Origin of the sequence: Arthrobacter sp. Bz4, from assembly GCF_003075455.1 — a bacterium.
Taxonomy (GTDB): domain Bacteria; phylum Actinomycetota; class Actinomycetes; order Actinomycetales; family Micrococcaceae; genus Arthrobacter_D.
Genome location: NZ_QDAE01000001.1, coordinates 287377 through 344518 on the forward strand (window position 1 = coordinate 287377; position 57142 = coordinate 344518).

At 63.5% G+C, this 57142-nt stretch carries 52 protein-coding genes, 3 tRNA genes, 1 other RNA gene and 5 pseudogenes (1 of these 61 cut by a window edge); 19 read left to right on the top strand and 42 right to left on the bottom strand.

All coding sequences use genetic code 11. From position 1 onward, the window contains the following. Positions 1–74: 74 nt before the first annotated feature. The 5 genes from ettA to mptB form a co-directional block, all read right to left on the bottom strand. On the bottom strand, positions 75–1757 hold the full coding sequence (gene ettA, locus DDA93_RS01375) for an energy-dependent translational throttle protein EttA (protein ID WP_019482874.1): 1683 nt from the start codon (positions 1755–1757) through the stop codon (positions 75–77). 103 nt (positions 1758–1860) lie between these two features. Continuing rightward, positions 1861–2511, bottom strand: coding sequence for a single-stranded DNA-binding protein (locus DDA93_RS01380; RefSeq protein WP_116777878.1), 651 nt, complete (start codon positions 2509–2511; stop codon positions 1861–1863). Positions 2512–2780: 269 nt separating this feature from the next. Further along, positions 2781–2856, bottom strand: a tRNA-Arg gene (locus tag DDA93_RS01385). A gap of 203 nt (positions 2857–3059) precedes the next feature. Next, entirely contained in the window at positions 3060–3470 is a 411-nt protein-coding gene (locus tag DDA93_RS01390; RefSeq protein ID WP_019482876.1) for a DUF3224 domain-containing protein, read from the bottom strand. Between the two features lie 55 nt (positions 3471–3525). Continuing rightward, a complete protein-coding gene (gene mptB, locus DDA93_RS01395; protein WP_207771295.1) occupies positions 3526–5055 on the bottom strand; it encodes a polyprenol phosphomannose-dependent alpha 1,6 mannosyltransferase MptB in 1530 nt (509 codons plus the stop codon). A 370-nt stretch (positions 5056–5425) separates the two neighbouring features. On the opposite strand from mptB, the gene DDA93_RS01400 reads away from it, so the two are divergent. The 5 genes from DDA93_RS01400 to def all read left to right on the top strand — a co-directional run bounded on the left by DDA93_RS01400 (position 5426) and on the right by def (position 8559). Next, positions 5426–5827 carry a hypothetical protein gene (locus DDA93_RS01400; protein ID WP_133185385.1) on the top strand — a complete coding sequence of 134 codons (402 nt, stop codon included), beginning with the start codon at positions 5426–5428 and terminating at the stop codon, positions 5825–5827. Between the two features lie 62 nt (positions 5828–5889). After that, entirely contained in the window at positions 5890–6450 is a 561-nt protein-coding gene (gene orn / locus DDA93_RS01405) for an oligoribonuclease (RefSeq protein ID WP_019482879.1), read from the top strand. Between the two features lie 140 nt (positions 6451–6590). Next, positions 6591–6666, top strand: a tRNA-His gene (locus tag DDA93_RS01410). 114 nt (positions 6667–6780) lie between these two features. Beyond that, positions 6781–7938, top strand: a complete 1158-nt coding sequence (locus DDA93_RS01415) for an acyl-CoA dehydrogenase family protein (protein WP_116777880.1) — start codon at positions 6781–6783, stop codon at positions 7936–7938. A 48-nt stretch (positions 7939–7986) separates the two neighbouring features. Continuing rightward, positions 7987–8559: a peptide deformylase gene (gene def, locus DDA93_RS01420; RefSeq protein WP_019482881.1), complete on the top strand. Its 573-nt coding sequence runs from the start codon at positions 7987–7989 to the stop codon at positions 8557–8559. 87 nt (positions 8560–8646) lie between these two features. On the opposite strand, the gene DDA93_RS01425 is transcribed toward def, so the two are convergent. Beyond that, entirely contained in the window at positions 8647–9930 is a 1284-nt protein-coding gene (locus DDA93_RS01425; protein WP_116777881.1) for an MFS transporter, read from the bottom strand. 115 nt (positions 9931–10045) lie between these two features. After that, positions 10046–10450: RNase P RNA component class A (gene rnpB / locus DDA93_RS01430), an RNA gene on the bottom strand. A 108-nt stretch (positions 10451–10558) separates the two neighbouring features. Between rnpB and DDA93_RS01435 the strand changes: the two genes are divergently transcribed. Next, positions 10559–11323 (top strand): peroxide stress protein YaaA, encoded by a 765-nt coding sequence (locus tag DDA93_RS01435; protein WP_116777882.1) that lies wholly within the window; start codon positions 10559–10561, stop codon positions 11321–11323. Here the strand turns inward: DDA93_RS01435 and DDA93_RS17050 are convergent. The 3 genes and pseudogenes from DDA93_RS17050 to DDA93_RS01450 form a co-directional block, all read right to left on the bottom strand. Next, positions 11282–12307 carry a reverse transcriptase-like protein gene (locus DDA93_RS17050; protein WP_347693134.1) on the bottom strand — a complete coding sequence of 342 codons (1026 nt, stop codon included), beginning with the start codon at positions 12305–12307 and terminating at the stop codon, positions 11282–11284. The genes DDA93_RS01435 and DDA93_RS17050 overlap by 42 nt on opposite strands. A 4-nt stretch (positions 12308–12311) precedes the next feature. Continuing rightward, a pseudogene (locus DDA93_RS01445) lies at positions 12312–13051 on the bottom strand (C4-type zinc ribbon domain-containing protein). A gap of 113 nt (positions 13052–13164) precedes the next feature. Continuing rightward, positions 13165–14064: a Nif3-like dinuclear metal center hexameric protein gene (locus tag DDA93_RS01450; RefSeq protein ID WP_019482886.1), complete on the bottom strand. Its 900-nt coding sequence runs from the start codon at positions 14062–14064 to the stop codon at positions 13165–13167. A 110-nt stretch (positions 14065–14174) separates the two neighbouring features. On the opposite strand from DDA93_RS01450, the gene msrA reads away from it, so the two are divergent. The 3 genes from msrA to epsC all read left to right on the top strand — a co-directional run bounded on the left by msrA (position 14175) and on the right by epsC (position 16346). Beyond that, entirely contained in the window at positions 14175–14699 is a 525-nt protein-coding gene (gene msrA, locus DDA93_RS01455) for a peptide-methionine (S)-S-oxide reductase MsrA (RefSeq protein ID WP_026041086.1), read from the top strand. Between the two features lie 100 nt (positions 14700–14799). Beyond that, positions 14800–15735 (top strand): cysteine synthase A, encoded by a 936-nt coding sequence (gene cysK / locus DDA93_RS01460; RefSeq protein ID WP_019482888.1) that lies wholly within the window; start codon positions 14800–14802, stop codon positions 15733–15735. Between the two features lie 23 nt (positions 15736–15758). Beyond that, positions 15759–16346: a serine O-acetyltransferase EpsC gene (gene epsC / locus DDA93_RS01465; protein WP_019482889.1), complete on the top strand. Its 588-nt coding sequence runs from the start codon at positions 15759–15761 to the stop codon at positions 16344–16346. 92 nt (positions 16347–16438) lie between these two features. On the opposite strand, the pseudogene gndA reads toward epsC, so the two are convergent. The 6 genes and pseudogenes from gndA to DDA93_RS01495 all read right to left on the bottom strand — a co-directional run bounded on the left by gndA (position 16439) and on the right by DDA93_RS01495 (position 20510). Beyond that, a pseudogene (gene gndA, locus DDA93_RS01470) lies at positions 16439–17877 on the bottom strand (NADP-dependent phosphogluconate dehydrogenase). Positions 17878–18066: 189 nt separating this feature from the next. Beyond that, positions 18067–18405 (bottom strand): DUF732 domain-containing protein, encoded by a 339-nt coding sequence (locus DDA93_RS01475; protein WP_116777883.1) that lies wholly within the window; start codon positions 18403–18405, stop codon positions 18067–18069. 103 nt (positions 18406–18508) lie between these two features. Beyond that, a tRNA-Val gene (locus DDA93_RS01480) sits at positions 18509–18584 on the bottom strand. Between the two features lie 87 nt (positions 18585–18671). Then, a complete protein-coding gene (locus tag DDA93_RS01485) occupies positions 18672–19607 on the bottom strand; it encodes an NAD-dependent protein deacetylase (protein ID WP_116777884.1) in 936 nt (311 codons plus the stop codon). After that, positions 19607–20089, bottom strand: a complete 483-nt coding sequence (locus DDA93_RS01490; protein WP_116777885.1) for a peroxiredoxin — start codon at positions 20087–20089, stop codon at positions 19607–19609. Before DDA93_RS01490 ends, DDA93_RS01485 begins: the two co-directional genes overlap by 1 nt. A 1-nt stretch (position 20090) precedes the next feature. Then, positions 20091–20510, bottom strand: a complete 420-nt coding sequence (locus DDA93_RS01495) for a DUF3052 domain-containing protein (protein WP_019482895.1) — start codon at positions 20508–20510, stop codon at positions 20091–20093. 348 nt (positions 20511–20858) lie between these two features. On the opposite strand from DDA93_RS01495, the pseudogene aceE reads away from it, so the two are divergent. The 6 genes and pseudogenes from aceE (at position 20859) to fabF (ending at position 28867) form a co-directional block, all read left to right on the top strand. Further along, positions 20859–23596, top strand: a pseudogene (aceE, locus tag DDA93_RS01500) (pyruvate dehydrogenase (acetyl-transferring), homodimeric type). 256 nt (positions 23597–23852) lie between these two features. Then, positions 23853–25088 carry a helix-turn-helix domain-containing protein gene (locus tag DDA93_RS01505; protein ID WP_019482897.1) on the top strand — a complete coding sequence of 412 codons (1236 nt, stop codon included), beginning with the start codon at positions 23853–23855 and terminating at the stop codon, positions 25086–25088. A gap of 96 nt (positions 25089–25184) precedes the next feature. After that, positions 25185–26150 carry an ACP S-malonyltransferase gene (locus DDA93_RS01510; protein ID WP_024475983.1) on the top strand — a complete coding sequence of 322 codons (966 nt, stop codon included), beginning with the start codon at positions 25185–25187 and terminating at the stop codon, positions 26148–26150. After that, positions 26147–27198 (top strand): annotated as a pseudogene (locus DDA93_RS01515) (beta-ketoacyl-ACP synthase III). Before DDA93_RS01510 ends, DDA93_RS01515 begins: the two are co-directional and overlap by 4 nt. Before the next feature lie 83 nt (positions 27199–27281). Next, positions 27282–27527, top strand: a complete 246-nt coding sequence (locus tag DDA93_RS01520) for an acyl carrier protein (protein WP_019482900.1) — start codon at positions 27282–27284, stop codon at positions 27525–27527. Between the two features lie 104 nt (positions 27528–27631). Beyond that, positions 27632–28867, top strand: a complete 1236-nt coding sequence (fabF, locus tag DDA93_RS01525; protein WP_019482901.1) for a beta-ketoacyl-ACP synthase II — start codon at positions 27632–27634, stop codon at positions 28865–28867. Between the two features lie 133 nt (positions 28868–29000). Here the strand turns inward: fabF and DDA93_RS01530 are convergent, their stop codons facing one another. The 6 genes from DDA93_RS01530 to DDA93_RS01555 all read right to left on the bottom strand — a co-directional run bounded on the left by DDA93_RS01530 (position 29001) and on the right by DDA93_RS01555 (position 34783). Then, entirely contained in the window at positions 29001–29504 is a 504-nt protein-coding gene (locus DDA93_RS01530; RefSeq protein ID WP_024476918.1) for a DUF3145 domain-containing protein, read from the bottom strand. 212 nt (positions 29505–29716) lie between these two features. Beyond that, positions 29717–30637 carry a tyrosine recombinase XerC gene (locus DDA93_RS01535; protein ID WP_116777886.1) on the bottom strand — a complete coding sequence of 307 codons (921 nt, stop codon included), beginning with the start codon at positions 30635–30637 and terminating at the stop codon, positions 29717–29719. 230 nt (positions 30638–30867) lie between these two features. After that, positions 30868–31254, bottom strand: a complete 387-nt coding sequence (locus DDA93_RS16270; RefSeq protein ID WP_165802545.1) for a methylated-DNA--[protein]-cysteine S-methyltransferase — start codon at positions 31252–31254, stop codon at positions 30868–30870. A 384-nt stretch (positions 31255–31638) separates the two neighbouring features. Next, entirely contained in the window at positions 31639–32883 is a 1245-nt protein-coding gene (gene dprA / locus DDA93_RS01545; protein WP_116777888.1) for a DNA-processing protein DprA, read from the bottom strand. After that, on the bottom strand, positions 32880–34427 hold the full coding sequence (locus DDA93_RS01550) for a YifB family Mg chelatase-like AAA ATPase (protein ID WP_116777889.1): 1548 nt from the start codon (positions 34425–34427) through the stop codon (positions 32880–32882). The genes dprA and DDA93_RS01550 overlap by 4 nt, the downstream gene beginning before the upstream one ends. Beyond that, positions 34427–34783 carry a YraN family protein gene (locus DDA93_RS01555; protein ID WP_116777890.1) on the bottom strand — a complete coding sequence of 119 codons (357 nt, stop codon included), beginning with the start codon at positions 34781–34783 and terminating at the stop codon, positions 34427–34429. The genes DDA93_RS01550 and DDA93_RS01555 overlap by 1 nt, the downstream gene beginning before the upstream one ends. A gap of 285 nt (positions 34784–35068) precedes the next feature. Between DDA93_RS01555 and DDA93_RS01560 the strand changes: the two genes are divergently transcribed. Beyond that, positions 35069–36151, top strand: a complete 1083-nt coding sequence (locus DDA93_RS01560) for a hypothetical protein (protein ID WP_116777891.1) — start codon at positions 35069–35071, stop codon at positions 36149–36151. Between the two features lie 125 nt (positions 36152–36276). On the opposite strand, the gene DDA93_RS01565 is transcribed toward DDA93_RS01560, so the two are convergent. The 16 genes from DDA93_RS01565 to ffh all read right to left on the bottom strand — a co-directional run bounded on the left by DDA93_RS01565 (position 36277) and on the right by ffh (position 47618). Next, positions 36277–36633 (bottom strand): YraN family protein, encoded by a 357-nt coding sequence (locus tag DDA93_RS01565; protein WP_116777892.1) that lies wholly within the window; start codon positions 36631–36633, stop codon positions 36277–36279. A 123-nt stretch (positions 36634–36756) separates the two neighbouring features. Further along, positions 36757–37251: an SRPBCC domain-containing protein gene (locus tag DDA93_RS01570; RefSeq protein ID WP_116777893.1), complete on the bottom strand. Its 495-nt coding sequence runs from the start codon at positions 37249–37251 to the stop codon at positions 36757–36759. Next, positions 37248–37598: a winged helix-turn-helix transcriptional regulator gene (locus DDA93_RS01575; RefSeq protein ID WP_019482911.1), complete on the bottom strand. Its 351-nt coding sequence runs from the start codon at positions 37596–37598 to the stop codon at positions 37248–37250. The genes DDA93_RS01570 and DDA93_RS01575 overlap by 4 nt, the downstream gene beginning before the upstream one ends. Positions 37599–38055: 457 nt before the next feature. After that, positions 38056–38382, bottom strand: coding sequence for a DUF2469 domain-containing protein (locus tag DDA93_RS01585; protein WP_019482913.1), 327 nt, complete (start codon positions 38380–38382; stop codon positions 38056–38058). Positions 38383–38389: 7 nt separating this feature from the next. Then, positions 38390–39139 carry a ribonuclease HII gene (locus DDA93_RS01590; RefSeq protein ID WP_116777895.1) on the bottom strand — a complete coding sequence of 250 codons (750 nt, stop codon included), beginning with the start codon at positions 39137–39139 and terminating at the stop codon, positions 38390–38392. Between the two features lie 5 nt (positions 39140–39144). Continuing rightward, positions 39145–39957: a signal peptidase I gene (lepB, locus tag DDA93_RS01595; protein ID WP_019482915.1), complete on the bottom strand. Its 813-nt coding sequence runs from the start codon at positions 39955–39957 to the stop codon at positions 39145–39147. A gap of 15 nt (positions 39958–39972) precedes the next feature. Continuing rightward, on the bottom strand, positions 39973–40647 hold the full coding sequence (lepB, locus tag DDA93_RS01600) for a signal peptidase I (RefSeq protein WP_024476908.1): 675 nt from the start codon (positions 40645–40647) through the stop codon (positions 39973–39975). A gap of 21 nt (positions 40648–40668) precedes the next feature. Further along, positions 40669–41028: a 50S ribosomal protein L19 gene (gene rplS, locus DDA93_RS01605; RefSeq protein WP_019482917.1), complete on the bottom strand. Its 360-nt coding sequence runs from the start codon at positions 41026–41028 to the stop codon at positions 40669–40671. Between the two features lie 201 nt (positions 41029–41229). Beyond that, positions 41230–42039: a tRNA (guanosine(37)-N1)-methyltransferase TrmD gene (trmD, locus tag DDA93_RS01610; RefSeq protein WP_116777896.1), complete on the bottom strand. Its 810-nt coding sequence runs from the start codon at positions 42037–42039 to the stop codon at positions 41230–41232. Next, positions 42040–42699: a ribosome maturation factor RimM gene (gene rimM, locus DDA93_RS01615; RefSeq protein ID WP_116777897.1), complete on the bottom strand. Its 660-nt coding sequence runs from the start codon at positions 42697–42699 to the stop codon at positions 42040–42042. A 115-nt stretch (positions 42700–42814) separates the two neighbouring features. Continuing rightward, entirely contained in the window at positions 42815–43060 is a 246-nt protein-coding gene (locus DDA93_RS01620; protein ID WP_019482920.1) for an RNA-binding protein, read from the bottom strand. A gap of 1 nt (position 43061) precedes the next feature. After that, positions 43062–43481, bottom strand: a complete 420-nt coding sequence (gene rpsP, locus DDA93_RS01625) for a 30S ribosomal protein S16 (RefSeq protein WP_019482921.1) — start codon at positions 43479–43481, stop codon at positions 43062–43064. Between the two features lie 174 nt (positions 43482–43655). Continuing rightward, positions 43656–44546 carry a VOC family protein gene (locus DDA93_RS01630; protein ID WP_116777898.1) on the bottom strand — a complete coding sequence of 297 codons (891 nt, stop codon included), beginning with the start codon at positions 44544–44546 and terminating at the stop codon, positions 43656–43658. Positions 44547–44737: 191 nt separating this feature from the next. Further along, positions 44738–45127, bottom strand: coding sequence for a GNAT family N-acetyltransferase (locus DDA93_RS01635; RefSeq protein ID WP_207771296.1), 390 nt, complete (start codon positions 45125–45127; stop codon positions 44738–44740). A gap of 82 nt (positions 45128–45209) precedes the next feature. Next, on the bottom strand, positions 45210–45914 hold the full coding sequence (locus DDA93_RS01640) for an alpha/beta hydrolase (RefSeq protein ID WP_116777899.1): 705 nt from the start codon (positions 45912–45914) through the stop codon (positions 45210–45212). 126 nt (positions 45915–46040) lie between these two features. Next, entirely contained in the window at positions 46041–47618 is a 1578-nt protein-coding gene (gene ffh, locus DDA93_RS01645) for a signal recognition particle protein (protein WP_019482925.1), read from the bottom strand. A gap of 112 nt (positions 47619–47730) precedes the next feature. On the opposite strand from ffh, the gene DDA93_RS01650 reads away from it, so the two are divergent. Further along, positions 47731–49158, top strand: coding sequence for a glucose-6-phosphate dehydrogenase (locus DDA93_RS01650; protein WP_024475466.1), 1428 nt, complete (start codon positions 47731–47733; stop codon positions 49156–49158). Positions 49159–49268: 110 nt separating this feature from the next. Here the strand turns inward: DDA93_RS01650 and DDA93_RS01655 are convergent, their stop codons facing one another. After that, the gene (locus DDA93_RS01655; RefSeq protein ID WP_019482927.1) at positions 49269–49607 is read right to left on the bottom strand and encodes a P-II family nitrogen regulator; all 339 of its coding nucleotides are present in this window, start codon (positions 49605–49607) and stop codon (positions 49269–49271) included. Then, positions 49604–50901 (bottom strand): annotated as a pseudogene (locus DDA93_RS01660) (ammonium transporter). The gene DDA93_RS01655 and the pseudogene DDA93_RS01660 overlap by 4 nt, the downstream one beginning before the upstream one ends. 356 nt (positions 50902–51257) lie before the next feature. Between DDA93_RS01660 and DDA93_RS01665 the strand changes: the two are divergent. Beyond that, complete coding sequence (locus DDA93_RS01665) at positions 51258–52910, top strand: hypothetical protein (RefSeq protein WP_243400476.1); 1653 nt, start codon at positions 51258–51260, stop codon at positions 52908–52910. Between the two features lie 66 nt (positions 52911–52976). Here the strand turns inward: DDA93_RS01665 and ftsY are convergent, their stop codons facing one another. Next, positions 52977–54179 (bottom strand): signal recognition particle-docking protein FtsY, encoded by a 1203-nt coding sequence (gene ftsY / locus DDA93_RS01670; RefSeq protein WP_116777901.1) that lies wholly within the window; start codon positions 54177–54179, stop codon positions 52977–52979. Positions 54180–54243: 64 nt separating this feature from the next. Between ftsY and DDA93_RS01675 the strand changes: the two genes are divergently transcribed. Beyond that, positions 54244–55512 (top strand): MFS transporter, encoded by a 1269-nt coding sequence (locus tag DDA93_RS01675; RefSeq protein WP_116777902.1) that lies wholly within the window; start codon positions 54244–54246, stop codon positions 55510–55512. On the opposite strand, the gene smc is transcribed toward DDA93_RS01675, so the two are convergent. Next, positions 55509–57142: the 3' end of a chromosome segregation protein SMC gene (smc, locus tag DDA93_RS01680; protein ID WP_116777903.1), read on the bottom strand. It continues 1969 nt past the right edge of the window; 1634 of the gene's 3603 nt are visible here — the last part of the coding sequence; its start codon lies off the right edge, out of view; its stop codon occupies positions 55509–55511. The two genes, DDA93_RS01675 and smc, sit on opposite strands and share 4 nt — an antisense overlap.

Here is a 57142-nt window from a genome sequence, read left to right on the forward strand (position 1 = left end):
GTGTTGACTCGATGAAACGAAGGAGCGCCCCGACCGTTAGTGGCCGGGGCGCTCCTTTTTCAACGAGTCAGCTGTTAGTCGCGGGTCAGGCGGCGGTGCGTGACGCGGTGAGGCTTTGCGGCGTCGGCGCCGAGCCGTTCCACCTTGTTCTCCTCGTAGGACTCGAAGTTACCCTCGAACCAGTACCACTTGTCCGGGTTCTCCTCGGTGCCCTCGTAGGCGAGGATGTGGGTCACGACCCGGTCGAGGAACCACCGGTCGTGCGATACCACCACGGCGCAGCCGGGGAATTCCAGCAGTGCGTTTTCCAGGCTGGACAGCGTTTCGACGTCGAGGTCGTTAGTCGGTTCGTCAAGGAGGAGAAGGTTTCCACCCTGTTTGAGCGTCAGGGCCAGGTTCAGCCGGTTACGCTCACCACCGGAGAGGACACCGGCACGCTTCTGCTGATCGGGGCCCTTGAAGCCGAAGGCCGATACGTAGGCCCGTGAAGGCATTTCGACCTGTCCCACCTGGATGAAGTCGTGTCCGTTGGAGACAACCTCCCAGAGGGTCTTCTCGGGGTCGATGCCACCACGGGACTGGTCGACGTAGGAGATTTTCACCGAATCACCGATGGTCAGCTTGCCGCCGTCGATTGGTTCCAGGCCCACGATGGTCTTGAACAGCGTGGTCTTACCAACGCCGTTGGGGCCGATGACACCGACGATGCCGTTGCGGGGCAGCGAGAAGGACAGTCCGTCGATCAGGATGCGATCGTCGTAGCCCTTGCGCAGGTCAGTTGCTTCAATGACCTGGTTACCCAGGCGTGGGCCCGGCGGGATCTGGATGTCTTCGAAGTCGAGCTTCTTGGTGCGCTCCGCTTCTGACGCCATTTCCTCGTACCTGGCGAGCCTGGCCTTCGACTTGGTCTGGCGGCCCTTGGCGTTGGAGCGAACCCATTCGAGTTCCTCGGTGAGGCGCTTGGACTGCTTCGCATCCTTCTTGCCCTGCACCTCGAGGCGGGCACGCTTCTTTTCCAGGTAGGTGGAGTAGTTGCCCTCGTAGGGGTACAGGTGGCCGCGGTCGACCTCGGCGATCCACTGTGCAACGTGGTCGAGGAAGTACCGGTCGTGGGTCACGGCCAGGACAGCTCCGGCGTAGCTCTTGAGGTGCTGCTCGAGCCACAGCACACTTTCAGCGTCGAGGTGGTTGGTGGGCTCATCGAGGAGCAGCAGGTCGGGCTTCTGCAGAAGCAGCTTGCACAACGCAACCCGGCGTCGTTCGCCACCGGAAAGGATCGTGACATCGGTTTCCGGGGGCGGGCAGCGCAGCGCGTCCATGGCCTGTTCCAGCTGGGAATCGAGGTCCCAGGCGTCAGCCGCGTCGATGGCTTCCTGCAGTTTCCCCATCTCTTCAAGCAGGGTGTCGAAGTCGGCGTCCGGGTTGGCCATCTCTTCGGAGATCTCGTTGAACCGCTGGATCTTGCCGTAGATCTCACCGACACCTTCCTGCACGTTGCCCAGAACGGTCTTTTCCTCGTTCAGGGGCGGCTCCTGCAGCAGGATACCCACTGAGTAGCCAGCGCTGAGCTTCGCTTCGCCGTTCGAAGGGGTGTCCAGGCCTGCCATGATCTTCAGGATGGTGGACTTGCCCGAGCCGTTGGGGCCCACGACGCCAATCTTCGCGCCGGGGTAGAAGGACATGCTGACGTCGTCGAGGATTACTTTGTCGCCGACAGCCTTGCGTGCCTTGGTCATTGTGTAGATAAATTCCGCCATGCTCCAAGGCTAGTCGGTGCAACCAACTATCTCCCATTTGTGTGCGGTAGCTCCCGTTGCCTGACAGGAGCGCTCCCCTTCAGAGGGGTGGCGCCACCGAGTTCTAGAAGGGTGCATCACTGAGTTGACGTCCTGCTTCCGGTGAACTGGTGCCACCGCCAGACGAGTCGTCGGCGTCGTCGGTGTCAGCGGTGTGCCCGGCGTCGGCGCCAGCGGTCTGCCCGTCAGTGTGCCCGTCGGTGTGCTCTGCGCCGTCGTCGTCGGAGAGCTCCGGGTAGCCGCCCGACGCGTCCATGATCTCCCCGGTGGCCTGGTCGACCCGTGGATAATCCACGTCGGAGTCCTGCACATCCGATGGATCACCCGCCGTCGACGTTTCCCCTCCGGTGCGGTCGGCGCTGGTGCGGTGGAAGTGGGCGGTCCCCCACATCAGGTCATGCCCGACCGTTTCAGCGTCGATATCTACCGAGGTACCGGTTCTCCCGTCCTCCCGGATCCACGGCCGGACCCGAAGCCGCCCGCTCACCACCACCTTGTCGCCCTTCTTGATGCTCACTCCGGCGTTGGTGGCCAATTGCCTGAACATCGACACGGCGTACCAGTTGGTTTGGCCGTCAGCCCAGGAACTGGTGTTCCGATCGAATCGGCGCTCGGTCGAACACATGCGGAAACTGGCGTAGGCCAGGCCGCTGACTGCGACCCCTGACTTGACGTCGGTGGCCACATAGCCTCGGACTGTGATGTTGTCGCTCATCGAATTCCCCTTCAGCAAAGGTGTGCGCTGGCGGGTGTGCCAGCAGACACTATTTCACCGGTACCGAGGTGCGGGCGGGGGCTGTGGCAGCCCTATGTGGACAGGCTGAGGGAAGGGTCGCAGGTGGAGGGAAAGTCATCAACACGCTGGACCGGTTGCGGTCGGCCGCAACTCCGCGGGCCGCCTCTGTTCCGGGGGCTGGGGTCTTGCCTGCAGGTCGTCCTGTTCCGGGGCCAGCGTCTTGCCTGCTGGTCGGCCCGGTAATGCTGTGGTGCCCCCGGCGCGATTCGAACGCGCGACCAACGGATTAGAAGGCCGTTGCTCTATCCACTGAGCTACGGGGGCGACTTTTCTAGGTTACTACGCCGCCCAGCATCGTCGTGACGACGGGCGGCCCGGTTCTACGTCAGCATCTGGACATGCGTGGCTGACATGCAGGGCATTTCCGTCCACGGATGGCCGGGTTGCTCCCCGGGGTCCGGGTTGCTCCCCGGGGTCCGGGTTGGTCACCGGGGTCCGGGTTGGTCACCGGAACGGGTGGTGGTTCGCTACGCCCCGAAGGTCACCTTGAGTTCGAGGTGGTGCTGGCCTGCGATGTCCTGTGAATAGACCGCCTTGCCGGAGATTCCCGTGAGGCCTTCGGTACCGGATCCCGGGATGATGTGGCCTGAACTGGCTGCAGCACTACCCTCGGCAATCCCCCAGTGCTGGACGATCATGGTGCCCACCCTGCCGCCGACCGATCCGGTAAAGACCTCCGACGCGACGTAGCCGGCGCCGAAGTCGTTCCCCGCCATCAGTAACTCGGCGAAACTGGTCCCAGCCAGGTCGCCGGTAAAGACTTTGGTGGCGCTGACCCGGGACAATTCACTCGACGACCCGGGAACTGAATAGGGCTCGGGACTCCAGTCAGATATCTCGAAATCGCCGCTGATGATGTGTTCTGTCGATTCGGTCATTGACCCAGTATCGCCGGTTCAGCCCGAGAAAGCATGTTTGGGAGGACCCCGGTGATCAGTGCAGCTCGCCTGCCGCCGGGGTTTCATAGCGTTTCCGGAACAGGATCTTGGTCTTCGGATCGAGGAAAACCAGGTAGCACGCGAAGCCCAGAGCCACCACCGCAGCGACCTGCCGTGCCACCGTCAGGCTGAGCTCGAAGTACGGGAAAATGTCCAGCTGATCCGAGATGGCGTAGATCATGAAGAAGGACACCATGAAGTAGAGGGTCTTGACCTGCCAGTCGTTGCGGATACCGGTCACGGCGAACAAGGGGATCAGCCACACGACGTACCAGGACTGGATCATCGGCGCGAGAAACACGATCGCCGCGAAGGCGAGGGCGAGCCGGCGTACCAACCGGCTGTGTTCACCGGTGAACATGAGCCACCCGATGATGGCCAGCGAGGTGATCCGCCCCAGCAGGTAGACCACATCAGTGAAGGATTGACCGTCAAAGCCCAGTGCGTCCGCGAGGATCATGACGACCATGCCCAGGAATCCAATGGGTGCGTACCAGATCCAGACGCTGCCCGGGGTGCTCAGTGCGCCCACCCAGCCAAACCCGAACCCGTTGATCATTCCCATCACCCAGAGGATGGCAAATGAGATGCCAGCGGTGAGACCCCAGTAGAGGAACTTCCGCGGCCAGCTGGCACCTTTACCTGCCCACATCAGCCCCATGAAAGGAAGAAGGATCAGCGTGATGGGCTTGATGGCGATGGACAGGGTGACGATCACGATGGCGCGCAGCGGTTTCTGGGTCGCCGCCAGGTAGAGCCCCCAGAGGGCAAGACCGATCATCAGCGCATCATTGTGGATGCTGGCGATGAAATTGATCAGGAAGAGGGGGTTCGCCGCGGTCAGCCACAGCGCCCGGTTGGGGTTAACGCCGTGCAGTTCGGCGAGTTTGGGCACGTAATACACGCACAGTGCCACTCCCACAATGGCGATGAGCCGGAAGAGCAGTATCGAGAAGTCGGGTTGCCCGCCGGTGATGCCAACCACCAGGGCTTCAATCCACAGGAATACGGGCCCGTAGGGGGTGGGGCTTTGCGCCCACATATCGTCGGCACCGATCTGCAGGTAGTTCGAGATCTGGGAGTAGCCGTCGACATAGGGGTTCAACCCTGACAACACCACCTGGCCCTGCGCGATGTATGCGAACACATCCCTGCTGAACAGCGGGAGGGCCAGGCACATGGGCGCACCCCAAGCAATCACGGCGCTGAGGATCACCGGCCGGGACTCGGGCCCCCACCCATGCAGGCGTTGACCAAGCCGCAGCCAGGAGCGGACCAGAAGCATGCCACCCAAAGCGAGGATCAGGACGGACACCACAGCGCCGGCCGGTTCAAACCGCATCCACATGATGACGGGGACCCTGCGCAACTCGACCGACGCCAGCGACAGCCAGCCGACACCATACGATCCGATCATCATCAGCAGTGATCCCACGAACCCCTGGATAACCGCGACATTCGGGCGGCCCGCCAAGGCTGAGTCCGTCCGGGGCTGCGAGGCGTCGGCTGGCACCTGGGCAGTCATCTGTGGTTATCCAATCTTCGGTCGAACACTAAATCTCGAACGGCTGTGCTGCTGAGTTACTGCATCTAAACCGAGGTACCGTGGCCGGGCAGACTGGCTAGATTTTAGCATTGACAGCTGGTCCGTAACCGGTATCGCCGCACCCGGTTGCTGCGTCCGGATCCGGCGAAACAGTGCTTACACTTGGCTTGACCAATATTCCTTGACGATTTGGTGGTTGATGGTTTTGGGGCGCCACAGTGCGGAACCTGTCAAACGGCAGAAACCCGCTGACGAACTTCTTGCGTGGGGTGTGTTTATCTCGGTGGCATGTTTCGCCTCCATGTGGGTCCTGGACCTCGACCCCGGACCCGGGTTTATCCTGGGCGCGATGCCTGCGGCAGCTTTCGGTGTGGTCTGGATCCTCAACAACGGGGCCCTCACCCAACACCCCGCTGGAGCCCACTCGGTCTCGTGCCGGCCTGCGCCAACAGCAGCCACTGCACCCGTTGGCAACACAACACCGGGCGCGAGGCCGGAGCCCACCAGGGGTCACGGTACCCAGCCGGGTCCGCAGCCCACCCGTCCGGCCCTGGCCCAGCCCGCTCGTGAGCAGCCAGCCTCGGAAGCGGGGAGCCACACCGCGGCGAGCCGTTGGGTTCAGGAGTTCGGTCCGCCGGACACCGGCCCCCTGCCGGTTCAGGCTTATCGGCGCAACCGCGGTGCGGGAGTGTTCGCCGGATCAGTTGAGCAACGCTCCGACGGCCGCCAGTGGAGCCACTCCCGCGCCTGATCACGCGGTACATTTGGGGTGTGCCGATATCTAATGAACACATTGTCTGGATTGACTGCGAAATGACGGGGCTCGACCTCGTTTCGGACGCACTCATCGAAGTTGCAGTACTCGTGACTGATTCCGAGCTGAACATTCTGGGAGAGGGTGTCGACGTCGTCATCAAGCCCGACGACGCCGCGCTCGCGCAGATGGGCGATTTTGTGCGGGACATGCACACGACGTCAGGGCTGCTCACCGAACTTCCCGAGGGCATCAGCATGGCCGAGGCTGAGGCTGAGGTACTGGCCTACATCACCAAATGGGTCCCCGAACCCCGCAAGGCCCAGCTGGGAGGGAACTCGGTGGGTACCGACCGGTCGTTCCTGGCCCGCGACATGCCGGCTGTGATCGAGCACCTGCACTACCGGATCATCGATGTATCGACCATCAAGGAACTAGCTCGCCGGTGGTTCACCCGGGCGTATTTCCAGTCCCCTGCCAAGAGTGGGGGGCACCGGGCCCTGGGGGATATCCAGGACTCCATCCGTGAGCTGCGTTACTACCGGGAGTCGATTTTCGTGCCGAGCCCGGGCCCCGATTCGGCGTCCAGCAAGGCGATTGCCGGGTCGATGGCTGACTAGTTCGGCTGCCCGGAACCCCTTCCGGGCAGCCGGTTGCAGAGGGACCGCAAAAATTGTGTAGACTTGTCTGCGCTGCCTTTTGTAGGTGACAACACGACCGGAAACATCCGGTGGAATGTCATTTTGGCCGAAGGCACATGGTGGGTATAGCTCAGTTGGCAGAGCGCCTGGTTGTGGTCCAGGAGGTCGCGGGTTCAAGCCCCGTTACTCACCCCAAGAAGGTTGAAAGTTAGCCTTGGAAGGCCGTCCCTGAGATTTTCGGGGGCGGCCTTACCTGTAGGACCCAGGCCGGCGTCAGCTGGCGTTGAGCCACCGTGGAGGTTGGACCGCATGGAACGCAACGTGTTTGAGGAAGACCATCTGCTGTTCCGCGAGGTCGCAGCCGAATTCATTTCCCGCGAAGTGGCACCCCACTACGCCAGCTGGGATCAGGACCACCTCATGCCACGCACGCTGTGGACTGCCGCTGGCGAACAGGGGCTCCTTGGTCTGGCCGTGCCCGAGGAGTTCGGCGGGGCGGGAATGCCCGATTATCGTTTCCGCGCCGTGTTGGACGAGGAGTTCGCCAAAACGAACCACCTCGCCGTCGCCCTCGCCTTCCACCTGCACGACGACCTGGTCCTCCCCCACCTGCTGGCCTACGGCTCCGACGACCTCAAAGCCCGGTGGCTCCCCGGGATGGTCAGCGGCGAACGCGTCACCAGCGTTGCGTGGACCGAGCCCGGTGCCGGCAGCGACCTGCGCGGCATCAGGACCAAGGCGGTGCGCGACGGCGACGACTGGCTGATCTCCGGACAGAAAACCTTCATCGGCAACGGCATCAGCGGTGACGCCTCCCTCGTGCTGGCCCGCACCGACGGCAGCACCGGCCGGGGCTCCGCTGACTCCTTCTCCCTGTTCATGGTCGAAAAAGGCGAGGGGTACAACACCGGCAAACAGCTCGACAAAATGGGCCTGAAAGCCTCCGACACCGCCGAGCTCTTTTTCGATGAGGTTCGGGTCAGCGGGGACAACCTGGTGGGCGAACTGGGCCACGGGCTCCGTTACGCCACCGAACAGCTGCCGCAGGGGCGCCTCGCGATTGCCGTTGCAGCCTCAGCTGTGTCCCGCGCCAGCTACGAGGCCGCCGTCACCTACACCAAGGAACGCAACGCGTTTGGCGAGCGGGTTATCGACTTCCAGAACACCCGTTTCCAGCTGGCCGATATCCTCACCGAGGTTGAGGTCACCGAAACGTACGTCGACCAGGCGATACTCGCGTTCAACGCCGGAACCCTGGACGCGGCCAGCGCTGCCCGGGTGAAACTGTGGGCAAGCGAGCGGGCCAAATCCATCACTGACCGCTGCCTCCAGCTCCACGGTGGGTACGGGTACATCCTCGAGTATCCGGTGGCGCAGGCGTTCCTCGCCACCCGGCTGCTCACCATCTTCGGCGGCACCAGCGAGATCATGCGCGACGTCGTCGGCCGCCACATCGCCGGCCGATAACCGAGCTCGTTAGCCCCTTCCGATTTTCTCCCCTCCAGGAAAGCGACAATGACCGTTCACCCAGTCACCATCACCGGTGAGCCTGTGCTGCACCGCCGCGCCGCCGTCGTCACCGAGTTCGATGAGCAGCTGCGCACCCTCATTGCCGACATGTTCGAGACCATGGACGAAGCCAACGGCGTTGGCCTCGCCGCACCGCAGATCGGCGTGGGCCAGCGGATATTCGTGTACGGGATGGTGAACGACGACGACGTCGCGCCCCGCGGCGTGTTGGTGAATCCGACGCTGGTGACCACCAAGATTTCGGGGGCCGACCCGGACCCCGACGAAGAATCCGAGGGTTGCCTGTCCGTTCCTGGTGAATCCTTTCCGCTGAAACGCGCCGAATGGGTCAAGGTGACGGGTTTTGACGGCTTCGGCGAGCGGGTTGAATTTGTGGCCACCGGCTGGTTTGCGCGTTGCATGCAGCACGAGTATGACCATCTGGAAGGCAAGCTGTACGTTGACCGGCTCGTCGAACCCTATTCACGCGCCGCCCGCAAGGCCATCAAGAAGAATGCCTGGGGCGCTCCCGGTCTGACCTGGATGCCAGGTGTGGACCCGGACCCCTTCGGCCACTAGCCGACGGCGCCCGTCGGTCCGGTCGGTCGGCCCGGTCCGGAGGTCTGGTCTGTCCGGTGGTCCGGTCGGTCCGCTGGTCCGTGGCTGCTAGACCTCTTTGGCGGCGGCACCCGGCTCCTGCCCGGGTTCGAGATCCTCAAGCCGCTCGACGTGTCGGAGCGGCCCAAAGATCGCCACGAGGGGTGCTCCGGCCGTCAGGATGACGCCGATCAGGATAGCGGTCCAGATTCCGACCAGCTCTGCCAGGATGCCACCGAAGATACTGGCGATCCCCAGCATCCCCCAGCTGACCATCCGGGAAGCGGCCCCGAGCCTGCCCATCATGGTGGGCGGGCAGACCCGCTGTCTGAAGGCTGCCCCGACCACGATGTTCCAGGCGACGCACACGCCCATCAGGAACAGGCCCAGCACGCCCCAGAGCATTCCGTAGCCCGGGGTCATGACCAGCAGCGAGGCGTAGCCCAGCACGCCGGGCACCATCGAATAGCGCCAGACCGGGCCGGACCCAAACCGGTCGGTGGCGCCCTTGACGGTAATACCGCCCAACGCTCCGCCGACGGACGCTGCGGCCAGGAGCACGCCCAGCCAGATCTCGGACTCGTTGAGGGTCCGAAGCACCAAAAGCACCAAAAGCGATGCGACCATACTTCCGCCCAGATTCCAGAGCGCCGCGTTGAACAGGATCGCCCGCAGCGGACCGGTGCTGAACGTGTAACGCAGCCCGTCCTTCATCTCCCGGAAGATCCGCCGCTCCCCCTGGTGCGGCTGCGCCTCCTTGAGCTTCAGGGACGAAATGGCGAACAGGGAGGCGACCGACGTCGCGATCTGCACCAGCAAGGAATTGGAGGCGCCGAACGCCACGGTCAACCAGCCGGCCAGGCCGCGACCGGCCGCGTCCGCGGACGCCGACGACGCCGTCATCAGGCCGTTGCCTTCGACCAGCTCATCCTTCGACACCGCCTGGGGTATCAACGCCTGGTCAGCCAGGGTGAAGAAGACTGCCGACAGGCCGACAAGGAAGGAGACAATGAACAGTTGGGCGATAGACATGATGCCGAACCAGAACGCCACCGGCAGGGTCGCCAGCACGAGGATTCGCGCGATCAGGGACCAAATAATCACCGGCTTCCGTGGCCACCGGTCCACCCAGACTCCCACCGGCAACCCCAGCAGCAGCCATGGGAGGAAAGTCATTCCTGCCAGCGCGGCCACAGCGAAGTCGCTGGCCTGCAGTTCGATGACGGCAATAACGGGGAAGGCGATGGAGGTGACCGCCGTTCCCAGCACCCCGACGGTGCTGGAAAGCCACAGTGCCCGAAAGTTGCGGTTGCGTACCAGCAACGACTTTTGGGGCACCAGGGTGTCGGTCATTGGGATAGCGTAACCGAGCGGAATCGCTTCACTGGCCAGATCGGGAATTCTATTTGAACTTCGTCCCGGGGTCTTGACCAGCGGCCCTGGCGCAGAGATAATCACCGGTTTTTTGGGGATGGGTTGACCGATACGCCGGGTTCTGTCCTTCACCACCGTCGCCGGTGGTGAAGTGGCGGCCATCCATCTACGAACGCCGTTGCCGGCGCCCTCCAGCGGCCTACCCGGACACTCAGGCGAGCAGCCTTCAAACGCGCCCTGTCTGGCCTTGCTCCGGGTGGGGTTTACCGAGCCGCGCCGGTCACCCGGCACGCTGGTGGTCTCTTACACCACCTTTTCACCCTTACTGCAGCGCATTGCTGCGGGCTGCAGCGGTCTGTTTTCTGTGGCACTTTCCTGCGGGTTACCCCGAGTGGGCGTTACCCACCACCCTGCTCTGCGGAGCCCGGACGTTCCTCGGTGCACCGATCCCTCGCGCCAGGCGCTTGAGTCGGTGCAACGCGGCCGCCTAGTCAACCCATCCGCACCCGATTCTACGCGGCTGGCGGCCCTGTCCTTAATCGTCCAACGACTGGTGGTCCTCGGTACCCGGCATTATGGGGGCGGTGAACCTGGGTAAAGTGGTGCGGTGCTGATTTTGCTGCCCCCGTCCGAAGGTAAATCCCCAGCGGTGAAGGGCTCTGCCGTGGATCTCGGAGGTCTTCAGTTCCCTGAGCTCACGGCCGCCCGCCAAACGGTGCTGGGATCCCTGGCTATCGCCAGCACCGGCCCGGACGCTCACCGTATCCTTGGTGTCGGCCCGTCGCTGGGCGCCGAGGTGCTCCGCAACATCACCCTGCTGGATCAGCCCGCGGCACCGGCCTACCAGGTCTACTCGGGGGTCCTGTACGACGCGCTGGGTTACAGCACCCTCACCCCGGTGCAACGCCGGAAGGCCCAGGAATCGGTGGTGGTGGTCTCTGCGCTCTGGGGGGCCCTTGGCTTCGCCGATGCGATCCCTGCCTACCGGTTGTCCATGTCGGTGTCACTTCCCGGCACCGGTACGCTCGCCTCCTTCTGGAAGCAACGCCTTGCCGGTCCCCTGGATCACCGGTCCGGCGATTCGCTCATCGTTGACTGCCGCTCCAGCACCTATGGGGCGGCCTGGGCTGGTGTCCCCGAGCGGACAGTCGCGGTGAACGTGCTGCTGGAGCGGGACGGCAAGCGTTCAGTGGTGTCCCACTCAGCCAAGCACACCCGCGGACTGCTGGCCCGGCATTTGATTACCCGGCGGTCCAGCCGCCCCACCACACCGGATCAGCTGCTGAAGGCTGCCCGCGAGCAGTGGCAAGCCGAACTCACCCCGGCCACCTCACGCAAACCAGCCCAGCTCAGCATCATCCTGCAGGGCTAGTCGCTCAGGTGGATTGAGCTGGTCCGTCCCAGTCGGCGACCAGCTCCACTTCAAAACCGGCCGCGTTCTCCAGGTAAGCCGCGTAACTTTGCGGGCCGCCGGCGTGCGGGTACGCGTCGGCGAACATTGGCGTCCAGCATGGCTTGTGGCGCGGCGTGCCAGTAAATCCACCTCAGCCGGGCTTCCGGCCCGGAACGCCAGATGATTCAACCCGGGCCGACGTCGTTCGTGAAGCTCGCCGGTGACATCGGGGCCTGCTTCAATCACCAGGTACAGCCCATCGGCGCCGACGTAGCTGGCGCCGTCCGCCCAGGTTTCCCTGGCTGTGAAGCCAAGTTGCAGCAGCAGCCAGCCGAGGGAAGCTGTGGCCGCCTGCAGATCACTGACCCACAGCTCGACATGGTGCAGCCGTCCGGACGGCACCCTGACCGGCTCAGGCCCAGACTCAGCTGCCTCAGCTGTCTCTGCTGCCGGTCCGGCGCTGGCTGGAGAGAGGCTGCGCGGCACCCAGGGGGTGCCGGCCATGCCCGCGTCCATCGCCTCGTTGGACAGACGATCGGCGTCCTTGTTGATCTCCCGCGGAATCCACTGGTACTTCACCCGCCGGGGATCCAGCACCGCCCGGGCCTTTCGGGCCAGGGCGTGCATGTCTGCGTGCTTGATTTTCCAGCGGCCCTCCATCTGCTCAACCACGAGCTTGGAGTCCATCTTGACGAGGATCCGGCAGGTGGGATCGAGCTCGTTGGCCAGTTCCAGACCGGCAACGAGGCCTGAGTACTCGGCGACGTTGTTGGACGCCTTGCCGATGTAGGCGGCCTTCTCCACCAGGATGGCACCGGATTCCGGGTCGCGCACCAGGGCGCCGTAGCCGGCGTGGCCGGGGTTGCCCCTGGATCCGCCGTCGGCTTCCACAATCAGGAACCGCGGAGTTGCCGTGGTGGGGGTTTCGTCGGCGTGATCAAAAAGGGTTTGTTCAGCGGGCACCGGCTCAGTTGCCCCACTCGTCGGATCGCACCAGAATGGCGCCCGAGTCCGGGCAAAACACGAGGTCGTCCTCGGCAGCTTTGCGGAGGTCAGCGAGGTCACCGGGGCTCAGCTGCATTCCCGAGCCTTCAGAGGTGCCGTGGAACAGGCGCGCAGCACCCACACCGCGGCGGGCGAGGGTCTTTTCGTACAAGGCGAGAAGACCAGCTCGAAGGTCGCTGCCAATTCGGCGCGCTCGGCTTTGACCGAGTCCGCCTCGGCTGCAATGGTGGCCAGTTCGGCGTCGCGGGTGGATTCAATCGCGGCGAGACGCTCCCGGGCGTCGTCCTTCAACTGTTGCGCCGACTGTTTGGCTCCGCGGGCCGATTCGACCCGTTCCATGATGTCCAGTTCGACATCTTCAAGATCTGAGCGTCGTTTGGTCAGGGACGCGACTTCGCTCTGCAGGGCTATCAGGTCCTTGGGACTGCCCGTGCCGCTGTCCAGTCGCTTCTGGTCGCGCTCGAGCCGGTTGACGACCGACTGCACGTCATCCTCAGAGCGGGTCAGTTCACGCTCAAGATCGAGGAGTGCCGTTTCGGCGCGCACCAGGTCGCCGTCGGTCCCTTCAAGCTGTGAGGAAAGCTCAGCAATGGCCGGATTAGCCCGCGCTGTGGCCGCCTGACGTTGCAGCTGGTTCAGCCGCGAGTCGAGCGCCTGTAGTTCCAACAGCCGAAGCTGCTCTGCCGGTGGTGCTTTTGCCACAGTAAAACCTCCGCAGTTGCTGATGGGGCGTCCATCCACCCTATTGCACAGAGCGCGGTCCGGTCACCGTCGAGGAGCCGTGAACCTTCGTGGGCCGACTGCCTGGTTTCCGGCTAGTCGGTGCCGGGCGTCAGGACAAAATCCCAGGGGTCTGAGTTGACGGTGCTGACCCTGATCTCGGCGGTGAATCCCTGATCGGCCAGCACATTCTCCAGGGCTGCGGCAGCGGGCGTCAGCCAGAGCCATTCGCTGCCGAAGTGTGACACATCGATCAGGTATGGCCTGCCATCCCCGGCCGCTTCACGCGCTTCCGACACCGGGTGGTGGCGAAGGTCAGCGGTCACGTAGACGTCGGCGCGGCTTTCCCGTACCTTCTCGAAGAGGCTGTCGCCTGCTCCGCCGCACACAGCAACCCGGCGTACCACTGCGTCGCGGTCACCGGCAACGCGTACTCCTCCCGCTACCGCCGGCAGGATGGAGAACACCACGCCGGCGAAATCACCCAGGGTGGTCGCCTCGGTGAGATTACCGACACGCCCGATGCCCTCCTCGGGGAGCCCATCAGCGGATTTGGAGAGGGGTTCGACGTCCTCCAGCCCGAACGCGTCTGCCAGCACATCCGATACGCCGCCAACGGCGCTATCGCCGTTGGTGTGGACTGTGGCGAGGGCGCACCCGCCCTCAATCAGACGGTGCACTGCATCGCCCTTGAAGTGGCTGGCCGCCACCGAATTCACGGGCTTCATCATCAGGGGGTGATGGACGATAACCAGGTCAGCACCCCAGTCAAGGGCCTCGCTGATCACGGCGTGGGTGGGATCGACGGCGAACAGGATTTTCGCCGCGCTGCGCTCCGGCCTCCCGACCACCAGGCCGACCGCGTCCCAGCTCTCGGCCAGGGCCTCGGGCCACAGTTCCTCAATGGCTAACAGGGCATCGCCCACACTGGGCGTCGTAGCGCCTTCGGTGGGCTGCTCGGAGGGTTGCTCAGCGGTCTGATGATCAGCTTCCATAGCACTAGTTGTACCCCGCAATTGCTGCTCAGGCCCAATTTTGGGGGTCCCCGTTGTCACTGATCGTGCGCCTCGGGAATCTTCTGGATCGGCAACGCATTGTTATAGGCATGATGACATTCGTACTTGGCGGAGGCTGCTTCTGGTGCCTCGACGCCCTTTACCAAAAAACCCGCGGCGTCACCGACGTCATCTCCGGCTATACCGGCGGTCACACCCCGGACCCTGACTACGACGCGGTCTGCACCGGCACCACCGGTCACGCCGAAGTAGTGGCGGTGACCTTCGACGAATCGATCATCCCGCCGGAGGTGATCCTTGACATGTATTTCGTGTCGCACGATCCGACCACCCTCAACCGCCAGGGATACGACGTCGGTACCCAGTACCGGTCGTCAATGTTCTACCAGGACACCGAGCAGAAGGAACTGTTCGAGCGTTCCATTGAACGGAACCAGGAGAGCTGGTCCACGCCGATCGTCACCGAGGTCAGCCGGCTCCCCCGCTTCCACCTGGCCGAGGAATGGCACAACAATTTCTATGCCAAGCACCCCGAGCAGGGGTACTGCCAGGTGATCATCAACCCCAAGCTGGCCAAGGCGCGGAAGTATTACGCCCAATGGCTGATCGAGTAACGCACCCGCCCGCCAGCACACCCGCGCCGCTAGGCTGAATCCCAGCGTGCACCGGAGCATCCGGCGGACAAGTCCCGACTTCCAACCTAGGTAGGTACCCATGGCAAAAATTTACGACGACGTCACCCAGCTGGTAGGTCGCACCCCGCTGGTGCGCCTGAACCGTCTGACCAAGGGCCTCGACGCCCAGGTTGCCGTCAAGCTCGAGTTCTACAACCCCGCAAACAGCGTCAAGGACCGGATCGGGGTGGCCATCATTGACGCCGCCGAGAAGGCAGGAGCGCTCAAGCCGGGCGGAACCATCGTTGAAGGCACCTCCGGTAACACCGGCATCTCCCTTGCCATGGTGGGCGCTGCACGCGGCTACCGGGTGCTGCTCACCATGCCCGAGACGATGTCCACCGAACGCCGGGTGATGTTGCGTGCCTATGGCGCCGAGATTGTGTTGACCCCCGGGTCCGAGGGCATGCGTGGCGCCGTGGACAAGGCCAAGGACATTGTGGCGACCACCGAGAACGCTATCTGGGCCCAGCAGTTCGCCAACGAAGCCAACCCGGCCATCCACCGCGCCACCACTGCGGAGGAAGTCTGGGAAGACACCGACGGTGCCGTTGACATCTTTGTGGCGGGTGTTGGCACCGGCGGAACCATCACCGGCGTCGGGCAGGTCCTCAAGGAACGCAAGCCTGGCGTTCAGATCGTCGCGGTGGAACCAGCCGATTCGCCGATCCTGAATGGTGGAGCCCCAGGCCCCCACAAGATCCAGGGCCTTGGCGCCAACTTCATCCCCGAAATTCTTGACCGGAACGCCTACGACGAGGTTATCGACGCCTCCGTCGAGGACTCGGTACGGGTTGCACGCGCCCTCGGAACCCAGGAAGGTATCCTCGGTGGCATCTCTTCCGGCGCCATCGTCTGGGCGGCCCTGGAGCTCGCCAAGCGGCCGGAGAACGCAGGTAAGCTCATTGTGGCTGTGGTCTGCGACTTCGGTGAGCGTTACATCTCAACTGTCCTGTTTGACGACATCAGGGGCTAACACCCCTCAACAGAAAGTAGTCTGTGAGTTTTTTAGCGCGACTGCACGAGGATCTTCAGACGGCCCGCGAACACGATCCGGCCGCCCGGGGTTCCTTCGAGAATGGGCTGGTCTATTCCGGCCTGCACGCAATCTGGGTGCACCGCCTGACGCACCGGATGTGGGCCAGACCCGGTCTACGGTTCCCGGCCCGGCTGCTGGCGCAGCTGGCCCGGGCGGCGACGGGGATTGAAATCCACCCCGCAGCGACCATTGGCCGGCGGTTTTTCATCGACCACGGCATGGGTGTGGTGATCGGCGGGACGGCCGAAATCGGTGAGGACGTAATGTTGTATCAGGGCGTCACGCTGGGTGGACGGTCCCTTGAAAAGGTCAAACGGCATCCAACCATCGGTGACCGGGTCACGATCGGCGCTGGCGCGAAGGTGCTCGGACCGATCACTATCGGCGCCGGAAGCGCCATCGGCGCCAACGCCGTCGTCGTCAAGGACACGCCGCCCGATTCAATTGCGACCGGCATCCCGGCGACCTACCGGCATCGCGATTCGGCGCGGGAAAACCTTCCGGCCGTTGACCCGGCGGAGTACATCGATCCGGCACTGTACATCTAGCGCACCGTTAAAGAGGGTTGGCCCGGCAATTTGCCGGGCCAATCCTCAGTTAACTGCCGCTACGTACCGGTGCTGCCGTGACCAGTGGTGTTCTAGTGCGTGTCGACGGCTTCGATTTCCGACTTGTCTTCGCCCCAGAGGGTGTGGAAGGTGCCGTCGATGTCCACCCGGTTGTAGGTGTGGGCACCGAACAGGTCCCGCAGGCCCTGGGTGAGGGCTGCAGGCAGGCGTCGACGACGGAGCCCGTCATAGTATGCCAGCGACGCCGAGAACACCGGCACCGGGATGCCGAGCTGGACGGCGGTCGAGACGACCCGGCGCCAGGCCGGAAGCGCTCCGGCGATGGATTCGGCGAAGGCCGGGGCAAGCAGCAGGTTGGCTGGTTGACCGTCAGCGGTGGCGTAGGCCTTCATGATGTCGTCCAGCAGTTCGGCCCGGATGATGCAACCGGCACGCCACAGCGAAGCAATCTCATCCAGCTTCAGCTCCCAGCCGTACTCCTTGGCCGCTGCGGTGAGCATATCGATGCCTTGCGCGTAGCTGACCAGTTTGGAGGCGTACAGAGCCAACCGAACGTCCTCGACGAAGGTCTCGGGAAGGTCCACGGACCCTTCATGGCCGGCGAGGATCTCCTGTGCCTGGGCACGCTGGTCACGCTGCGACGACAGACCTCGGGCGAACACCGACTCGGCGATGCCCGACGTCGGGCTGCCCAGTTCGAGCGCCGAAACACTGTCCAGCGGCCGGTCCCCTTCTGGCCCGCAGAGTCGACGACGACGTCGACGAAGGGCTTGCCCGTTTTGGCGTCGGTGTGGGCGAGAACCTCGGCGGTGATCTCGATCAGGAACGATGAGAGGGTGCCGGTGTTCCATTCGGTGAAGATCCTGGCTTGTTCGGCTGGCTCGATGCCAGCGCCCGATCGCAGGAGGTCGTAGGCCTCGCCGATGACCTGCATATCGGCGTACTCGATGCCGTTGTGGACCATTTTTACAAAATGACCGGCCCCGTCGGTGCCGATCCAGCGGCAGCATGGCTCGTCGTTGTACTTGGCGGAGATTTTCTCGAGCATCGGTCCCAGCGAATCGTAGGACTCGCGGGAGCCGCCCGGCATGATCGATGGGCCCAGCAGTGCGCCTTCCTCGCCCCCGGAGACCCCGACGCCCACAAAGTGCAGGCCCTTGGTCGCCAGCTCAGCTTCCCGGCGGCGAGTGTCCTCGTAGTGCGAGTTACCGGCGTCGATAATGATGTCGCCCTTTTCGAGCAGCGGCTCGAGCTGGCCGATTACCGAGTCCACCGGGCCGCCAGCCTTGACCATGATGAGCACCCGGCGCGGCGTTTCAAGCGAATCGACGAGTTCCTGCAGGGATTCGGTGCGAATGAAGTCACCTTCGTGGCCGTGCTTCTCCAACAGGACGTCGGTCTTCTCGATCGAGCGGTTATGCAACGCAACGGTGTAACCGTTACGGGCAAGGTTGCGGGCCAAATTTGCGCCCATGACCGCGAGGCCTGTGACACCGATCTGTGCACTCATGAAGTCTCCAATACTGGGTTTGTGCCCCCACTGAGGCGGGCCGATACGCGGACAGCTGGCTAGCCCCGTGTTGCGAAGCAGTGCTTTCACCCTATTACTGCCGGTAGCCCAGTGGCCAGACGGGGTCGGATCGTGACGATCAGGCGTTCAGCATCTGCACTGATGAGTCGCCAAGGCAGCGCCGGGCCCCTAGACGGCGTCGGGACAGAGATGCTGGGAGGCGAGAACCTGGGTGATCCGGATCCGTTCGACGGTTTCGTCGGTGAGATTCTCCGCCGGGTTGCGGGCGCCGAGTTGTTCGAGGTCGTTTCCAGCGGCCAGCTCCTCACAGACCTGCTGACCGGTGGCGAGGAGTTGTTCGTCCTTTGGGTACGCTGAGTCGGGTGCCGCCTGGCGCAATTCGGTGAGAAACCGTTCCTGGGAAGTGGCAGCACTGGCGGGTCCGCCGGCTGACCCGCAGCCCACCAGCCCAGCCAGCAGACAGAGCATGGCCGCGCTGGCGGCCTGGTTCGTTGTTCTCCGGTTCATAGCCCGATGGCTCCTGCCCGCCCGCTGTCAAGGCCGTAGGTGATTGGCAATGGAAAAACCCCGCCTTCTCAAGCTCTGTCGCTTGAGATGACGGGGTTTTCGGTGGTGGGTCCTACCGGGATCGAACCGATGACATCCACGGTGTAAACGTGGCGCTCTACCAGCTGAGCTAAAGACCCGAACACGTTGCCAGCGGTCCTTGGACCGGCCAACCAACGAAGAATTACTCTACTGGCATTCCAAATGGAATGCCAATCGCCGCCGGGCTAACGGCGCTCTAGGTCCGGCAGGGATTCGACGAGGAAGGTCAACGCCTCCGACACCCCGATGTCCACTAGGAGATTGGCCAGATCGTCGCCTCGGGTCTTACCCCGATTGATGATTACCACCGGCTTTCCTGCCTTGGATGCGTGTCGTACAAAACGCAGTCCACTCATTACCGTCAGCGACGATCCGGCCACCAGGAGGGCATCGCCGGCATCGACCACCTGGTAGGCCTCGGCAACCCTGTCCTTCGGCACGTTCTCTCCGAAGTACACAAAGTCTGGTTTCAGCATGCCTGAGCAGTTGGGGCAGGGGGCCATGACGAAATCGCCGGTGTCGTCGACGTCGGCATCGGCGTCGGGTGCCACGTCCCCGGCGTCGGACTCACGCTCCAGATAACCGGGGTTGAGTGCTTCAAGGAGGACGGCGATCTCGGCGCGGCTGTATTGCGTCCGGCATTGCAGGCATACCACGCGGTCGTAGGTGCCATGCAGGTCGATCACCTCGGCGCTACCAGCGGCCGAGTGGAGCCGGTCAACGTTCTGGGTGATCAGCCCGGACAGCAGACCCCGCGCCTCGAGTGTTGCCAACGCCAGGTGTCCGGGATTGGGGTCCGCGTGACGGAGATGATGCCAGCCCACATGGTTCCGGGCCCAGTAGCGGCGCCGCAGTAGTTCGTCCCCGACGAACTGCTGATAGGTCATGGGGCTCCGGGGAACCGATTCGGGGCCGCGATAATCTGGGATCCCCGAATCTGTGCTGAGTCCGGCCCCGGTCAGCACCGCCAGTCGGTGGCCGCTCAGCAACTCGACTACCGCCCCCATCGCCCTCCCCTGCTCTGCGGTGAGGTCCTGGCCGGTGGCCACAGGATCGCCGCTGGCGAAACCAGTCAACCCTAAACCTTTAGGGGCTTTGGCATCGGGAGCGTTGGCGGTCATCAGGAGAGTTGCACCGGTGCGGCAAGGGTGGTCAGTGCCGTCTGGTAAGCCCGAAGCGGACGAGGGGCGCCGAGTTCGGTTCTGAAGGTCGCTGCGATGACCCCGTCCGGGTCGATCAGGAAGGTGGCCCGCTCGGCGTAACCACGGGTGGCATCGAAGGCCCCGTATCGGATTGCGAGGGCGCCGTGCGGCCAGAAGTCCGCCAATAGATCGAAGCCGAAGCCCTGCTCTTCGGCGTAGGCCCGCAGGGTGTACTTCGAGTCCACCGAGACCGCGAGGAGGCGGACGCCGTCGTCGTCGAACATGGCCAGGTTGTCACGCAACTCGCAGAGCTCACCGGTGCAGACACCCGAGAAGGCGAAGGGGTAGAACACCAGCGCGACTGGTGTCCCGCGCAGGTCGCTAAGACGAATTGTTTCGCCGAACTGATTTGACAGTGCGAAGTCCGGCGCTGGCTCGCCGATTGCCGGGAGCCCGGTCATGCTAGCTTTTCCGTCGGCTGACCAAACGGGTGGCTGCCCAATCCTTTGACACACCGGCCGACGACGTCGCGTGCAGTCCAGCTGTTGGTGCCGCTTCCTGGATCAGGGAGGGAGCAACGTAGCCGTCGCGTCCGGACTTGGGGGTGAGTACCCACACAGTGCCACCCTCGTCGAGGCAGGTCAGGGAGTCCACGAGCGCGTCGACCAGGTCGCCGTCGTCGCTGCGCCACCAGAGGAGCACACCGTCGACAACGTCCTGATCGTCTTCCGTGAGCAATTCCGATCCGGTTTCATCTTCGAGGGTGGCGCGGAAATCAAAGTCCACATCCTCGTCGTATCCGAGTTCCTGCAGCAGGTCCCCGTCCTTGAAACCCAACTTGCCCGCCACGGTATCCGCTGTGGCGGCTTCGGCCTCGCTCACTGTTGTCCTCCCGAAAGACTGTGGACCATCCTGCGGACGGGACCACTAGTTACGTTGATATGCATTATTACCAGCCAACACCCTTTAACGCCATGCATCAAGCCAGCACGGGTTTCCAGCGGTCTATTGCCTGCATACCTACACCTTATAGCCGGTCTTCGCCGCGCTGAGCCGCTTGTCACCCCGTCCCGGCTACGCATCCCCGGCACGTCGCGGCTAGAGTAACTAAGTGATCCGTCACGATCCTGACAATCTTGGATTGTGGCTACAGACAGGCTTCGGAGTACAGCTCCGTTGCGGCAGTTTTGAGCATCGCAGAAATCATCTGCGAAGTGGGAGAGGTTTGGCGTGGCTGTAGAGCAGGGTGGACCGGAGATTCTAAGCAATTTGGCCGGCGGCACGGACGGTGATCCGGAAGAAACAGCCGAGTGGATTGAATCCCTCGATGAGCTGATCCGGGTCCAGGGCACCGAACGGGCCCAATTCATCATGCGTTCGCTGTTGCAGCGTGCCGGTGCGCGGAGCGTCGGCGTGCCGATGGTGACAACGACCGACTACGTGAACACCATCCCGGTGGACCAGGAACCCGACTTCCCGGGTGACGAAGAGATCGAGCGCAAGTTCCGCGCCTGGATGCGCTGGAATGCGGCCGTCATGGTGCACCGCGCTCAACGCCCCGAAATCGGGGTCGGCGGCCACATCTCCACCTATGCGGGCGCGGCCACGCTCTACGAAGTCGGTTTTAACCACTTCTTCCGCGGCAAGGACCACCCGGGCGGTGGCGATCAGGTGTTCTTCCAGGGCCATGCCTCCCCCGGGATGTATGCCAGGCTTTCCTTGAGGGACGCCTGACCGAGGAAGACCTCGACGGATTCCGGCAGGAGAAGTCGAAAGAGGGCCACGCCCTCTCCTCGTACCCGCACCCGCGCCTGATGCCGGAGTTCTGGGAATTCCCCACCGTGTCCATGGGCATCGGCCCCATGAACGCGATCTACCAGGCCCAGTCCAACCGGTATCTCCACAACCGTGGCATCAAGGACACCTCCGACCAGCAGGTCTGGGCGTTCCTCGGCGACGGCGAAATGGACGAACCGGAGTCGCGCGGCCTGCTGCAGCTAGCAGCCAACGAACGGCTGGACAATCTCAACTTCGTCATCAACTGCAACCTGCAGCGCCTCGACGGGCCGGTGCGCGGTAATGGCAAGATCATGCAGGAACTTGAGGCGTTCTTCCGTGGCGCCGGCTGGAACGTCATCAAGGTGGTCTGGGGCCGCGAGTGGGACGAGCTGCTGGAGAAGGACGAGGACGGATCTCTCGTCGGGATCATGAACTCCACGCCCGACGGCGACTACCAGACATACAAGGCGGAATCCGGTGGATTTGTCCGCGAGCACTTCTTCGGAAAGACGCCGCAGACCAAGGAAATGGTCGCTGACTACAGCGACGACGCCGTCTGGAAGCTCAAGCGGGGTGGCCACGACTACCGCAAGGTTTTCGCCGCCTACAAAGCCGCAACCGAGTTCAAGGGGAAGCCGACCGTCATCCTGGCCAAGACGGTCAAGGGTTATGGTCTCGGACCACACTTCGAGGGACGCAACGCGACCCACCAGATGAAGAAGCTGACGTCGGAAGACCTGAAGGCGTTCAGGGACCACCTTCGAATCCCCGTCTCCGACGAGCAGATCGACGACGACCTCTACAACGCCCCGTACTACCACCCAGGTGCGGATGCCCCCGAGATCAAGTACCTCCTGGACCGCCGCAAGGCACTGGGCGGCTTTGTCCCCGAGCGCCGGAACAAGCACACGGAGATTACCCTTCCGGGCGACAAGGCCTACGAGGTAGCCAAGCGGGGCTCCGGGAAGCAGATGGCTGCCACCACCATGGCGTTCGTCAGGCTGTTGAAGGACCTGATGCGGGACAAGGAGTTCGGCAACCGGGTGGTGCCGATCATCCCTGATGAGGCACGCACCTTCGGGATGGACTCATTCTTCCCGACGGCCAAGATCTACAACCCGAATGGGCAGAACTATCTGTCGGTGGACCGGGATCTCGTCCTGGCCTACAAAGAGTCGGTCGAAGGACAGATCCTGCACGCAGGTATCAACGAGGCTGGTTCGGTAGCAGCGTTCACCGCCGCCGGAACTGCCTACGCCACCCACGGCGAACCGTTGATCCCCGTCTACGTGTTCTACTCGATGTTCGGTTTCCAGCGCACCGGCGATTCCTACTGGGCTGCAGCCGACCAGATGACCCGCGGGTTCATCATCGGGGCCACCGCGGGTCGCACCACCCTGACCGGTGAAGGACTACAGCACGCTGACGGGCACTCCCCACTGCTGGCCTCCACCAACCCGGCAGTGGTCACCTACGATCCGGCCTACGGCTACGAAATCGGCCACATTGTGCGGGACGGTTTGAAGCGCATGTATGGCGAAGGGTCAGAGGACCGAAACCTGATGTACTACATCACGGTCTACAACGAGCCGATCCTGCAGCCCAAGGAACCGGAAGAGCTCGACGTCGAGGGAATTCTCAAGGGCATTTATCTGCTGTCGCCGGCCAAGATCGACGGAGCGCGCGCCCAGTTGCTTGCCTCCGGGGTCTCGGTGCCATGGGCCCTGGAAGCGCAGCAGATTCTCGCTGACGACTGGGGTGTCTCCGCTGACGTGTGGTCGGTAACCTCCTGGAACGAGTTGCGCAGGGACGGGCTCGCGGCTGAAGAGGACGCGTTCCTGAACCCGTCCGAAGATGCCCGGGTACCGTTCATCACCCAGCAACTCGAAGGCGCCACCGGTCCGATCGTGGCAGTGACCGACTACATGAAGGCTATTCCGGACCAGGTGCGTCAGTTCCTGCCGAACGAGTTCGCGACGCTCGGCGCCGACGGGTTCGGTTTCTCCGACACCCGGGCCGCGGCACGCCGGTTCTTCAAAATCGACAGCCACTCCGTGGTGGTGCGAGCCCTCGAGATGCTGGCACGCCGCGGGGAGGTGGACGCTGGAGCGCCTGCCGAAGCGATCGACAAGTACAAGCTGCTTGATGTGAACGCCGGCACCACCGGCAACACCGGCGGGGACAGCTAACCCGCACAGTGGGCTAGCGACTACGGCGGCGTCGGCAGGCACACGCCGGCGGGCTGACACGGCCTAGGTAGGTACAGCGTCGGCGGGCACAGCCGCTCGCTCGAGTCAGAAACGGCCCTCGGGCTCAGGTTTGCCGGTTGCAACCGGTGGATCTGAGGCCCAGGGCCGTTTCTGTTGGGTGCGTGGCGTGCTGGCGGCGTGTTTGTAGCCTCCACACAAAATGGAGCCTGAGGCCGAGGGGACGTATGCTCAACCCATGCCTGTGTCCGAACGCCCCTTTCCACCCAGTTCCCGCAGGGCTCAGATCCCTGTAGCCGACCCGGACACGGTGGAGCGGCTGAAGTCGAAGATCGGCGCCCTGTCAACCGCCACCCTGCAGCAACTCGATGCGTCGCTGCCCTGGTACCGGGGATTACGTCCGGATGAGCGGTCTGCTCTGGGACTGGTGGCGCAGAAGGGAATCGCGTCTTTCGTCAACTGGTATCAGCGCCCGGTTTCGCCGGCCTGGGTCCTCAGCGACGTTTTTGGCACCGCACCAACCGAGCTCACCCGCTCAATCAGCCTGCAGAAGGCGCTGCAACTGATCCGCGTAGTGGTTCAAGTGGTCGAGGACCGGGTGCCTGACCTGGCAGCTGACGCCGACCAGGGCGCACTCCGCGAAGCCGTTCTACGCTATTCACGGGAGGTGGCATTTGCTGCTGCCGACGTGTACGCGCGGGCCGCTGAGACCCGCGGGTCCTGGGACACCCGGCTCGAAGCACTCGTGGTCGACGCCATCCTCCGCGGGGAAAGTTCGGACGCCTTACGTTCACGGATCGCCGCAGTGGGCTGGCAGTCCCAGGCCAGAATTACCGTCATGGTAGGCAGTTCCCCGCCGGAGCCCAACGCCCTATTCCTCAACGAGTTGCGGCGCACCACCGATCGAATCGCCGAAGACACCCTGGTGGGAATCCAGGGCGACCGGTTGATCCTCGTCCTCGGCGGGGTGGAGAACAACGAAAGCACCTACAGCCGTTTGAGCGATCTGTTTGGGCCGGGGCCTGTGGTGTACGGACCCGAATCCGAATCCCTGGTGGCCGCGAGCAGCTCAGCGCAGGCGGCTTTCGCCGGACTGACCGCGGCGCGTGCCTGGCCTGCCGCGCCACGCCCGGTTGCTGCCGACGACCTGTGGCCCGAACGGGTCATCTCCGGCGACGACACGGCGCGAAAGGCGCTGATTCGCAACATCTACCGTCCGCTGGTGGGTGCATCGAATGGCCTCGAGGAGACCCTGTCCTCCTACCTCAATCTGGGGCATTCGCTTGAGGCAACCTCCCGCGCGTTGTTCGTCCACGCGAACACCGTTCGCTACCGGCTACGACGGGTCTGCGACATCACCGGATGGGATCCGTTGCTCCCCCGTGAGGCGTTTGTTCTGCAGACGGCGCTCGTGGTGGGCAGACTGTCCCAACCATCGCCAGGGCCGGCCGAGCGCCCTGTTACTCGTCCGTAACCCGGTCCCTCGTTGTAGACTTCCTACAAAGCGACCCCCGGAGCTTCGTGCACCGGGATACCCAATAAACCTCTCCCAGTTTGGAAAGCTTGAAAAGTGCTTGCAATCGTCTGCCCCGGTCAGGGGTCCCAAACGCCCGGTTTCCTGAGCCCCTGGTTGGAACTTCCGGGCGTCTCTGATCATCTCGACTCCCTCAGCGGCCAGGCCGGTCTGGATCTCATCCGGCACGGCACCGAGTCCGATGAGGAAACGATCAAGGACACGGCGGTGGCGCAACCCCTGATTGTTGCTGCCGGCTTGGTGACAGCCCGTGTACTGCTGGCCAATCGTCCAATGACTGCAGCGACAGTTGTCGCCGGTCACTCGGTCGGCGAGCTGACGGCGTCGGCCATTTCCGGTGCATTGTCCGAACAGGACGCCGTAACATTTGTTCGCGTCCGAGCGACAGCGATGGCGGAGGCGGCTGCGGTCGTTCCCACCGGTATGAGTGCAGTGCTGGGTGGAGATCCCGACGACGTCGCCACCGTACTTGCGCGGCACGGCCTGACAGCGGCGAACAGCAATGGTGGTGGCCAGGTAGTCGCTGCCGGCACCCTGGAGCAGCTCGCGGCTTTGACAGCCGATCCGCCAGCCAAGGCCCGAGTCATCCCCCTCAAGGTGGCGGGCGCCTTCCACACTCATCACATGAGCCCGGCTGCGACAGCGTTGCAGGAGCTGAGAGGGTCCCTGATGCCGATGGCACCGGCCGCCACCCTGTTGTCCAACTTTGATGGGGCACCGGTGGTCACCGGGGAGGGCAATCTGGACAGTCTGATCGCCCAGGTATCCCGGCCGGTCAGATGGGATCTCTGCATGGCCCAGATGGAACAGATGGGTGTGTCCGGGGTGATCGAACTTTCGCCGGCGGGTACTTTAACCGGCCTGATGAAGCGCGGAATGCGCGGGACCCCCACATTGGCCGTAAAATCGCCAGAGGATCTTGATGCTGCGGCTGCCTTCATTGATGAGCATTCCCGTACACCGGATCCGGTCATTTCCCCCATCGCAGAAGGACATTCGTGAACGCCCCGGCTTTGAAGCAAGCTCCACTGCGCGAGCACACCCGCATCCTCGGTATTGGGGCTTTCCGCCCCGATGTCATTGTGACCAATGAAGACGTCTGTCAGTGGATAGATTCTTCTGATGAGTGGATCCGGCAGCGGACCGGGATTGTGACGCGGCATCGCGCCGACCGGGACACCAGTGTGATCGACATGGCCGAAGCTGCTGCGCGAAGCGCTCTGGAGAACGCTGGCATTGAGGCATCCCAGCTCGACGCCGTGCTCGTCTCAACCGTGACCCACCCCTATGCCACTCCCTCGGCAGCCGCCCAGCTCACCGACCGGTTGGGAGCAACTCCGGCGCGGCCTACGACATTTCCGCAGCCTGTGCAGGTTATTGCTATGGCATTGCGCAGGCTGATGCGATGGTGCACGCCGGAACTGCCGAGTACGTGCTGGTGGTGGGCGTTGAGAAGCTGTCGGACTTCATCGACAACGCAGACCGCACTATTTCCTTCCTGCTGGGCGACGGGGCCGGCGCGGTGGTGATCGGTCCTGCCGACAGCGCCGGGATTGGTCCGTCCGTCTGGGGCTCCGATGGCAGCAAGCACCAGGCCATCCGGATGTCCCACTCGCTCCTCGACATCCGGGATGCCGAGTTGGCCTCGGTTGCCGCAGTGGGTGGATCCCTCGACGACGCGCCGAAGGCCTCCTGGCCCACCATGCGCCAGGACGGGCAGACCGTCTTCCGTTGGGCTGTCTGGGAGATGGCCAAGGTGGCACAACGTGCTCTCGACGAAGCCGGGGTCACAGCTGACGACCTGGTCGCGTTTGTCCCTCATCAGGCGAATATCCGCATCATCGATGAAATGGTCAAGCAACTCAAGCTTCCCGAGCATGTCGAGGTGGCTCGCGATATCGTAGACGCGGGAAACACCTCCGCCGCCTCCATTCCACTTGCCATGCACCGCATGCTGCAGGAAAATCCCGCCCTGAGTGGCGGTCTTGCGCTGCAGATCGGTTTTGGCGCCGGGTTGGTGTTCGGCGCACAGGTGGTAGTACTCCCCTAGTTTTCCCCAAGCCAAACCGTCAACCGCGGTTTGATTAACCATGTCGGATCATTGATCCGGCTAGACAAGAAAAGGAGCCATCCATGGCTAGCAACGAAGAAATCCTGGCCGGACTGGCCGAAATCGTCAACGAGGAAACTGGTCTTGCACCAGAGTCGGTTGAGATGGACAAGTCCTTCACCGATGACCTGGACATCGACTCCATCTCGATGATGACCATCGTGGTCAACGCCGAGGAAAAGTTCGGCGTTCGCATCCCCGACGAAGAGGTCAAGAACCTGAAGACCGTCGGCGACGCCGTCAACTTCATCTCCGGCGCGCAGGCCTAGATTTTTCAGACTTCGGGGCCGCCGGCATCCTCGGGTGCCGGCGGCCCGGAAGACGCCCACCAGCACGTTCCATCGCAACACCCCCACGTTTTAGAGAGTGAACCATGGCACGCAAAGTAGTGATCACTGGCCTAGGCGCGACGACGCCCATCGGCGGCGACGTTCCCACCATGTGGAAGAACGCCCTCAAAGGTGTTTCCGGTGCTCGAACCATCGAAGCCGACTGGGTCCAGGAGTACGAGCTGCCTGTGACCTTCGCGGCACAGGTCACCACCCCTGCCAGCGAGGTCCTCTCGCGAGTCGAAGCCAAGCGCATGGATCCGTCCACCCAGTTCGCGGTCATCGCAGCCCGCGAAGCCTGGCGGGATTCCGGGCTTGAAGAAATTGATCATGACCGGTTTGCGGTAGCCTTCGCAACCGGTATCGGCGGGGTGTGGACCCTGCTGGATGCGTGGGACACCCTCCGCGCCAAGGGCCCACGCCGTGTGCTGCCCATGACGGTGCCCATGTTGATGCCCAATGGGCCCGCAGCGGCCGTCAGCTTGGACCTGGGTGCCCGCGCGGGTGCCCACACGCCGGTCTCGGCGTGTGCTTCGGGCACCGAAGCACTCCACCAGGGGCTTGAGCTGATTCGCTCCGGGAAGGCCGACGTCGTCATGTGTGGCGGCGCCGAAGCTGCTATCCACCCCATGCCAATTGCCGCGTTCGCGTCGATGCACGCGCTTTCGCGTCGCAACGACGATCCCGAGCATGCGTCACGCCCCTACGACACCGGGCGAGATGGATTCGTCATGGGTGAAGGTGCTGGGGCCCTCCTCATCGAGGCTGAGGAACATGCTCTGGCTCGCGGAGCCCGGATCTACGGCGAACTCGCTGGCACATCGGTCACCGCCGATGCCTACCACATCACTGCTCCCGATCCCGGCGGATTGGGCGCTACGCGGGCGTTGAAGGCCGCCATGTTCGACGCACGGGTGCAGCCATCGGATATTTCGCATGTGAACGCACACGCAACATCCACTCCCGTTGGTGACAAACCCGAATATGTGGCTCTGAAGACAGCGCTGGGTTCACACATCGACAATGTGGCGGTGTCAGCAACCAAGTCGCAGACCGGCCATTTGCTCGGCGCTTCAGGTGCCGTTGAAGCGGTGATGACGGTCCTCGCTGTCTATGATCGCAAGATGCCTGTCACGATCAACCTGGAGAACCAGGATCCTGAAATTCCGCTGGACATTGTCACCACCGAGCGCACGCTTCCTGCTGGTGATCTGGTGGCGCTGAGTAACTCGTTCGGCTTTGGCGGACACAACGCTGTGATAGTTGTTCGCAGCGTCTAGTAAGTCAGCGGGTTCGCCCCCAGCGACCCAGCGAAAGTCAAAGGCGCCGTCCCTCAGGGGACGGCGCCTTTGACTGTTCTTGTAAGAGGTTGAGCTCAGGGACGGTGAGTGTCCGTAAGGCAGTGGTGGTTTGTTAGCCGACCTGGTGAAGCCACCTGACCGGTGCGCCTTCCGCGGCGTGCCGGAAGGGTTCAAGTTCTTCATCCCAGGACTCGCCGAGGGCGAGGGAAAGCTCGTGGTAGACGGCAGCGGGGTCGCCGGCGCCCGTTTCGTAGGCATACCGGATGCGGTCCTCGGTCACCATGATGTTGCCGTGAACGTCAGTGGCGGCGTGGAAGATCCCCAGTTCCGGTGTGTGTGACCACCGTCCGCCATCAGCGCCAGCGCTCTGTTCCTCGGTGACCTCGTACCGAAGATGGGCCCATCCGCGAAGAGCCGATGCCAGCTGCGCACCGGAACCCTGCGGGCCCACCCAAGACAACTCGGCACGGAACATACCGGGCGAGGCAGGTTGAGGGGTCCACTTTAGATCGGTTCGCTGATCAATCACAGAACCGATGGCCCACTCGATATGTGGGCATAGCGCGGAAGGGGCTGAGTGAATATACAACACTCCGCGCGCCGTAATACCAGACATTCCATCCTCCATAGCTGTAGGTACGTCTTCCCCAACGACCTGCAACGGGAACGAAAATATCTGTCTGTGTCCGCCGACACGGCAGACTAGGGTTCATTCTGCCTTACATAGTCTAATTGCGCCACTGTAACTACGTTGGTGCTACTCACATTGCCATTCGGGCTACTTGTCTTTCGCCCAACGTCGGTCTTTGCCAACCACCAGGTGTGGCGTCAGGCGCGGGGGTGGGCCTGCTCATAGCTCCTACGGAGACGATCCACCGAGACGTGGGTATAAATCTGGGTGGTGGCAAGACTCGAATGTCCGAGGATTTCCTGGACTGCCCTCAGATCTGCGCCGCCGTCCAGCAGATGGGTCGCAGTGCTGTGCCGCAAGGCGTGCGGTCCTGTCGCCGAAGTGCCTTCGACGCCAGCGAACAGCCTTTCGACTGTCGACCGTGCCTGGCGTTGATCCATTCGGCCCCCACGTCGACCCAGGAACAGCGCGTAGCCGCTGGCCGCGGTAACCAGTTTCGGACGGCCGCGACGGAGCCAATCGTCGAGGGCGTGTGCAGCAGGCACCCCGTACGGAACGGTTCGTTCCTTGTTGCCTTTACCGACCACGCGCAGGGTCCGGCGATCCACGTCGAGGTGGTCAATGTCCAACCCGACTAACTCCCCCACCCGGATGCCGGTGCCGTAAAGCACCTCTACGAGGGCTGTGTCCCTCAGGGCAATCGGGTCGCCCTCGGTTGATGCGGCGCGCAGGGATTCAAAGATCACGTCCAGCTGTTTCGAGGATAGGACCCCGGGCAATGTTTTTTCCCGTTTGGGTGCGCGTAGTCGAAGCGCAGGGTTTGCCTCGATCAGTTCCTCGCGCACCGCCCATGCGAGGAAACTGCGAACGGTGGCAGCGCGCCGGGCAATCGTCGACCGCGCCTGGCCCTGCGCATCCATCGAACCAAGCCAGGACCGAAGATCAGCCAGAGTCAGCTCATCCAGTCGTGTGACACCGGATTCCTGAGCGAAGCGGAGCAGCCCTCCGATATCCGTCAGGTAGGCACGCACGGTGTGAACAGACCGATTCCGTTCGGCGCTGAGATAGCCCTGGTACCGAGCGACGATACTCTGGAAGGGCTCAGGCAATTGCTGCATCTATTCACTGTGGGCCCTGCGGCGTCCATCCTCAAGCAGGCGCTCCGGTCTACCGGCCTTCTGTCGCCAGATCACGGGTTGAACCAGTTCCCGGGTTGAAGCCGGGTCACAGGCCCAGCCTAACCTCAGGCAACGGCCAGATCACAAGCCCAGCCAGATCACAGGCGGCAGCCCGACCACAGGCCCTGCCCGACCTCAGGCGGCAGCCCGACCTCAGGCCCTGCCTGACCTCAGGCGGCGGGACGGATTGCATCACCTGCCTCAAGCTCGAGTAGGAAGCGCTTGACCTCCGGTCCGGCCGAATATCCTGTGATACCGCCGGTGGACCTGACCACGCGGTGCCCGGGGATGATGATCGACAGCGGGTTGACCCGGATGGCAGCGCCGACCGCCCGACCCATTAGAGGGTTCCCGAGCTGCGCGGCAAGTTCCCGATAGCTGCGAGTCTCCCCGTACGGGATAGCCAGGACCGCAGCCCAGACTTTCTGCTGGAAGTCAGTGCCGTTGGCGTGGACAGGGAGGCTGAAGGCGCGTCGGCTTCCCGCGAAGTAGGCGCGGAACTGGTCGCTCGCGCGGTTGAAGGTGGCGGTGTCCGCCTTCAGGCTGGCTGCACTCATGCGCTCCTCCACAACGCCGGACCCGCCGGCAGCAGAGGTATGTCCGCCCGAGCCTACTGAACCTCCTGAACCGGCCCGGGTGTCCGAGCCCGCTGCTCCTGAACCGGCCGGGGTGTCCGAGTCCGCTGAACCTTCTGAACCGGTCGAGGTACCCAAGCCCGCTGAACCTCCTGAGGTACCCGGGGCGCCGGACCCGTTGCTCAGACCAGGTATCGTATTCGCGCCCAATATCCTGGCGAACGGGAGGCCAACGGCCGATGGGATCGGTGGTGGCTTATGCAGGTCGTGAAAGACCGCTGTGAGCGCACCCCGTTCGACGACCAGGAGGAGTCTGCCTATCGGGGTATCGATGAACTTATGCGTCTTCATCGGGGTGATCCTTCCTTATTGTTTCTTGGGCTTGGTGTGGGGCCGGTTGTGGTCGGGATGAGGGGCGCCGCGACGCCACCCGCCGTCGTGGGTTCGTTCTGCGAGGGTGCTTAGCTCCAACCGGCTTAGTCCTGCCAGAACGTCACGGATGCTTAATCCGGCCACCGAGGCCAGTTTGTCGATGGTGGTGCTCGCTCGAACAGGCAGGGCGTCAAGCAGCAGGATGTCCTCGACGGTGAGACCATCGTGCACGGCATGCTCCCCGTCCGGCTCAGGGACCATGACGCTCCCAATGGGGCCAGCCAGTTCGGCGATCTCTGCGGCGTCGGTGACGCAGATGGCGCTACCCTCCCGCATGAGTCGATGGCATCCCGCAGAATTGGCTGAGAACACCGACCCGGGTACGGCGCCTACGGACCGTCCCAGCCCGGCAGCGTGGTGGGCGGTGTTCAGTGCACCCGACCGCCAGCGTGCCTCAACCACCACGGTCACCGCGCACAGGGCTGCGATCAACCTGTTGCGTTGCAGGAATCTCCACCGGGTTGGCGAGGCGCCGGGCGGCACTTCGGCGACCAGCAGCCCGCGTCGTGCCGTTTCGCGCAGCAACTGCTCATTGCCCGCCGGGTAATACCGATCAATGCCGCACGCGGTCACCCCGATAGTCGGCAGCGTCCGTTCATCATCGGCGGCTGCCAGAGCAGAGCGGTGCGCCTGCGCATCGATTCCATAGGCTCCTCCCGAAACCACTGTGTACCCGCGGGTGACCAGACCGGCTGCCAGGTCGCCTGTCACAGCTGTTCCATAGGCTGTGCTGTCGCGTGACCCCACCACTGCCACCATGCGGTTGAGCTCAGGTATGCCCCGCGAGTAGTTTCCGCGGATCCAGAGACAGGAAGGCGCCGAGAGCTGCAGGTCATCGATGGCGTTGGGCCAGCCTTCACTTTCCGGGGTCAGGAGTATCCCACCCAGTCGTTCGAGTGTTGCAAGGTCTCGTTCGGGAGCCAGATCCGCGACCCGCGGCCTCCATCGTTCCAGCGCATCGATTAGCGCCTGCGGGCGGATACTGATCCCCTGTGATTCAAGTAGCCCGGCGACCTCCAGCGGCAACGTAGATCCAGCCGAAATCCGGCCGGTCGCGATCCGCAGAGCATCGATTGGCCCAGCCGCCAGAGTCAAAGCCAGACCCACGGTGTCTGATGGCTCAAACAGTCGCGATAGGGCTGCCCGGGCGACGACCGTGGGATTGGTATAACTGGTCATGAAGTACTCTCCTGCAGTCGAAGGTTTAGCGCGACTTCAACGTCGTGGGTGGTAGGCGAGGACTGTCCGCCCAGATCGGCGAGAGTCCACGCCACCCTCAGAACCCGATCGTGTCCCCGCATGGTGAGTGTCTCGTTGTTCATGGCTTTGTCTACCGACGCTGTGACCGCCCGCGGGAGTTTGAGACCTTCGTTCAGCACCGACGAAGGCATTTCAGCGTTGGTGTTTGCCCCCCACTTCGCCAACCGTTCACGTTGAGCCGCGCGAGCTGCTGCCACCCGCGCGGCAACAACCGCCGACGACTCTGCCCGGGCGCCATCGGAGTAATCCGCAAGCGAAACCCGGGCCACCGCCAGCTGAAGATCCACCCGGTCGAGTAGGGGTTGGGACAAGCGGTTGAAGTATCGCCGCCGCTGTTCAGCAGTACAAACGCAGTCGATGCCTTTGCCGCTGGCCAGCCCACAGGGACAAGGATTCAGCGCCATCACCAGTTGAAACCTGGCGGGGTACGACGCGGTCCCTGCCGACCGGTGAAGCACCAGTTCGCCACTTTCCAAAGGCTCTCGCAAGGCCTCAAGGACTCCCCGTTGATACTCGGGCGCCTCGTCGAGGAAGAGCACTCCGCGGTGTGCCCGGGACGCGGCGCCGGGGCGCGGAATACCGCTACCGCCTCCGATAATCGAGGCCGTTGACGACGTGTGGTGCGGGCTCTCAAACGGAGGTCGTCGCTGCAGCCCGTGACAGGAAAGCACCCGACCGAGGGAATGAATAGCTGTCACCTCCATTGCCTCCTGATCTGTGAGGTCGGGGAGGATCCCGGGCATTCGTTCAACCAGCATTGTCTTGCCGGCCCCGGGTGGACCCACCATCATCATGTGATGGGCCCCGGCGGCGGCGATTTCGACGGCGAACCGTGCTGCTGGCTGGCCGGCGATGTCGGCCATGTCTTTGATTGCTGGCTGGCGATTCCCCGGATTCGGCGGCAGTGGCGCCTGCACGGGATCAGTCGGCGTGTCAGGCAGGGACACTTTCGTGGGGTCTGCGCCGAACGCCAGAAAAACTTCGGCGAGGCTCGCAAATCCTTTGACCTCGGCCTGCGGGACGAGCGCCGCTTCGCCGTGATTGCCGGCAGCCACCACAAACCGGGTGTGGCCCGCCTTGACTCCGGCCATTACCGCGGGCAGCACGCCGCTGATCGGCCGAAGCCTGCCGTCGAGGCCCACCTCGGCGATGAAGACGGTGTTGCCGCACCGCCTTACCTCCCCGGTAGCTGCAAGGGCCGCCATGACGATTGCCAGGTCGAAGCCTGAGCCGCGCTTGTGCAGAGAGGCGGGAATCAAATTGACGGTGATCTTTCGACGGCTCAACGGGAGCCCAGCATTGCGTGCTGCGGCCCGAATTCGGTCACGCGCTTCGTTGAGCGATGCATCGGGTAAACCCAGGATCACGAAGGCCGGGAGGGTTTGTCCAATGTCTGCCTCCACTTCGATGATGTGGCCGTTCAGACCCACGAGCGACACCGCGTAGGTGCGTCCCAGCGGCATCAGCTGACCGCCCGGAGATGGTCGATCTGGGGTTCGCCGGTGCCGTCGTCGAGCACGGCCACCGCGTCCACGCGGATCCCTGTAAAGCGCAGCTCGTGAGCCTGCGCCCACCTCGCACCAGGTAAATAAAACCGCTCGAGCGTGGTGGCGCTTATCCCCTCCATCGGATCACCGAAATCCAGCGACGAGCGGGTCTTCACCTCGATCACCACCAGCGTTGATCCGTCGATCGCGGCCAGGTCAATCTCCCCCAGTCCACAGCGCCAGTTGTGGTCCACCAGGTCCAGCCCTGCGGCTTCGAGATACGAGGCCGCCAGCGCCTCTCCCCTGCGTCCCAGTCGGCCTTTCGCCTTCATCACAACACCTCCGGTACCAGCGTGTTACAGCCGGTACCGGAGGTGTCGGGTTACTCCAGCTATGTGCGAAAAGTCAGCAGCACCCGCCCTGTGCAGGGCGAGTGGGACTGTGGAGTTGACGATGTATCTGGCAGGACCCGCCGGGCGGTAGTCCCAGCGAAAATGAGCCCGATATGGCCGTAAAAACTTGAGGCTTCGACGATCACCAAAACCACCGGGGTTTCTTGACAGATCAGGCTGGGGGCGGGACGCTCTTCCAAGCGAATGCGAGAGAAGGGGCCTGTCGTGACTAACGAATCAGTGCAAGACGGCAGCCAGCAAAACGTGGTTTCACCAGTCGTAGACCAACCGAATCCTCCTAACATTCAGAGCGAAACCCCGAGGGACATCCACCTCATCTGGTATAGCTACCTTCGTTGGCTCCTGGTTTTGCTGCCAGTGGTGCTATTCGTCGTTACTGTCTCCACCGCAATTGAGCAGGGCCATTTAGAAAGGTCGATTAGTGCCTACTATGGGGGCTGGGTCCGGGACGTTTTCGTAGGAACCCTTATCGCGATAGCGGTTTGCCTTGTCGCTTATCAGGGAGTGGGTCTGATCGAGGACTATGCACTCAACGGCGCCGGTTTCTATGCCGTCTATGTGGCTCTGGTTCCGGCGGATTTTCCGGTGCTAATGGAGAAACTGAAGTCATCAGAGACACCGGACGGTTTGGCTCCGTCGGCAGACGAGTACGTCTTTTTCCTACGCGTCACACTTGCATGTGTCTTGTTCCTAGTCCTGGTGGTCTTCCTGCTTGAGGTGCGAGCGGGGAACGTCCAGAGGCTCTTCCGAGCTGAAGTCGACCGTGACTGGCTGCATAAGCTCACCCGCTTTTTCCTTGTTGCAACCATGGCAGTCCTGATCGGGTTTCTGGCCCTAGCAAGCCAACAGCTGTACTTCCCTGCAGGTGACGTAACCATGGATGGACTCACCCAGTGGGGCATTCCCCTCACGATTCACGATCTTGCGGCAATATTCTTGATAAGTTCGCTATTTGTGGCCGTTCTTACCAATACCTGGCCTTTCTTCAAGTTCAGCGCCCTCCGCGAGTCTGCGCGACAGGGGTACCTGGTCATCGCCGTCCTTATGACTTTTGGTGCCTTTGTTCCAATACTTGTGGCTCAGCGCTTCGCGCCGGGCCGCGAGGTGATCCTACTTGAGTGGTGGGAAATTGGATTGTTTGCCACTTTTTGGGCGCTCGAGACTGGCAGGATGCGCAGGCTAAACAAGCGCCAGGAGAAAGGGAAGGCCGTTAGTACCGACGATAAAGCCCGTCTCCTTCCGAAGCCTTCTCGCGTCACGGACGGAAGCAGCAATTCCGCCCGATAAGCCACCGGCGTGGTCAGCATCCTGCCACGAGCCCACAAGAGGCACCCTGACAATGTCGGGTTCCACCGAGATGATGTGGCTGTTCGGCCCGACGAGTGACACCGCGTAGATGCGTCCCGGCGGCATCAGCTGACCGCCCGGAGATAGTCGATCTGGGGTTCGCCGGTGCCGTCGTCGAGCACGGCCACCGCATCCACGCGGATCTCCGAAAAGCGCAGCTCATGAGCCTGCGCCCACCTCGCACCAAGTAAATAGAGCCGGTGAAGCTTGGTGGCGCTAATCCCCTCCATCGGATCACCGAAATCCAGCGACGAGCGGGTCTTCACCTCGATCACCACCAGCGTTGATCCGTCGATCGCGACCAGGTCAATCTCCCCCAGCGCACAGCGCCAGTTGTGGTCCACCAGGTCCAGCCCTGCGGCTTCGAGATACGACGCCGCCAGCGCCTCTCCCCTGCGTCCCAGTCGGTCCTTCGCCTTCATCACAACACCTCCGGTACCAGCCTGTTACAGCCGGTACCGGAGGTGTCGGGTTACTCCAGCTATGTGCGAAAAGTCAGCAGCACCCGCCCTGTGCAGGACGGTGCCGCTGAGTGACAGCCCGAGCTAGACCACGGTTCGTTCCAGAACGGCGTCGATTTGTCCCATCGCCTGCTTGATGCCTTCTTCCATGCCCATGGCGATCATCTTCTCCAGCTGCTCCAGACTTTCGAAGCTCGACACGGTCGTCATACGCGTTCCGCTGTCAATGGCTTCGAGAGTGACCACGCTGTGCGTGGTTCCCATTTCGTCCATCGGATCCCCGTTCTCATCGGCGAAACCGTCGTCGAACTCCAGATGGGTGGGCGCGTTGATGGCAGTGAATTCCCACCACCCGCGGCTCTTGTCCCCCTCCGGACCGGTCATGTAGTAACTGGCTTTCCCGCCCGGAACGAAATCATGGCTGTCGAACGTCGCCGGGTAGGTCGGCGGGCCCCACCAGCGTTCGAGCTGACGCGGATCCTCCCAGACCTGCCAGAGCCGCTCAACGCTGGCGCTAAACTCGGCAACGATCGTGAGGGTTAAAGCCTCGGTGTCCTTGTGTGTACTGATAACTGTCATGTTGGTGATGCCCCTTCTTCCTCGGCCAGGATGTCGGAAATCCGGTCGACGCGTTGCCGCCAGATCGCTTCGTACTCCTCGAGCAGCCGCCGCGCCCTTCTCAACGCATCGAGATGAACCCGCACAATCTGCTCCCTTCCGCGCTTCTCCTTGGTCACAAGATTCGCGCGCTCAAGAACGGCCACATGCTTTTGCACTGCGGCGAAACTCATGGCGTAGTGGGCAGCCAAACCGGACACTGAATAATCACTGACCAGTGCTCGGACGAGAATGTCCCGTCGGGTGGTGTCAGCAAACGCCTGGAACAGGCGGTCCACCTCAACGTCAGTCAACTCATCTACAACCATGTGGTTGTACGTTAGTGAATGCGAAGCTTTCCGTCAAGGGGGTCAGGAATGGTCAGGCAGGATTAACCGTGAATGACAGGAGCATCGCTTTCAGCTGGGCGTCTTGAAGGTGCGCCTGATACAGCCGTCCACCATTCTCATAGTCGGGAAGCGATTCGAAGACGAAGTGCACCGGGAGATTGGACTTTGCCTCGATTTGGGGGAGCAGTTCCGAGTCGAGGACCAGATGGTCCGGGCTGGAAGGGCGGCGCCGTCGCCCGGAACTCCGCCGTCGAAGCGGGCGATCTGCTGACCTGAGGCCTCCGAAATGACGTAGGCCGATGCGCTGGGTTCCACCCCGTAGGTGGGCAGGTCCAGAGGTTCGACGGCGACCGCATCCCACCCTGAGGGAAGCAGGAAGCTGTAGATACCATCCGGCGGTGTGCCGAAATTACCAGAGCCTACCTTAGGGAATCAATCAGTTCCCGAGTGGACCATCCTTGGGCAGCGCAATGTCGTCGGACTTCGTCAGTTCTTCGACGTTGACGTCCTTGAAGGTGATCACCCTGACGTTCTTGACGAACCGTGCCGTGCGGTAGACGTCCCACACCCACGCGTCCTGAAGCGTGAGGTCGAAATAGATCTCGCCGTCGGCCGAGCGCGCCTGTAGGTCAACGTGGTTGGCGAGGTAGAACCGGCGTTCAGTCTCCACCACGTAGCTGAACAGCCCGACGACGTCGCGGTACTCACGGTAGAGCTGCAGCTCCATGTCGGTTTCGTAGTTTTCAAGATCCTCAGCACTCATCGTCCCATCATCCCCCAATTTCCACTCGGGGCATGCTGATCCTGTCCCCGGTCCCTAGCCGCCAGGTGGTGCGATGCAAAGCGGTGGCACCCAGGCCATCAATCGCGGCGCGGTGGCCCGCCGTCGCATAACCCTTGTTGATCTCCCAGCCATACTGGGGATGCTCAGCGGCATAGGCGACCATCATGGCGTCGCGTTCCACTTTCGCCAGGACGCTGGCCGCCGCGACGCTAAGGCATTGCAGGTCGGCTTTGATGCGGGTGTGGACTGGGACATCGCATCCGGTGAAGATCTCCGCCTCCACCGCGTCAACGTCCAGCGCCCCGGGGCCCACGGTTTCGGCGTCGAAGAGAGTGGCTTGCTCACGCGGCGAAAGCCAATCGTGGTTGCCGTCAAGGATCACAGCATCGGGTCGTGCAGTGACCACAACCTGCTCCCAGGCCCGGTTTCCCGCCAGCTGCAGCGCACGCATCAGCCCAACGTCGTCAATCTCAGCCGCGGTGGCATGCCCGACGCCGTAGGCCAACGCCCATTTCTGGATCCTCGGGACCAGCTTCACCCGATCCGCTGGGGACAGCAGCTTGCTGTCCCGGACTCCTCTCAACCCCTTGACCGCCGAAAGGTCGATCATGACGAGCCCCACCGAGACCGGACCCGCGAGGGCACCCCGGCCAACCTCGTCGCATCCGGCCAGCAAACGGTGTCCCGAGTCCAGGAATGAGAGTTCAAAGCGGAGGGTGGGGGCAGCAGATTTCATCGCAGTCAGGGAGCTGTGGCGGCTTCGGGCGCGGGAATTGAGTCGAAGACCTCCGGGTAATTGCCGAGGAATCCCATCCGGTTCAGGGGCCAGGCAACTACTGCAGCTTTACCTTCAATGTCCTCGACGTCGATGAATCCGGAGTTGGGCTTGTCAGCGTTGGCGCGCGAGTCGGCCGAGGCGTTGCGATGGTCACCCATCACCCAGATTTTGCCTTCGGGGACTGTCACGTCGAATTCCGTATCCGAGGGGCTCGCCCCCGGGTAGAGGTAGGGCTCTTCGAGGGGTTCGCCGTTGACCGTGATCCGGCCGTCGTCGTCGCAGCACACCACCCGGTCGCCGGCCATGCCGATGACGCGCTTCACCAGGTGCTGCTGGGTGTCATCGGGGAGGAGGCCGACGAAGATCAGGCCGTCCTTGACCCAGTTGGCTCCGGGTCCGGTGCCGGGCGGTGGTGCTGGCAGCCAGCCCTCGGTGTCCTGGAAGACGACGACGTCGCCGCGCTGCAGTTCAAAGGGTGCGGGAACCAGTTGGTTGACGAAGATCCGGTCGTCGATCTCGAGGGTGTTCTCCATCGATCCGGAGGGGATGAAGAAGGCCCTGAACAGGAAGGTCTTGATCAGGAAGGACAGCAGGATGGCAATGCCGACGATGATCAGGATTTCCTTGAGCCAGCCACCAAGGCTGCGGGCGCCGTCGTCGTTCGCCTGCTTCTTCCCGCTCCGGTCACGGTGCGCCGAGCGGCTCACATCGGGGCTGGGGGCATCCGAACGGGCATCAGCGTCGTCGTTGGACTTGCCGGGGACGCTTGTTGCCATCTGCTGGTCATCTACCTAAGGTCGGTGGTCGGTGAAACGTTCAATGGGGCCGGAGCGCGAGGGTGGCCAGACAATCTGCACTGCTCGGCCCAGTACCCGCTCCGTCGAGACCAGTCCCCCACCGGGTGCCCCCAGCAACGACCGTGAATCAAACGAATCGGAGCGGTGATCACCCATTACCCACAATTTACCCTGTGGGACCTCAACCTCGAACTGTTGGTCACTGGGTGCGTCCGAAGGGAAAACGTAGGGCTCGTCGAGTGGGTTCCCGTTCACTTCCAGCTGCCCGCCCGGACTGCAGCACGCCACGGTGTCGCCGCCGACACCCAGGATCCGCTTCACGTAGACGGTGTCGCTGCCGGAGACCCCTAACCAGTGGCCGACCGTCCCGAGGAGCTCCCCCGGACCACCCCCACTGATGGGATCGAACGAGCCCCGACCGTCGAAGACGACGACGTCGCCGCGCTGCGGTTCGCCGTCGAGCCGGGAAACGAGCACCCGGTCTCCTTCTTCCAGGAGCGGCTGCATCGATTCCGAGGGAATGAAGTAGATGTCCACCACCGTCGCCCTGAGGACCGAGGCGAGCACCACGGCGATGAGGAGTGCTGACAGCACAAAACGCCAGCCCCGGAAGGGCCGGCGTTCTGGTTGTGCTCCCGCAGAATGCCGGGGATGATCTGATCCCGGCATGGTGCGGTTCAAGAACTGGTGTTACTTGGCAGTCTTGGGTTCGCGCTTTTCCTTGATCTTGGCAGCCTTGCCGCGAAGATCGCGCATGTAGTAGAGCTTCGCGCGGCGAACGTCGCCACGTGAGACAACCTCGATCTTGTCGAGGACTGGGGAGTGAACCGGGAAGGTACGCTCCACACCAACACCGAAGCTGACCTTGCGGACGGTGAAGGTTTCGCGGAGGCCATCGCCCTGGCGGCCAACAACGAAGCCCTGGAAGATCTGAACACGGGTGTTCTTGCCTTCAATGATGTTTACGTGCACCTTGAGGTTGTCACCGGCGCGGAATGCAGGAATGTCGGTGCGCAGTGATGCTGCGTCGACGGCGTCAAGAATATGCATGGTTATTGCTCCTGGTGAACGCCACAGGTCATTCACGTTAGTCACAGCGGTCAAGGCCTAGGCAATGTCCGCCGGAAAATTAGTTGGACCGGCAAACCATGAGTTAGTCGCCAGCGTGTCAGCCTGTTGGTAGTTCTCCCCCTGTGGCAGGGAACAACCCAGTAGACACAAAGTTCAATTATGCCATATGGATGGGGTTGGTCAGTCAACGCTTTCGGAGGTGATCTCCGGTTGACGGGTCAGCACCCCGTCGACGACGACGTACCCCAGCTGCGCCAATGCGGCCAGGTCTGCCTTGCTCAGCGTCCCGGCCGGCAACCCGGCCAGCAGGTCCGGCCGACGCTGTGCCGTGCGCCGGAACTGTTCGTCCCGCCTGAACTGGGCGATCCGCGCGTGGTTGCCACTGAGCAGCACCTCGGGAATACCGCGGCCGCGCCAGTCGGAGGGCTTGGTGTAAACCGGGTATTCCAGCAGCCCGTCGGAGTGGGACTCTTCAACCAGTGACTCGGGATTACCCACCACTCCGGGCAGCAACCTACCGACGGCCTCCACCATCGCCAACACTGCGACTTCTCCCCCGTTAAGGACGTAGTCGCCGAGGCTGACCGGCCGAACATCGAACTGGTCACCGGCCCACTCGAGCACCCGTTCGTCGATCCCCTCATACCTGCCGCAGGCGAAAGCAAGGTGCGGTTCCTCAGCCAGTTCGTGAGCCATTTGCTGGGTAAAGACCGCTCCTGCAGGCGATGGCACAATCAGCACCGGCCGGCCCTCGGCCGGCGACGCGTCTATCACTGACTGCAGCGCCAATGCCCACGGCTCGGGCTTCATCACCATTCCGGCGCCGCCGCCATAGGGCGTGTCGTCAACGGTACGGTGCCGGTCGGTGGTGAAGCTGCGCAGGTCGTGAACCCGAAGATCCAGCAACCCGTCCTGCCTCGCCTTCCCGATCAGCGACAGATCGAGGGCAGCCAGGTACTCCGGGAAAATACTGACGACGTCGATGCGCACTTAGCGACCGCTGCCCTCAGCCTCAGAGGCGGCGGCGGGGTCTGTGTCAGACGCAGCGGCGGCGGGGTCTGTGTCAGATGCAGGGTCGGCGGGGCCGTCGTCGTCGACGTCGGTCACTTCGCCGTCGTCCGGGCCTGCCTGATTGGATCCGGGCAGATTCAGCTCAAACAACCCGGCGGGCGGGGTCAGCAGCACATAACCGTCAGCGACGTTGACCTCGGGGACGATTTCGGCGACAAACGGGACCAGCGTCTCGTGGCCTGCGGAGGTTTCGACAATCAACAGGTCCTGCACCTCGAGCGTGCGGAGTCCGCTGACTTTGCCGACGACGTCGTTCCCTACCCGCGCCTCAAGACCCACCAGTTCATGTTCGTACCAGGCGTCGTCGTCGTCATCCTCTGCCTCATCCGTATCGATGAACAGTTTGGCGCCGCGCAGGGTTTCTGCCGCATTGCGGTCAGAGAACCCGTCGAACCCGAGGATCAGGATGTCCTTGTTCCAGCGGGCACCGCTGACCGTCAGCGGGCCAAGCGCGGCCGGCTCGGCGCGAAAGATGGCCCCGGCCTCGAACCGGTCCTCCGGCGCATCCGTGAACAGCTGCACTGTCACTTCGCCGCGAATACCATGGGGTTTGCCGATCCTGGCAACCTGAACTTCCATCTGACACTCCTGGTGCTGCTGGGGTAGGTGGACAAAAATTTGGCCCCGCCACCATTATCCGGTGCGGGGCCAAACTCAATGTACTACTGTGCTGAATTGGTGTGCTGAAGCGCTGTTAGCCCCGGCGGCGGTCCGTATCGACTACGTCCACGCGTACCGGTTCGCCGTCGGCGAGGGCTGACACAACGGTGCGCAAGGCGCGGGCTGTGCGGCCCTGGCGGCCAATGACCCGGCCCAGATCGTCCTGATGAACCCGCACCTCGAGGGTTTCCCCACGGCGGTTGTTCTTCAGGGAAACCTTGACATCATCGGGACTGTCAACAATTCCCCGGACGAGGTGTTCCAGCGCTTCGGCCAGCAATTTAGTTGGCCTCGGCGGTTTCAGTCTCGGCTTCGGCTGGCGCCTCGGCGTCGGACTTCTTGGCCTTGGGGGTGATGGCTTCAGGAACGATTACCGAACCCTTTTCAGGGGCGACGAAGGTTTCCTTGGGAGCCTTGGTCTTCAAGGTTCCCTCCTGGCCTTCGAGTCCCTTGAACTTCTGCCAGTCACCGGTGATCTTGAGCAGTACTGCAACCTGCTCGGTTGGCTGTGCGCCAACGCCGAGCCAGTACTGTGCACGCTCGGAGTTGATCTCGATGAACGAGGGCTCCTCGGTGGGGTTGTACTTACCGATTTCCTCGAGGGCACGGCCATCACGCTTGGCGCGTGCATCCATGACGACGACACGGTAGAAAGGTGCGCGGATTTTACCCATGCGCTTCAGGCGAATCTTTACGGCCACTGTTGTGGTCACTCCTTGATGATCTAAAGGGGTGAACCCTACTCAGTGCTCCCGTGGGGCGGGCCACCTCTGAGGGTTCAAAAGGACAAGATGCGCGCGCAGAGAGAGGGGCTGCCCGGATCGAGTACAGGTCTATTGTGCCAGATCGCAGACTCCAGCACGAATTACGCCACGCTAGCTCACTGCCACCCGGATTTTGTTGTTCCACGGGTCTCTGAAGCGTAGCTCGCTGCCGGTGTGGTGGTGGTCGATCCCGGCAGCTTTCAGCCTCTCGGCGAGGGCTCCCACGTGGTCCTCGGCTGGGACCCGGACGAGTACCTCCCCGAGCCCTAGCGTGTCTTTGCGCGGTCCGGCGCCCCGGCTGTTCCAGACATTCATGGCCATGTGGTGGTGGTATCCCCCGGCCGAGACAAACAGCGCCTGGCCGTGCCAGCCGGCGGTCCGCTCGAATCCGAGTGTGTCGACGTAGAACCTCCCGGCGGTTTCGACGTCGCCGACCTGCAGGTGGACGTGCCCGACGACGGCCGCCGCCTTGGCCTGGCCGGTCACCGCATCCTGGGTCAGGTGGTCCCGCAGGTAGGTGTCCGCCGGCAGCCGGAGGCTGTCCATCACGACTGATTTTCCTGCCGTCTGTCCGATGTCGTCGGTGGTCCACTGCCAGGTGTCGCGCGGTTTGTCGAAGTAGAGCTCAATCCCGTTACCTTCGGGGTCGGTGAAGTAGAAAGCCTCGCTGACGAGGTGATCGGCACTGCCGACGTACAGGCCAGCGTCGTACTGTGCGGTCGCGGCGACGGTTGCGGCGAGGGCTGACCGGTCATCGAAAAGCAGCGCGGTATGGAACAGCCCGGCCTCCCCGCGGGCCGGGAGTTGGAGTCCTTGCGCCGGCGCAAGGTGAATCAGCGGCGTGTTTCCGCGACCAAGGTGCACGCCTTCGCGGGTTTCCTCGATGACTTCGAGTCCGAGGGCTCGCTGGTAGTAGTCGGACATTGTGGGCAGGTCGCCCACCTTGAGTAGCACTGTGCCCATTGATAGGTCGGCCGGCAATAGGTCCTGGGTGTTGGTCATGGTGTTCTCCTCAACATGATGCTGTATCGAAGATAACTACTTGAAGCTTCAAGTTATTCCGTTGGACACCGTGCGGGGCCTCCCAGCTCCTGGCACTGTTTTGACGTGTCGGGCCGGGACACGCCGTCGTCGGGGCGCCGATCGGCCCAGTAGGAGGGGAGGTCTGCACACCGCGGGCCCTCAGGCCCGAGCTACAACGCGGCGCGCATGGACACTCTGCGACCGACTCGGTCGAGGCCGATTGCTGCCTCATGGTTTCTGATGGCGAGCAGCGGCGGGGATGGCTCACGAACCGCTTCGACCAGCGCCCGCCCTGTCCCCCTACCCGCATGGGCGGGAAGGACTGCGAGCTGCTCGAGGTGCGCGCCGCCGTCGAGCTCTTCCAGACGAGCGAACCCGATGCACGGCCTGCCTGCGACCAACAACTTCAGCGATGCCGCAAGTTCCGATCGCGACGCTCCCGCCGGAAGGGACACGGGGAGGGGTATTCCGTTGAGATAGGTCAGCAATGAATCAGCTGCCGCCTCGATGGCTGGCAGGAAGGTGAGGTCCAGCTTCTCGGCTTCGCGGATGCTGATCATGCGGTCAAGTGTAGGGCCGGCGCCGCGTGAGGCCCCCGGTGTCCGGGTTGCTCATCACAACCCGGTCAGTACCGGCCGGATGCTAGGCGTCGGTACCTGCATGCGCGGCGACGAACTCGCGGATCAGGGCATCGCCGTCGGGAGTGTCCTGCGGCCGGTGGGCGCCCGGGGCGACGATGTGCTGGGCGCCGGTAACAGCCAGGTAACCGGCGATTTCTTCGTAGAGCGGCTCCCAGCCACCGGTGATGATCAGTGTCGGAACGCCCGGCACAATGTCCAGCGGTGCTTCCCATGGCGGGGACTGCAGCCTGAGCCGATGGGCAGCGCGGCGGGCCTCCGACGTTGCGGGGTGCCGGGCCTCGGTGGAGAACACGAGTCGGACAAATTCCTGGAGGAATGCCTCATCCGACAGCGAGTCGCGGCGTTCGTAGAGCGGTCCCACCAGTGCGCGGTGCGCGGCGGTCGCGGGCAGGTCGGCGGTCAGGGACAGGCATGCGGGCTCGATCAGGATCAGGGAGCGGACCAGCTCCGGCCGCTCGACTGCTGCCATCATCGCCGAGATCGCCCCCTGCGAATGGGCCACCACGTGTCCGCCCTCCCCAAGGGAGTCCACCACAATCCGCTGATCCTCGTGGAAATCGGTGGGCAACGGGTCGGCTCCGGCTTCGAAACCGTGGCGACGAAGGTAAAGGCAGTCGTAGCTGCTCGCGAGGGCGTGCTGGGTTGGCCACGCGGCGGTGCCGAAGCTGCCGCTGCCGTGGACGAAGACGAGTCGTTCCTGGGTCATTGCGCCGCTCTTAGCTTCCGGGAGGATGGATCGAGTCAACAGAAATAGCGGATTTCACAACGAAAAACCGTCAGTGGTGTTGACTCGACCCGAGGTGTGGGGCGAGTCTGTCTGTCGGAGGCAGCCCTACTTGCCGAGGAACTTGTCGAAGCCCTTCGGGAGGTTCAGGGAGGACGGGTCGAAGTCATTCTGGGCACCAAAGGCTGCACCCGACGGAACCGACGGCCGGTTACGGCGAGCCTCGGCATCGGCCCGCTCCTGCGCTGCCTTCGCCGGGTTACCCGACTTGGCCTTCTTCTTACCCTTCGTCACGGCCTTACCCTTGCGTGCGCCGCCGTTGAAGCCGCCAGGTCCGGCCATGCCGGGCATTCCCGGGATCCCACCGCCGGACGCCATCTTCTTCATCATCTTCTGCGCCTGACCGAACCGCTCCAGCAGGCCGTTGACCTCGGACACGTGAACGCCCGAACCGCGCGCAATACGGGCACGCCGTGAGCCGTTGATGATCTTCGGTGCGACGCGTTCGTGCTTGGTCATTGACCGCACAATCGCTTCGACCCGGTCAATCTCGCGTTCGTCGAAGTTTTCCAGCTGCTCCCGCATTCCGGCAGCGCCGGGCATCATCATGAGCATCTTCTTCATGGAGCCCATGTTGCGGATCTGCTGCATCTGAGCCAGGAAGTCGTCGAGCGTGAAGTCCTCCTGGTCGGAGAACTTCTGCGCCATCCGCGCAGCTTCGTCCTTGTCCCAGGACTTCTCAGCCTGCTCGATCAGGGTCAGGATGTCGCCCATGTCGAGGATGCGCGAAGCCATCCGGTCGGGGTGGAACAGCTCGAAGTCGTTCAGGCCCTCACCGGTCGAGGCGAACATGACCGGCTTCCCGGTGACCGACGCAACTGACAGCGCCGCGCCACCGCGCGCGTCGCCGTCGAGCTTGGTCAGGACGACGCCGGTGAAGTTCACGCCCTCGTTGAAGGCCTGGGCCGTGTTGACGGCGTCCTGCCCGATCATCGCGTCAATCACGAACAGCACTTCGTCGGGGTTGACGGCGTCGCGGATGTCGGATGCCTGCTGCATCAGCTCCGCATCAATACCGAGGCGGCCAGCCGTATCAACGATGACGACGTCGTGCAGTTTGGTGCGTGCCTCGGCAACGCCGGCGCGTGCGACGGCGACCGGGTCACCGGTGGCGGTTTCAAACTCGGAGCTGACTCCCGGGTGCGGCGCGAAGACCGGCACCCCGGCGCGTTCGCCGTTGACCTGCAACTGCTTGACCGCGTTGGGGCGCTGCAGGTCACACGCGACCAGGAGGGGGCTGTGGCCCTGACCCTTGAGCCACTTCGACAGCTTGCCCGCCAGGGTGGTCTTACCTGCACCCTGCAGGCCGGCGAGCATGATGACCGTCGGCGGATTCTTGGCGAGACGGATCCGGCGTGTTTCCCCGCCGAGGATTCCCACAAGCTCCTCATTGACGATCTTGACGACCTGCTGGCCCGGGTTCAGGGCCTGGGACACCTCGAGGCCCAGCGCCCGTTCCTTGACCTTGGCGGTGAACTCGCGGACAACGCTGACCGCGACGTCAGCGTCGAGGAGGGCGCGACGAATCTCGCGAACCGTGGCGTCGACGTCGGCTTCGGAGAGCCGGCCCTTCCCGCGGAGGTTCTTGAAAGTTTCTGTCAACCGGTCAGAGAGTGAATTAAACACGTGCCGTGAACTGCTTTCTTCGATGGATAAAAGGCTCTGCCATCAAGGGTACCAACTGGGGCGGACGGCGGCTTGCGGGACATCTCGGTACCGAGGTGGCAGGGTGGATGGTGTGGAAACGCATACAAACTCAGTCCAGGACAGCCTGCCCTTCGCCCCCGATCAGGAGGTCTCGACGCTGCTCATCCTGGGCGCGTCAGGCGATCTGACCGGCCGGCTGTTACTCCCCGGTCTGGCCCGGCTGGTTCAGCATGGTCGAGCTCGTGGCCTGCGGCTGGTGGGCGCCGGCTACGACGACTGGAGCGACGAGCAGTGGTCGGAGCGGGTCACCCAGTCTTTTGCCAGTGCGCGGGAGGCGGCCGACGACGACGGCCGGGGTGTGCTCGACCTGTTGCGGACCACGAGCGTGTACCGCCAGATTGATGTGACCACGCCCGGCGAACTGGCCAGCCTGGTTTCCTCCCTGCAGGGGCCGGTCGCCGTATATTTCGCGCTGCCGCCGGCAATCTCGGAGAAAGCGTGCGAGCTGCTCTCCCCCGGCGATCTGCCGGATCACACCAGGCTGGTCATGGAGAAGCCCTTCGGCACCGATCAGGGCTCGGCGTTCCGGCTCAACGAAACACTGACCCGGCTGGTCCCCGAAGACCACATTCACCGGGTGGACCATTTCCTGGGCAAGGCGACGGTATTGAACATTCTGGGGCTCAGGTTCGCCAACCGTCTGCTGGAACCGGTCTGGAACAACCTGCACATCGATCGGGTCGAGGTGGTCTACGACGAGGCGCTGGCCCTTGAAGGCCGCGCCGGCTATTACGACGGCGCCGGGGCCCTCCGGGACATGATCCAGAGTCACCTGCTCCACGCCATGGCCATCCTCGCGATGGAGTCACCGGTCAGTCTGCACGAACGCGACCTGAGGGATGGCCTTGGTGCCGTGCTGCGCGCCAGCACGGTTGACCCCGATTTCGCGAAAAGTACCCGGCGCGCCCGGTATGCCGCCGGGACAGTCGATGGGCGGGTGATCCCCGACTACGCGGCCGAGGACGGCGTCGACCCGGCCCGCGGAACCGAGACCCTCGCGGAGATCACCGTGTCGATCAACAACGCACGGTGGGCCGGTGTGCCGTTCATCCTCAGGTCCGGAAAAGCGCTGGGCGGGAACCGGAAAGAAGCGTTGGTGACGTTCAAACCGGTCAGCCATCTCCCGGCGGGCTTCACCGGGCAGGACTCACCAACCCAGTTGCGGATCGGTTTTGGCCCCGAAACCCTCAAGCTGGAAATCGATGTGAACGGCCCGGGCGACATTTTTTCCCTGGACCGGGCCGTACTGGGGGTCGAGCTGAATGCCTCGGAGCTGCTGCCCTACGGCGAAGTCCTCGAAGGAGTGCTGACCGGCGACCCGACCCTGTCGGTGCGGGGCGACACCGCCGAGGACTGCTGGCGGATCGTCGATCCGGTACTCGCCGCGTGGGCTGCCAATGAGGTGCCGCTCGACGAATATCCGGCAGGGTCACCCGGCCCCGCGGCCTGGACCAACTAGCCGCTGCGGAACCGCCTAAAAGACCGAAAGTCACCCTCCTGCTCCGAACGCCCGCTGCAGGCGGTGCTTTCGGAGCCGAAGGGTGACTTCGGTCGGCGTGGTGAGCCGGGTCAGAGTGCGGCGTCGCCGCGTTCACCGGTGCGGACGCGGACGGCGTCCTCGACGGGGATCACCCAGACCTTCCCGTCACCGGCCCTCCCGGTGTTGGCGGTCGAGACCAGGACATCGACGATGTCGGTGACCCAGGCATCCGCGACCAGCACTTCGACGCGGATCTTCTGGAGGAGGTCAACCGTGTATTCGGCGCCACGGTATACCTCGGTGTGGCCCCGCTGTCTTCCGTAGCCGCTTGCCCCGCTGACCGTGAGGCCCTGTACGCCGTACGTTTCGAGGGCTCCACGGACGCCGTCGAGCTTATCCGGGCGGACGATTGCTGTTACCAGCTTCATGAGTTCACCTTTTCCGAAGCATTTTCCGTAGCTGCAACATTGGTAGTGGGGTGGAACTGTCCACCGACGCCGAGGCCGCCGAATTCGTACGCTGTTTCTGCGTGCTCGGAGAGGTCGACGCCGGATACCTCGTCGTCCGCGGTGACGCGGAACCCGATGGTCTTGTGGATGCCCAGACCGATGATGGCGGTCATCACGGCCGAGAGAGTGACAGCCACGAGGACCGACACCACCTGGGCGAGCAACTGGCCGCCGCCGCCGCCGTAGAAGAGGCCTCCACCTTCGCCGTCGACCGGCATGGCGATGAAGCCCAGGGCAATGGTGCCGGCGGTGCCGGCGACCAGGTGGACCGCTACGACGTCGAGTGAATCGTCGAAGCCCAGCTTGTACTTCAGGCCCACCGCCAGGGCGCACAGCACGCCGGCGACCAGGCCCAGACCAATCGCACCGATGGGGGTGACGTTGGCGCATGCGGGCGTGATAGCAACGAGACCGGCGACAATACCCGAGCTGCGCCCAGGGAGGTGGGACGTCCGTCGCGGAAACGTTCAAGGACGAGCCAGCCGACCATCGCTGCTGCCGGAGCGACCATGGTGTTGACCCAGATGAGACCCGCTTCTTCGGCGGAGCCAGCGGCGCCGCCGTTGAATCCGAACCAGCCGAACCACAGCAGTGCTGCGCCGAGCATAACCAGCGGCACGTTGTGGGGGCGCTGCGCCGGATCCTTGCCGAAGCCCTGGCGCTTGCCGAGGATGATTGCGAGCACGAGTGCTGCAACGCCGGCACTGATGTGAACCACCGTTCCACCGGCGAAGTCGATTGCTTCACCAACCGCGCCACCAACAGCGCCATCTGCGCTCAGCAGTCCGCCACCCCACACCATGAAGGCCAGTGGGCAGTAGACGGCAGTGACCCAGATGGGTACGAAGAGCGACCAGGCGCCGAACTTGGCCCGATCGGCAATCGCCCCGCTGATCAGTGCGACGGTGATGATGGCGAAGGTTACGCCGAACCCGGCTCCGATCATGTCCTCGCTGCCGATCAGCCCTTCGAGGCCGAATGAGGCGAACGGGTTACCGAAGAGCTGTGCAACGCCGTCGCCCCCTGTCATTGAATATCCCCAGAGAACCCACACTATGCCGACCAGACCGACGGCGATGAAACTCATCATCATCATGTTCAGTGCGGCCTTGGCGCGCGTCATGCCGCCGTAGAAAAATGCCAGCCCTGGTGTCATCAGAAGCACCATGGCGGCCGAAATCATTACCCAGACGTGACCTGCTGTCAGATCCATCGTCACATCCTCTCGCGAGTGGCGGGGAGTTCCCGCATTCGTAAGTCTGCCTACGCTGTGTTTCCGATCCGTGAACCAATTGATTGCCGGGAAGTTACAGAACCCGCACCGCGGTAAAGAATGCGTGACAGCCATGTTTCGGCCGTGTGAACGGACCCAGGAAACGCCGCCGTGACTGGACTGGAACCCTTACCTGAGGTAGGGGAAAAGAAGCAGGCTGTGGGCTGGTTAGACTGGCTAGGAGCTGACAACGATGGAGAATAATGTCCGATTACCCCAATAGCCTGACGCCTGATCCTGCACCGGAGGAGACCGGGCAAGAACCCGCAAAGCGTTCCCGACCGAGCCCGAAGGTCATGGTTGCGACCGGACTGGCAACCATCGTGGTGCTGGTTGGCGCGGGGGTAGGCATTTCCGCACTCACCCAGGACGAGGAGCCACGTGCGACGCCGTCGTCGTCGCCGTCGTCGTCGCCGAGTGCAGCGGCGGTCGAAACGTCATCAGCTCCCACCCCCGAGCCGTCGCCGGCGTCCACGGAGCCGCTGCCGCCAGCGCCGACTGTCTTCTATGAGCAGGCCGGCCCACCAGCGGGGTCGCCGCTGGAAGCTGTCGAAGCGATGACCATTGAGGTATCGGACGAGCCGACCGGCACCGAGCTGCCGTCCAACCTCATCGGGTTGTCACTGGAAGCCACCGACCTCGCCGACCCTCGGATGTCCGGCGACAATCCCGAGATCGTGGCCAGCCTGACCGGTCTGGGGCGCCCAATGCTTCGGTTCGGGGGTAACGCTGTGGATCGCCGGTTCTTCTGGACGTCATCCAACGAGGCAATCCCCGGGAACCTTGAAGGCGACAAAGCTCACCCGGTGCGTGCCGCCGGCCCAGCCGACCTGGAACGGGTCAATACCCTGCTGGAAGCAGCCGACGCCACCATCAGCCTGACCGTGGACCTGGGCAACTACGATCCTGAGCGCGCAGCTGACATGACCATGCATGCCTCGAACATTTTCGGGGACCGGTTGGTCGGAATCACCATCGGCAACGAGCCCAACGGGTATCCCACCAATGGTCTGCGGCCGTCCGGTTGGGGTATCCCCGAATACCTCGAGGAACTCAAGGCCTATGCGGATGCGATGTATGAGGTAGCGCCCGAGGTTCGCATCGTGGGCCCCGGCACCTATGCGGAGGCCTGGTGGGAGCCGTTCACCCAGGCTGACCTGCAGCAGGAGAAGATTCTTTCGTTCCACCACTACCCGCTGTCGCAGTGTGACGGATCGAATGATCCCCTGGGCGAGCCCATCATGGAGAACCTGATGGCTTCGGCGATCCATGACCGTGCCGAAAATTACCGCCGTGCAGCGCTGGCCCCCGCCGAAGCGGCCGGCCTGGAAACCTGGATCCCCGAAACCGGGATCTCCGCCTGCCCAGGATCAAACGAAACCACCAAGACCCACGCATCAGCGCTGTGGAGCGTTGACTATGCGCTGAGTGCGGCGCAGATCGGTATCCCCCGGCTGAGCTTCCACAGCTCGCTGCTGACCTGCCAGGGCGGACCTCCCATGTCGTCCATCTGCTCCGGCGGACCCTACCTCCAGCCCGATGCGACCTTCGACGAGCGGGCCAACTATTACGGCCTGTCGATGGTTGCCGAACTGCCACCCGGAGCGTTCCTGCAGCACACCGCACAGGGCGGCGGCCTGGCGTACAGCTACGTGGTGCGCCATGAAGACGGCAGCATGAGCGTGATTCTGGTCAACCAGAACAACCCCGAGGTAGCCGCACAGACTGATGTCACGGTGCAACTGCCGGCGGCAGCACGCACCAGCTCGATGACCCAGCTCGCTGGTCCGTCGTACGGCGCCGAAGACTCAACCATTATCGATGGTGCCTTTGCCGCACCCGTTCCGGCCGGGGAACGGCCGGCGATCCCCGGATTCGTCCCCGGCGCCGAATCCGTCCAGTTGCCGGTGACTGCGGGCACCGTCTCGGTGTTCCACTTCACCTTCTAGCTGCACCATAAAAGCGGCGCCCCACCGAACTCGGTGGGGCGCCGCTTTTAGGTTTGGCCGGGTGGGCTAGTTGAGGAGTGCGTCCACGAAGGTTTCGGCTTCGAAGAGCGCCAGATCGTCTGGGCCTTCGCCCAGGCCCACCAGCTTCACGGGGACACCGAGGCTGCGCTGGATGGCGACCACGATGCCGCCCTTGGCGGTGCCGTCGAGCTTGGTGAGGACGATTCCCGTCACGTTTACCACCTCGGCGAATACCCGGGCCTGGTTCAGACCGTTCTGGCCGGTGGTGGCGTCGAGGACCAGCAGTACCTCGTCGACGGCGGCCAGCTTCTCAATGACCCGCTTGACCTTGCCGAGTTCGTCCATCAGGCCCACCTTGTTCTGGAGCCGCCCGGCGGTGTCGATCATCACTACGTCCACTTCACCGTCGATTCCGGCCTTGACGGCCTCGTACGCGACCGACGCCGGATCGGCGCCGTCGACGTCGGACCGCACGGTCGGCACGCCGACCCGCTGACCCCAGGTGGCGAGCTGCTCGGCAGCGGCGGCCCGAAAGGTGTCGGCAGCGCCCAGGAGGACATCCTTGTCATCGGCGACCAGGACCCGTGCCAGTTTGCCCACGGTGGTCGTCTTGCCGACACCGTTAACGCCGACGACCAACACGACGGCCGGCCGGTCGGCGTGCCGGTGGGTAGCGAGGGAGCGGTCCATGGTGGGATCCACGAGCTTGATGAGCTCCTGGCGCAGCATGTCCTTGACCTCGGCGGGGCTGCGGCTTCCTGCCACCTTCACCCGGGCCCGGAGCGCGTCGACCAGTTCCATTGTCGGTTCGGTGCCCAGATCGGCGAGCAGCAGGGTTTCCTCGATCTCGTCCCACACGTCTTCGTCAATGTTGTCGCGGGACAGCAGGGCGAGCAGGCCCTTGCCGAGCGCGTTGTTGGAGCGGACCAGGCGGGCGCGGAGGCGGGCCAGGCGGCCCTGTACCTCGTCGGGGGTCTCGACCGGCACCGTTTCTGTGCCGATGGTCGTCTCTTCGAGATCGCGCAGGTCATCGGGTACGACGACGTCGGGCGCTGTGTCTGTCGGTTGCTCCAACGTGTCAGTGGGGGTTCCCGGGGTTCCACCGGTAACGCGGTCGTCGTCGTCACGGGTGGTGGTGTAGGTACCCGGCGGTGTTTTGCGTCCCTTCAGCAGCAGCACGGCAAGTGAGCCGATCACCGCGAGAGAAATGGCTACGTAAATTAGTATCTGGAGCGTCGTCTCGTTCACAGACCTAGCTTCTCATACGCCTCTGGCATGGCCCGAGGGAAACTGGTGAAAGACTACTCTCATCATGTTCAGCCTCAGACGCTCCCCCGCCGCTGGCGATCCCGCCGTCGCACCCGCAGAACGCATCAGAATCCCCGAGGAAATCTGGGTCCTGATTGCTGCGGCCTTCGTCATTGCCATCGGGTTCGGGCTGGTCGCACCCGTGCTGCCCCAGTTCGCCCAGAGCTTCGACCTGCCGCCGTTTGTCGCCCGTCTTGAGCTGGGGGTGACCGCGTCGGCCATCATTGTCAGCGCGTTTGCCTTCACCCGCCTCGTTTTTGCCCCGGCCGGCGGCAAACTCGTCGAACGCCTTGGTGAGCGTCCGGTCTACGTGTCGGGGCTGCTGATTGTGGCGCTGTCGACGGGTGCCTGCGCGTTTGCCGCCGATTACTGGCAGCTGCTGATCTTCCGGGGGCTTGGCGGTATCGGGTCGACCATGTTCACGGTGTCGGCGATGGGCCTGATCGTTCGATTGGCACCGCCGGGGTTGCGGGGCAGGGTTTCGGGTTCGTACGCGTCGGCTTTCCTGCTCGGCAGTATCTTCGGGCCGCTGATCGGCGGACTGTTGGCCGTGTTCGGCCTACGAGTGCCCTTCCTGGTCTACGCCGGCGCGTTGATCGTCGCGGCGACCGTGGTGTTCATCAAGCTGCGGGATTCAGCGCTTCGGGATAAAGCAGCCAATACGACCCCACTGCCCGGCCTTTCGGTACGTGAAGCGCTCGGCGACTCTGCGTACCGGGCGGCACTCGCCTCCGGGTTCTCCAACGGCTGGTCCTCGTTCGGGGTCAGGATGGCCCTGGTTCCACTCTTTGTCGTTGCGGTCCTGGACGAAGGACCGGAAGCGGCGGGCATCGCGTTGACGTTTTTCGCCCTCGGCACTGCGCTGGCCCTGACCTTCTCCGGCAGGCTGGCCGACCGGCTGGGCCGTAAACCACTGGTTCTGACCGGGTTGGCTGTCAACGGACTGGCCATGACGGGTCTCGGTTTCACCACCGATCTGGTGATGTTCCTCGCGGTCTCCGTTGTTGCCGGCCTCGGGGCTGGCCTGCTCAACCCGGCCCAGCAGGCAGTGATCGCTGATGTGATTGGCAACCAGCGCAGCGGCGGCAAGGTGCTCGCGGCGTTCCAGATGAGCGCCGACACCGGCGCCATCATCGGGCCAATCATCGCCGGCCTGATCGTCGACGCGCTGTCCTTCGGCTGGGCGTTCGCCCTCACCGGCGTGGTGGCGTTCGCGGCGTTCCTCATCTGGCTGGGCGCCCGCGAAACGCTCCCCGAAAAGACGAGCGCCTAGGCGTCCACCAGCCGCTGGCTGATGACCGTCGACACGCCGTCGCCCCTCATCGTCACGCCATACAGGGCGTCAGCGACCTCCATGGTCCGCTTCTGGTGGGTGATGATGATCAGCTGGCTGGATTCGCGGAGCTCCTCGAAAATGGTGAGCAACCGGCTGAGGTTGGTGTCGTCAAGGGCCGCCTCCACCTCATCCATCACATAGAACGGCGACGGCCGGGCCTTGAAGATCGCCACAAGCAGTGCGACGGCGGTCAGCGAGCGCTCCCCACCCGACAGCAGCGAGAGGCGTTTGATGCGCTTACCTGCCGGACGTGCTTCAACCTCGATGCCGGTGGTGAGCATATTGTCCGGGTCGGTGAGGACCAGCCGTCCCTCCCCGCCGGGGAACAGCCGCCCAAACACGCGCTCGAACTGCACGGCCGTGTCCTGATAGGCGGCGGTGAAGACCTGTTCCACCCGTTCGTCGACCTCGCGGATGATGTCGAGGAGGTCCTTGCGGGTTGCCTTGAGGTCTTCCAGCTGGGTGCTGAGGAACTGGTGGCGTTCCTCCAGTGCGGCAAATTCCTCGAGTGCCAGCGGGTTGACCCGGCCCAGGGACGCGAGATCCTTCTCGGCCCGTTTGAGCCGTTTCTCCTGCTCCTGGCGGACGAAGGGAATCCCGGCGGGGATCGGATTGCCTTCCTCATCCACTGGCGCCCTCAGCTCCGCCCATTTGTCGGCTGCAGCAACGGCTACCGGGACCGGCAGGTGGGGACCGTATTCGGCGATCAGGTGATCCGAGGTGAGGCCGAGTTCATCAATCGCACGGTTCTCAAGGGTTTCGATCCGGGCACGCTGCTGGGCGCGGGCCAGTTCGTCGCGATGCACCGAGTCAGTCAGCTCGCCGAGCTCGGTGATCAGGCGATCATTGCTGGTTCGAACGTCGGTCAGCTCGGCGTCCCACTGTGCGCGGGCCTCTTCAGCGGCGTCGCGGTAGTGCGCGGCCCGCTCCACCGAGACGTCAAGGTACCCGAGTGCGGTGTGCACCGCCTGTCCGACGGCGGCAGCCCTGGCTGCCTGCAGACGCCGGATCCGTGCCCGTTCGGCGGCCTGGACGCGTGCCTGCCGTTCGGCGACGGCTGCCCGCTCCAGGGACAGGGCACGGTTGGCGATCGCGCGGAGCTGTTCTTCCGAACTGCGCAACGACAGGCGTGCTTCCATCTCGGCCTGCCGCGCCTGCGCCGCGCCGAGCGCCAGCAGGTCCCGGTGTTCGGTGGACGGTTCGCTCTCTTCCGGTGCGTCCTGGGCAGCGGCGAGCCGTTCGGTGACTTCCTGCAGCCGCTCCTGTTCGGCGCCGAGGTTGGTGGCGGCAGCGTCGGCCAGCCGGGTCAGCCGGTCGGTTTCGCCGGCCGCGGACCGTACCACTGACCCGAGCTGACCCAGCTTCTCGGCGACTGCTGCGAGTCGGGCATCGGAATCATGCAACTGTTCCAGGGCCTGATCGGCTGTCTTTTGGGCGTCGTTCAGCCGTCCGGTGGTAGCTGCTATCTCAAACCGTGCACGTTCCATCCGGTTGGCGGCGGCCTCGAGCCGGACCGTCGTTTCGTCAACCGCCGCCTGAACCTCCAGCACGCCCGGTTCGGCTGCGG

Coding starts and splice junctions, on each gene's coding strand:
- DDA93_RS01450 (WP_019482886.1), bottom strand. CDS start 14,064: ATGGAAGCTGATCATCAGACCGCTGAGCAACCCTCCGAGCAGCCCACC.
- DDA93_RS01635 (WP_207771296.1), bottom strand. CDS start 45,127: ATGATCAGCATCCGCGAAGCCGAGAAGCTGGACCTCACCTTCCTGCCA.
- DDA93_RS01640 (WP_116777899.1), bottom strand. CDS start 45,914: ATGACCCAGGAACGACTCGTCTTCGTCCACGGCAGCGGCAGCTTCGGC.
- DDA93_RS01630 (WP_116777898.1), bottom strand. CDS start 44,546: ATGACCAACACCCAGGACCTATTGCCGGCCGACCTATCAATGGGCACA.
- DDA93_RS01675 (WP_116777902.1), top strand. CDS start 54,244: ATGTTCAGCCTCAGACGCTCCCCCGCCGCTGGCGATCCCGCCGTCGCA.
- DDA93_RS01550 (WP_116777889.1), bottom strand. CDS start 34,427: ATGCCGCTGGGACGCACCTACGCGGTGTCGCTCGTGGGTCTGAACGGC.
- dprA (WP_116777888.1), bottom strand. CDS start 32,883: ATGACCAGTTATACCAATCCCACGGTCGTCGCCCGGGCAGCCCTATCG.
- DDA93_RS01415 (WP_116777880.1), top strand. CDS start 6,781: ATGGAACGCAACGTGTTTGAGGAAGACCATCTGCTGTTCCGCGAGGTC.
- DDA93_RS16270 (WP_165802545.1), bottom strand. CDS start 31,254: ATGAGTGCAGCCAGCCTGAAGGCGGACACCGCCACCTTCAACCGCGCG.
- DDA93_RS01665 (WP_243400476.1), top strand. CDS start 51,258: ATGGTTGCGACCGGACTGGCAACCATCGTGGTGCTGGTTGGCGCGGGG.
- fabF (WP_019482901.1), top strand. CDS start 27,632: ATGGCACGCAAAGTAGTGATCACTGGCCTAGGCGCGACGACGCCCATC.
- DDA93_RS01585 (WP_019482913.1), bottom strand. CDS start 38,382: ATGAGTGCTGAGGATCTTGAAAACTACGAAACCGACATGGAGCTGCAG.
- ettA (WP_019482874.1), bottom strand. CDS start 1,757: ATGGCGGAATTTATCTACACAATGACCAAGGCACGCAAGGCTGTCGGC.
- DDA93_RS01570 (WP_116777893.1), bottom strand. CDS start 37,251: ATGACAGTTATCAGTACACACAAGGACACCGAGGCTTTAACCCTCACG.
- lepB (WP_019482915.1), bottom strand. CDS start 39,957: ATGGCAACAAGCGTCCCCGGCAAGTCCAACGACGACGCTGATGCCCGT.
- DDA93_RS01655 (WP_019482927.1), bottom strand. CDS start 49,607: ATGAAGCTGGTAACAGCAATCGTCCGCCCGGATAAGCTCGACGGCGTC.
- rimM (WP_116777897.1), bottom strand. CDS start 42,699: ATGGAAGTTCAGGTTGCCAGGATCGGCAAACCCCATGGTATTCGCGGC.
- DDA93_RS01390 (WP_019482876.1), bottom strand. CDS start 3,470: ATGACCGAATCGACAGAACACATCATCAGCGGCGATTTCGAGATATCT.
- DDA93_RS01590 (WP_116777895.1), bottom strand. CDS start 39,139: ATGAAATCTGCTGCCCCCACCCTCCGCTTTGAACTCTCATTCCTGGAC.
- cysK (WP_019482888.1), top strand. CDS start 14,800: ATGGCAAAAATTTACGACGACGTCACCCAGCTGGTAGGTCGCACCCCG.
- def (WP_019482881.1), top strand. CDS start 7,987: ATGACCGTTCACCCAGTCACCATCACCGGTGAGCCTGTGCTGCACCGC.
- rplS (WP_019482917.1), bottom strand. CDS start 41,028: ATGCATATTCTTGACGCCGTCGACGCAGCATCACTGCGCACCGACATT.
- mptB (WP_207771295.1), bottom strand. CDS start 5,055: ATGACTGCCCAGGTGCCAGCCGACGCCTCGCAGCCCCGGACGGACTCA.
- DDA93_RS01530 (WP_024476918.1), bottom strand. CDS start 29,504: ATGTCTGGTATTACGGCGCGCGGAGTGTTGTATATTCACTCAGCCCCT.
- DDA93_RS01380 (WP_116777878.1), bottom strand. CDS start 2,511: ATGAGCGACAACATCACAGTCCGAGGCTATGTGGCCACCGACGTCAAG.
- msrA (WP_026041086.1), top strand. CDS start 14,175: ATGATGACATTCGTACTTGGCGGAGGCTGCTTCTGGTGCCTCGACGCC.
- DDA93_RS01425 (WP_116777881.1), bottom strand. CDS start 9,930: ATGACCGACACCCTGGTGCCCCAAAAGTCGTTGCTGGTACGCAACCGC.
- DDA93_RS01505 (WP_019482897.1), top strand. CDS start 23,853: ATGCCTGTGTCCGAACGCCCCTTTCCACCCAGTTCCCGCAGGGCTCAG.
- DDA93_RS01555 (WP_116777890.1), bottom strand. CDS start 34,783: ATGAAGGCGAAAGGCCGACTGGGACGCAGGGGAGAGGCGCTGGCGGCC.
- DDA93_RS01400 (WP_133185385.1), top strand. CDS start 5,426: ATGCCTGCGGCAGCTTTCGGTGTGGTCTGGATCCTCAACAACGGGGCC.
- DDA93_RS01475 (WP_116777883.1), bottom strand. CDS start 18,405: ATGAACCGGAGAACAACGAACCAGGCCGCCAGCGCGGCCATGCTCTGT.
- DDA93_RS01485 (WP_116777884.1), bottom strand. CDS start 19,607: ATGACCGCCAACGCTCCCGATGCCAAAGCCCCTAAAGGTTTAGGGTTG.
- orn (WP_019482879.1), top strand. CDS start 5,890: ATGACGGGGCTCGACCTCGTTTCGGACGCACTCATCGAAGTTGCAGTA.
- DDA93_RS01535 (WP_116777886.1), bottom strand. CDS start 30,637: ATGCAGCAATTGCCTGAGCCCTTCCAGAGTATCGTCGCTCGGTACCAG.
- DDA93_RS01490 (WP_116777885.1), bottom strand. CDS start 20,089: ATGACCGGGCTCCCGGCAATCGGCGAGCCAGCGCCGGACTTCGCACTG.
- DDA93_RS01565 (WP_116777892.1), bottom strand. CDS start 36,633: ATGAAGGCGAAGGACCGACTGGGACGCAGGGGAGAGGCGCTGGCGGCG.
- DDA93_RS01575 (WP_019482911.1), bottom strand. CDS start 37,598: ATGGTTGTAGATGAGTTGACTGACGTTGAGGTGGACCGCCTGTTCCAG.
- lepB (WP_024476908.1), bottom strand. CDS start 40,647: ATGCCGGGATCAGATCATCCCCGGCATTCTGCGGGAGCACAACCAGAA.
- DDA93_RS01520 (WP_019482900.1), top strand. CDS start 27,282: ATGGCTAGCAACGAAGAAATCCTGGCCGGACTGGCCGAAATCGTCAAC.